Annotated in this window: 58 protein-coding genes and 1 tRNA gene (1 of these 59 only partly in view); 35 read left to right on the forward strand and 24 right to left on the reverse strand. The window is 65.7% G+C overall.

Annotation, left to right across the window (positions count from 1 at the left end; translation table 11 throughout):
• Positions 1-135 precede the first annotated feature (135 nt).
• The 4 genes from Q0897_RS12300 to Q0897_RS12315 are packed head-to-tail and all read left to right on the forward strand — an operon-like array spanning position 136 to position 3,034.
• A complete protein-coding gene (locus Q0897_RS12300; protein ID WP_299309748.1) occupies positions 136-654 on the forward strand; it encodes a tyrosine-type recombinase/integrase in 519 nt (172 codons plus the stop codon).
• 28 nt (positions 655-682) lie between these two features.
• Positions 683-1,111 carry a transposase gene (locus Q0897_RS12305; protein WP_299309749.1) on the forward strand — a complete coding sequence of 143 codons (429 nt, stop codon included), beginning with the start codon at positions 683-685 and terminating at the stop codon, positions 1,109-1,111.
• On the forward strand, positions 1,108-1,464 hold the full coding sequence (gene tnpB, locus Q0897_RS12310; protein WP_299309750.1) for an IS66 family insertion sequence element accessory protein TnpB: 357 nt from the start codon (positions 1,108-1,110) through the stop codon (positions 1,462-1,464). Before Q0897_RS12305 ends, tnpB begins: the two co-directional genes overlap by 4 nt.
• A gap of 31 nt (positions 1,465-1,495) precedes the next feature.
• Positions 1,496-3,034 carry an IS66 family transposase gene (locus Q0897_RS12315; RefSeq protein WP_299309751.1) on the forward strand — a complete coding sequence of 513 codons (1,539 nt, stop codon included), beginning with the start codon at positions 1,496-1,498 and terminating at the stop codon, positions 3,032-3,034.
• A 353-nt stretch (positions 3,035-3,387) separates the two neighbouring features.
• Here Q0897_RS12315 and Q0897_RS12320 read toward each other — a convergent pair.
• Positions 3,388-3,461 (reverse strand) — tRNA-Gln (locus Q0897_RS12320).
• Between the two features lie 557 nt (positions 3,462-4,018).
• Between Q0897_RS12320 and Q0897_RS12325 the strand changes: the two genes are divergently transcribed.
• The gene (locus tag Q0897_RS12325) at positions 4,019-5,104 is read left to right on the forward strand and encodes a Ppx/GppA phosphatase family protein (protein ID WP_366519934.1); all 1,086 of its coding nucleotides are present in this window, start codon (positions 4,019-4,021) and stop codon (positions 5,102-5,104) included.
• A gap of 28 nt (positions 5,105-5,132) precedes the next feature.
• Complete coding sequence (locus tag Q0897_RS12330) at positions 5,133-5,795, forward strand: RlmE family RNA methyltransferase (protein WP_299309753.1); 663 nt, start codon at positions 5,133-5,135, stop codon at positions 5,793-5,795.
• A gap of 94 nt (positions 5,796-5,889) precedes the next feature.
• Here the strand turns inward: Q0897_RS12330 and Q0897_RS12335 are convergent, their stop codons facing one another.
• Positions 5,890-6,633 (reverse strand): cytochrome c family protein, encoded by a 744-nt coding sequence (locus Q0897_RS12335; protein ID WP_299309754.1) that lies wholly within the window; start codon positions 6,631-6,633, stop codon positions 5,890-5,892.
• Positions 6,634-6,826: 193 nt separating this feature from the next.
• Here Q0897_RS12335 and Q0897_RS12340 point away from each other — a divergent pair, with 193 nt between their 5' ends.
• Positions 6,827-7,753 carry a prephenate dehydratase gene (locus Q0897_RS12340; RefSeq protein WP_299309755.1) on the forward strand — a complete coding sequence of 309 codons (927 nt, stop codon included), beginning with the start codon at positions 6,827-6,829 and terminating at the stop codon, positions 7,751-7,753.
• 24 nt (positions 7,754-7,777) lie between these two features.
• Here the strand turns inward: Q0897_RS12340 and Q0897_RS12345 are convergent, their stop codons facing one another.
• Entirely contained in the window at positions 7,778-8,719 is a 942-nt protein-coding gene (locus tag Q0897_RS12345) for an isoaspartyl peptidase/L-asparaginase family protein (protein ID WP_299309756.1), read from the reverse strand.
• 141 nt (positions 8,720-8,860) lie between these two features.
• Between Q0897_RS12345 and bla the strand changes: the two genes are divergently transcribed.
• The 3 genes from bla (at position 8,861) to Q0897_RS12360 (ending at position 10,628) form a co-directional block, all read left to right on the forward strand.
• Positions 8,861-9,829: a class A beta-lactamase gene (gene bla / locus Q0897_RS12350; RefSeq protein ID WP_299309757.1), complete on the forward strand. Its 969-nt coding sequence runs from the start codon at positions 8,861-8,863 to the stop codon at positions 9,827-9,829.
• Positions 9,826-10,344 (forward strand): N-acetyltransferase, encoded by a 519-nt coding sequence (locus Q0897_RS12355; protein WP_299309758.1) that lies wholly within the window; start codon positions 9,826-9,828, stop codon positions 10,342-10,344. The genes bla and Q0897_RS12355 overlap by 4 nt, the downstream gene beginning before the upstream one ends.
• A 62-nt stretch (positions 10,345-10,406) precedes the next feature.
• Entirely contained in the window at positions 10,407-10,628 is a 222-nt protein-coding gene (locus Q0897_RS12360) for a hypothetical protein (protein WP_299309759.1), read from the forward strand.
• Between the two features lie 198 nt (positions 10,629-10,826).
• Here Q0897_RS12360 and Q0897_RS12365 read toward each other — a convergent pair whose 3' ends face one another.
• Complete coding sequence (locus Q0897_RS12365) at positions 10,827-11,837, reverse strand: zinc transporter ZntB (RefSeq protein WP_299309760.1); 1,011 nt, start codon at positions 11,835-11,837, stop codon at positions 10,827-10,829.
• Positions 11,838-11,986: 149 nt separating this feature from the next.
• Between Q0897_RS12365 and ispG the strand changes: the two genes are divergently transcribed.
• A complete protein-coding gene (ispG, locus tag Q0897_RS12370; RefSeq protein ID WP_299309761.1) occupies positions 11,987-13,180 on the forward strand; it encodes a flavodoxin-dependent (E)-4-hydroxy-3-methylbut-2-enyl-diphosphate synthase in 1,194 nt (397 codons plus the stop codon).
• Positions 13,181-13,244: 64 nt separating this feature from the next.
• Positions 13,245-13,892: a murein L,D-transpeptidase catalytic domain-containing protein gene (locus Q0897_RS12375; RefSeq protein WP_299309762.1), complete on the forward strand. Its 648-nt coding sequence runs from the start codon at positions 13,245-13,247 to the stop codon at positions 13,890-13,892.
• Between the two features lie 73 nt (positions 13,893-13,965).
• Here Q0897_RS12375 and Q0897_RS12380 read toward each other — a convergent pair whose 3' ends face one another.
• Entirely contained in the window at positions 13,966-15,423 is a 1,458-nt protein-coding gene (locus tag Q0897_RS12380) for a L,D-transpeptidase family protein (RefSeq protein ID WP_299309763.1), read from the reverse strand.
• Positions 15,424-15,725: 302 nt separating this feature from the next.
• Here Q0897_RS12380 and acnA point away from each other — a divergent pair, with 302 nt between their 5' ends.
• From acnA to Q0897_RS12400, 4 genes are all read left to right on the forward strand, one after another.
• Complete coding sequence (gene acnA, locus Q0897_RS12385; protein WP_299309764.1) at positions 15,726-18,401, forward strand: aconitate hydratase AcnA; 2,676 nt, start codon at positions 15,726-15,728, stop codon at positions 18,399-18,401.
• 157 nt (positions 18,402-18,558) lie between these two features.
• Entirely contained in the window at positions 18,559-18,999 is a 441-nt protein-coding gene (locus Q0897_RS12390) for a hypothetical protein (RefSeq protein ID WP_299309765.1), read from the forward strand.
• Complete coding sequence (locus tag Q0897_RS12395) at positions 18,989-19,399, forward strand: hypothetical protein (protein WP_299309766.1); 411 nt, start codon at positions 18,989-18,991, stop codon at positions 19,397-19,399. Before Q0897_RS12390 ends, Q0897_RS12395 begins: the two co-directional genes overlap by 11 nt.
• Before the next feature lie 88 nt (positions 19,400-19,487).
• The gene (locus Q0897_RS12400) at positions 19,488-19,889 is read left to right on the forward strand and encodes a PRC-barrel domain containing protein (protein WP_299309767.1); all 402 of its coding nucleotides are present in this window, start codon (positions 19,488-19,490) and stop codon (positions 19,887-19,889) included.
• Positions 19,890-19,929: 40 nt separating this feature from the next.
• On the opposite strand, the gene ruvB is transcribed toward Q0897_RS12400, so the two are convergent.
• From ruvB to Q0897_RS12425, 5 genes are read right to left on the reverse strand one after another with little or no spacing between them, the layout of a single operon-like run.
• Positions 19,930-20,997 carry a Holliday junction branch migration DNA helicase RuvB gene (ruvB, locus tag Q0897_RS12405; RefSeq protein ID WP_299309837.1) on the reverse strand — a complete coding sequence of 356 codons (1,068 nt, stop codon included), beginning with the start codon at positions 20,995-20,997 and terminating at the stop codon, positions 19,930-19,932.
• Positions 20,998-21,007: 10 nt separating this feature from the next.
• Complete coding sequence (ruvA, locus tag Q0897_RS12410) at positions 21,008-21,613, reverse strand: Holliday junction branch migration protein RuvA (protein ID WP_299309768.1); 606 nt, start codon at positions 21,611-21,613, stop codon at positions 21,008-21,010.
• A 60-nt stretch (positions 21,614-21,673) separates the two neighbouring features.
• The gene (locus tag Q0897_RS12415) at positions 21,674-22,174 is read right to left on the reverse strand and encodes a nucleoside deaminase (protein WP_299309769.1); all 501 of its coding nucleotides are present in this window, start codon (positions 22,172-22,174) and stop codon (positions 21,674-21,676) included.
• Positions 22,164-22,640 (reverse strand): crossover junction endodeoxyribonuclease RuvC, encoded by a 477-nt coding sequence (gene ruvC / locus Q0897_RS12420; protein WP_299309770.1) that lies wholly within the window; start codon positions 22,638-22,640, stop codon positions 22,164-22,166. Before ruvC ends, Q0897_RS12415 begins: the two co-directional genes overlap by 11 nt.
• Before the next feature lie 12 nt (positions 22,641-22,652).
• Positions 22,653-23,402, reverse strand: a complete 750-nt coding sequence (locus Q0897_RS12425) for a YebC/PmpR family DNA-binding transcriptional regulator (RefSeq protein WP_202086409.1) — start codon at positions 23,400-23,402, stop codon at positions 22,653-22,655.
• Between the two features lie 84 nt (positions 23,403-23,486).
• Here Q0897_RS12425 and Q0897_RS12430 point away from each other — a divergent pair, with 84 nt between their 5' ends.
• A complete protein-coding gene (locus Q0897_RS12430; protein WP_299309771.1) occupies positions 23,487-23,921 on the forward strand; it encodes a VOC family protein in 435 nt (144 codons plus the stop codon).
• Positions 23,922-23,926: 5 nt separating this feature from the next.
• Here Q0897_RS12430 and Q0897_RS12435 read toward each other — a convergent pair whose 3' ends face one another.
• The 4 genes from Q0897_RS12435 to Q0897_RS12450 all read right to left on the reverse strand — a co-directional run bounded on the left by Q0897_RS12435 (position 23,927) and on the right by Q0897_RS12450 (position 25,957).
• Positions 23,927-24,247: a heavy metal-binding domain-containing protein gene (locus Q0897_RS12435; RefSeq protein WP_202087362.1), complete on the reverse strand. Its 321-nt coding sequence runs from the start codon at positions 24,245-24,247 to the stop codon at positions 23,927-23,929.
• A gap of 31 nt (positions 24,248-24,278) precedes the next feature.
• Positions 24,279-25,139 (reverse strand): SDR family oxidoreductase, encoded by an 861-nt coding sequence (locus Q0897_RS12440; RefSeq protein ID WP_299309772.1) that lies wholly within the window; start codon positions 25,137-25,139, stop codon positions 24,279-24,281.
• A gap of 112 nt (positions 25,140-25,251) precedes the next feature.
• The gene (locus tag Q0897_RS12445) at positions 25,252-25,488 is read right to left on the reverse strand and encodes a DUF2312 domain-containing protein (protein ID WP_202086415.1); all 237 of its coding nucleotides are present in this window, start codon (positions 25,486-25,488) and stop codon (positions 25,252-25,254) included.
• 157 nt (positions 25,489-25,645) lie between these two features.
• Positions 25,646-25,957, reverse strand: coding sequence for a DUF1244 domain-containing protein (locus Q0897_RS12450; RefSeq protein ID WP_299309773.1), 312 nt, complete (start codon positions 25,955-25,957; stop codon positions 25,646-25,648).
• Between the two features lie 94 nt (positions 25,958-26,051).
• Between Q0897_RS12450 and pyk the strand changes: the two genes are divergently transcribed.
• The 4 genes from pyk (at position 26,052) to Q0897_RS12470 (ending at position 31,933) form a co-directional block, all read left to right on the forward strand.
• On the forward strand, positions 26,052-27,512 hold the full coding sequence (gene pyk, locus Q0897_RS12455; RefSeq protein WP_299309774.1) for a pyruvate kinase: 1,461 nt from the start codon (positions 26,052-26,054) through the stop codon (positions 27,510-27,512).
• Positions 27,513-27,617: 105 nt separating this feature from the next.
• Positions 27,618-29,912: a TonB-dependent receptor gene (locus Q0897_RS12460; protein WP_299309775.1), complete on the forward strand. Its 2,295-nt coding sequence runs from the start codon at positions 27,618-27,620 to the stop codon at positions 29,910-29,912.
• A gap of 54 nt (positions 29,913-29,966) precedes the next feature.
• The gene (locus Q0897_RS12465; protein WP_299309776.1) at positions 29,967-30,968 is read left to right on the forward strand and encodes a beta-eliminating lyase-related protein; all 1,002 of its coding nucleotides are present in this window, start codon (positions 29,967-29,969) and stop codon (positions 30,966-30,968) included.
• Positions 30,965-31,933 (forward strand): DMT family transporter, encoded by a 969-nt coding sequence (locus tag Q0897_RS12470; RefSeq protein ID WP_299309777.1) that lies wholly within the window; start codon positions 30,965-30,967, stop codon positions 31,931-31,933. The genes Q0897_RS12465 and Q0897_RS12470 overlap by 4 nt, the downstream gene beginning before the upstream one ends.
• On the opposite strand, the gene Q0897_RS12475 is transcribed toward Q0897_RS12470, so the two are convergent.
• Positions 31,887-32,708, reverse strand: a complete 822-nt coding sequence (locus Q0897_RS12475) for an SDR family NAD(P)-dependent oxidoreductase (protein ID WP_299309778.1) — start codon at positions 32,706-32,708, stop codon at positions 31,887-31,889. The genes Q0897_RS12470 and Q0897_RS12475 overlap by 47 nt on opposite strands.
• 78 nt (positions 32,709-32,786) lie before the next feature.
• Between Q0897_RS12475 and pepN the strand changes: the two genes are divergently transcribed.
• From pepN to Q0897_RS12490, 3 genes are read left to right on the forward strand one after another with little or no spacing between them, the layout of a single operon-like run.
• Positions 32,787-35,435, forward strand: coding sequence for an aminopeptidase N (gene pepN / locus Q0897_RS12480; RefSeq protein ID WP_299309779.1), 2,649 nt, complete (start codon positions 32,787-32,789; stop codon positions 35,433-35,435).
• Between the two features lie 2 nt (positions 35,436-35,437).
• Positions 35,438-36,202 carry a peptidoglycan editing factor PgeF gene (gene pgeF, locus Q0897_RS12485; RefSeq protein WP_299309780.1) on the forward strand — a complete coding sequence of 255 codons (765 nt, stop codon included), beginning with the start codon at positions 35,438-35,440 and terminating at the stop codon, positions 36,200-36,202.
• A 41-nt stretch (positions 36,203-36,243) separates the two neighbouring features.
• Positions 36,244-36,468: a hypothetical protein gene (locus Q0897_RS12490; RefSeq protein WP_202086431.1), complete on the forward strand. Its 225-nt coding sequence runs from the start codon at positions 36,244-36,246 to the stop codon at positions 36,466-36,468.
• A 24-nt stretch (positions 36,469-36,492) separates the two neighbouring features.
• Here Q0897_RS12490 and Q0897_RS12495 read toward each other — a convergent pair whose 3' ends face one another.
• The gene (locus Q0897_RS12495) at positions 36,493-37,503 is read right to left on the reverse strand and encodes a nitronate monooxygenase (protein WP_202086432.1); all 1,011 of its coding nucleotides are present in this window, start codon (positions 37,501-37,503) and stop codon (positions 36,493-36,495) included.
• 174 nt (positions 37,504-37,677) lie between these two features.
• Here Q0897_RS12495 and katG point away from each other — a divergent pair, with 174 nt between their 5' ends.
• A complete protein-coding gene (katG, locus tag Q0897_RS12500; protein ID WP_299309781.1) occupies positions 37,678-40,005 on the forward strand; it encodes a catalase/peroxidase HPI in 2,328 nt (775 codons plus the stop codon).
• Here the strand turns inward: katG and Q0897_RS12505 are convergent.
• Complete coding sequence (locus Q0897_RS12505) at positions 39,972-41,240, reverse strand: aspartate kinase (RefSeq protein WP_236672277.1); 1,269 nt, start codon at positions 41,238-41,240, stop codon at positions 39,972-39,974. The genes katG and Q0897_RS12505 overlap by 34 nt on opposite strands.
• A 53-nt stretch (positions 41,241-41,293) precedes the next feature.
• Here Q0897_RS12505 and ubiG point away from each other — a divergent pair, with 53 nt between their 5' ends.
• Complete coding sequence (gene ubiG, locus Q0897_RS12510; protein ID WP_299309782.1) at positions 41,294-42,076, forward strand: bifunctional 2-polyprenyl-6-hydroxyphenol methylase/3-demethylubiquinol 3-O-methyltransferase UbiG; 783 nt, start codon at positions 41,294-41,296, stop codon at positions 42,074-42,076.
• A 7-nt stretch (positions 42,077-42,083) separates the two neighbouring features.
• On the opposite strand, the gene Q0897_RS12515 is transcribed toward ubiG, so the two are convergent.
• Positions 42,084-42,980 (reverse strand): dienelactone hydrolase family protein, encoded by an 897-nt coding sequence (locus tag Q0897_RS12515; protein ID WP_299309783.1) that lies wholly within the window; start codon positions 42,978-42,980, stop codon positions 42,084-42,086.
• 35 nt (positions 42,981-43,015) lie between these two features.
• Entirely contained in the window at positions 43,016-43,366 is a 351-nt protein-coding gene (locus tag Q0897_RS12520) for an ArsC family reductase (protein ID WP_299309784.1), read from the reverse strand.
• 233 nt (positions 43,367-43,599) lie between these two features.
• On the opposite strand from Q0897_RS12520, the gene Q0897_RS12525 reads away from it, so the two are divergent.
• The 4 genes from Q0897_RS12525 to ahpF all read left to right on the forward strand — a co-directional run bounded on the left by Q0897_RS12525 (position 43,600) and on the right by ahpF (position 47,730).
• Complete coding sequence (locus Q0897_RS12525) at positions 43,600-44,055, forward strand: PAS domain-containing protein (protein WP_299309785.1); 456 nt, start codon at positions 43,600-43,602, stop codon at positions 44,053-44,055.
• 90 nt (positions 44,056-44,145) lie between these two features.
• A complete protein-coding gene (gene aroC / locus Q0897_RS12530; protein ID WP_299309786.1) occupies positions 44,146-45,240 on the forward strand; it encodes a chorismate synthase in 1,095 nt (364 codons plus the stop codon).
• 206 nt (positions 45,241-45,446) lie between these two features.
• A complete protein-coding gene (gene ahpC, locus Q0897_RS12535; RefSeq protein ID WP_299309787.1) occupies positions 45,447-46,013 on the forward strand; it encodes an alkyl hydroperoxide reductase subunit C in 567 nt (188 codons plus the stop codon).
• A gap of 118 nt (positions 46,014-46,131) precedes the next feature.
• Complete coding sequence (gene ahpF / locus Q0897_RS12540) at positions 46,132-47,730, forward strand: alkyl hydroperoxide reductase subunit F (protein ID WP_299309788.1); 1,599 nt, start codon at positions 46,132-46,134, stop codon at positions 47,728-47,730.
• 66 nt (positions 47,731-47,796) lie between these two features.
• Here ahpF and Q0897_RS12545 read toward each other — a convergent pair whose 3' ends face one another.
• The 3 genes from Q0897_RS12545 to Q0897_RS12555 form a co-directional block, all read right to left on the reverse strand.
• Positions 47,797-48,354 carry a Smr/MutS family protein gene (locus tag Q0897_RS12545; RefSeq protein WP_299309789.1) on the reverse strand — a complete coding sequence of 186 codons (558 nt, stop codon included), beginning with the start codon at positions 48,352-48,354 and terminating at the stop codon, positions 47,797-47,799.
• Positions 48,351-49,409 carry a murein transglycosylase A gene (locus Q0897_RS12550; protein WP_299309790.1) on the reverse strand — a complete coding sequence of 353 codons (1,059 nt, stop codon included), beginning with the start codon at positions 49,407-49,409 and terminating at the stop codon, positions 48,351-48,353. Before Q0897_RS12550 ends, Q0897_RS12545 begins: the two co-directional genes overlap by 4 nt.
• A gap of 86 nt (positions 49,410-49,495) precedes the next feature.
• Complete coding sequence (locus Q0897_RS12555; RefSeq protein WP_299309791.1) at positions 49,496-50,167, reverse strand: Tim44/TimA family putative adaptor protein; 672 nt, start codon at positions 50,165-50,167, stop codon at positions 49,496-49,498.
• 306 nt (positions 50,168-50,473) lie between these two features.
• Between Q0897_RS12555 and secB the strand changes: the two genes are divergently transcribed.
• The 5 genes from secB to Q0897_RS12580 all read left to right on the forward strand — a co-directional run bounded on the left by secB (position 50,474) and on the right by Q0897_RS12580 (position 54,877).
• Positions 50,474-51,007, forward strand: a complete 534-nt coding sequence (gene secB / locus Q0897_RS12560) for a protein-export chaperone SecB (protein WP_299309792.1) — start codon at positions 50,474-50,476, stop codon at positions 51,005-51,007.
• 28 nt (positions 51,008-51,035) lie between these two features.
• A complete protein-coding gene (gene murJ, locus Q0897_RS12565) occupies positions 51,036-52,634 on the forward strand; it encodes a murein biosynthesis integral membrane protein MurJ (protein ID WP_299309793.1) in 1,599 nt (532 codons plus the stop codon).
• 30 nt (positions 52,635-52,664) lie between these two features.
• A complete protein-coding gene (gene trpS, locus Q0897_RS12570) occupies positions 52,665-53,663 on the forward strand; it encodes a tryptophan--tRNA ligase (protein WP_299309794.1) in 999 nt (332 codons plus the stop codon).
• Between the two features lie 164 nt (positions 53,664-53,827).
• Positions 53,828-54,508 carry a DUF4136 domain-containing protein gene (locus tag Q0897_RS12575; protein ID WP_299309795.1) on the forward strand — a complete coding sequence of 227 codons (681 nt, stop codon included), beginning with the start codon at positions 53,828-53,830 and terminating at the stop codon, positions 54,506-54,508.
• Positions 54,509-54,622: 114 nt separating this feature from the next.
• Entirely contained in the window at positions 54,623-54,877 is a 255-nt protein-coding gene (locus Q0897_RS12580) for a ribbon-helix-helix domain-containing protein (protein WP_299309796.1), read from the forward strand.
• A gap of 75 nt (positions 54,878-54,952) precedes the next feature.
• Here Q0897_RS12580 and Q0897_RS12585 read toward each other — a convergent pair whose 3' ends face one another.
• Positions 54,953-55,195: a hypothetical protein gene (locus Q0897_RS12585; protein ID WP_202086463.1), complete on the reverse strand. Its 243-nt coding sequence runs from the start codon at positions 55,193-55,195 to the stop codon at positions 54,953-54,955.
• 86 nt (positions 55,196-55,281) lie between these two features.
• Positions 55,282-55,452, reverse strand: the final stretch of a protein-coding gene (gene murA, locus Q0897_RS12590) for a UDP-N-acetylglucosamine 1-carboxyvinyltransferase (RefSeq protein WP_299309797.1). It continues 1,113 nt past the right edge of the window; only the last 171 of its 1,284 coding nucleotides appear in the window; its start codon lies off the right edge, out of view; its stop codon occupies positions 55,282-55,284.

Raw genomic sequence — 55,452 nt, forward strand, 5'->3', positions numbered from 1 at the left:
ACCACGATGAGTATGGAAGCCGAATGGCCGCTTTGTGCGCTTGCTCATCTAGAACCGGACGGTCCGCAACCGGCCCAAAAGTTGCGACCTCTTTTGCGTTTCTCCCACGGCCAATGAAGGCCGAGGAGAAATGCGATGGGACACTCACGTTATGATGGAGTTACGCGGCACCGTCCGGCTTGGAATGCCGGCAAGAATGTCGGAACGAAGCGTCCGCTAACGCTAAAGCAGATTTGGGCTATCCGCTTTCATCTCGATCGGGAAGGACGATTGAGGGATAAAACCCTTTTCGATCTTGCCATCGATAGCAAGCTGCGCGGATGCGATCTGGTGAAGATCAAGATCGGTGATGTGGTTGCGGGCACCGAGATTCGCAATCGCGCAACCGTCATCCAGCAGAAGACTAATCGGCCTGTGCAATTCGAGATCACGGCCGATGTGCGAGCCACATTGCTAGCGTGGTTGGAACGCCGGGGCGGCTCTACGAGCGACTATCTGTTCCCCAGCCGCGTTGACCACGCTGGCCACATTAGCACGCGACAGTATGCGCGTCTGGTCGACGAATGGGTAACGGCCATTGGACTGCGCAAAGCAGAATACGGGACACATTCGCTTCGACGGAGTAAGCGCTGTCTGGGCCCCACCTTGCGCTGACAGCTGATTGGTTCAGATGCTTGGGGTCATGGAAGATGGCATCCTAACGAGCGGACTGGACACCAGGTCTGAAGTGGGTCTGGAGCCTACGGGTCGTGCCGAGGTGCTGCGGGCTATGGCCGGCCGCCGGCGAACCTGGACGCTTGAGCAGAAGCTGGCGATGGTCGCGCAGATGGAGCGCTGCGGCAACGTCGCAGCCTTCGCCCGGGAGCACGATATCCGGACATCACTGCTTTACACGTGGCGGCGCGAGCTGCGGTATGCGCTTGAAGCGAGCCGGCCAGTTGAGCACGAGACCGGACCTGCTTTCATCCCGGTGGTTGCGGACTGCCCCAAGTCCTTGCCTGAAGACGTGGCTATCGAGGTCGAGGTGGCAGGCGCAGTGGTGCGGATTGGACGCGCAGCAAAGCCCGACCTGGCGGCCGCCGTTCTGAAGGCTCTGCAGGTGCAACGATGATTGGTCCGGCACCCGGCGCCAGAGTGATGGTGGCAACCCGGCCTGTGGATTTTCGCAAGGGAGCGGACTCGCTCGCGGCACTGGTCGCGGCCGAGTATGGCGGCAAGCCCTATTCCGGCGTGATCTACGTGTTTCGCGCCAAGCGCGCGGACCGGATCAAGCTCATCTGGTGGGACGGAACGGGCCTGTGTCTGATGGCCAAGAGGCTCGAGCAAGGCACCTTCCGATGGCCGCGCATCCAGGAAGGCGTGATGCGGCTGACCGCTGCCCAACTGGGCGCTTTGCTGGAGGGTCTGGATTGGCGCCGCGTGCATGGCGGACGCCGCCCGATCGCGCCCCAGATTGCCGCTTGACGGGGTGTGCGCAGACTGATTCAACCTATTCATGCTCCTCGAGGCAGACCTTCCCGATGACGTTGACGCGCTGCGTGCGCTCGTCCTCGAACAGGCCCGCACACTGACCGATCTCACCGATGCCAAGAGCAAGGCCGATGCCCGGATCGAGCGGCTGCAGGCGATCCTCGAGGCCTTCCAGCGGCACCGGTTCGGCCGTAAGTCCGAGCAGCTCGACCCGGATCAGTTCGAACTCGCCCTGGAGGATATCGAGACCGCGCTTGGCAGCGTGCACGCTGCAAGTGATGCCGCGGTGCACAAGCCGAAGGGCGAACGCCCGCGCAAGACCAACCGCGGATCGTTGCCCGCCCATCTTGAGCGGATCGAGCAGGTCGTCGATGTCGAGGAGAAAGCTTGCCCCTGCTGCGGCGGCGCGCTCCACCAGATTGGCGAGGATGTGGCTGAACGCCTCGATGTCGTCCCCACGACCTTCCGCGTGCTGGTCACCCGCCGTCCGCGCTATGGCTGTCGTTCGTGTGAGAGCGCGGTCGTCCAGGCTCCGGCGCCGGCACGGATCGTCGAAGGTGGCATCCCCACCGAAGCACTGATCGCGCAGGTGCTGGTATCCAAGTATGCCGATCACCTGCCGCTCTACCGGCAGGCGCAGATCTATGCCCGGCAAGGCATCCAGCTGGATCGTTCCTCCCTTGCAGACTGGGTCGGCAGGGCAGCATGGTATCTGCGCCCTTTGCGCGACCACACCCTCGACCGATTGCGACGCTCCGAGCGGCTGTTTGCCGACGAGACCACCGCGCCCGTGCTCGAGCCGGGGCGGAAGAAGACCAAGACCGGCCAGATCTGGGCCTATGCCTGCGATGACCGGCCATGGGGCGGTAGTGATCCGCCAATGGTAGCCTATGTCTACGCTGCCGATCGCAAGACCGAGCGCCCCGAGGCGCATCTTCAGGGCTTTGCAGGCATCCTGCAGGTCGACGGCTATGGTGCCTATGCTGCGCTGGCCCGGCGTCATCAGCAGATCCGCCTCGCGTTCTGCTGGGCGCACGTGCGCCGCAAGTTCTACGAGCTGGCCGAGAGCTCGCCCGTGGCCGCCGACGTGCTGCGCCGCATTGCTGCCCTCTACGCCATCGAGGACGAGATCCGCGGTCTCCCCGCTGACGAACGTCGTGACATCCGCGACCAGCGCAGCCGACCTATCATTGACGACCTGCACAGGTTCCTCGAAGCCCGCGGCCGGCAGGTCAGCGCCAAAAGCCGTCTCGGCGAAGCGATTCGCTACACGCTCCCGCGCTGGGATGGGCTGACGTGCTTCCTCGATGACGGCCGCATCGACCTCGACAACAATGCCGTCGAGCGCGCCATCCGTCCGCTTGCTCTGAACCGCAAGAACGCCCTGTTTGCTGGCTCCGACAAGGGCGGCGACAATTGGGCGGTGATCGCGACGCTCATTGAAAACTGCAAGCTCACCGGCATCAATCCGCACACCTGGCTGACCGCGACGCTCACCAGCCTCGCAAACGGTTACCCCGCATCGCGGATCGAGGAGCTCATGCCCCGCGCCGACGTGGGCTGAAAACACCGCTTACCTTTGATCCGCATCGACATCCGGCGATCTTACCTCCATGACCAATGACTGCAATTAGGGTCGTAAGCTGTCGGTCCGCTTGCTGCGCCTTTTCGCCCAAAACCGGACTGACAGCTATCGGCCCAGTTGCAGTCAACAGCAAACGATCGGCCCATATCTTCACCGCTATAGCATCCCTTCAGGTCGGTGAAATCAACCACCTCCATGCTGCATCCATGCTGCATGGAGGTTTAGGAAGCCGCGGGGAACGCCACGTAATCGTTTGAAAACAAAGGGAACAGTTTGTAATTCGCCCAGCGGACGGCAAACTGAGCTAACGCATTGAATAAGAGGGAAAAAACTGGATGCCCCGCGAGGATTCGAACCTCGATTGACGGAGTCAGAGTCCGTAGTCTTGCCATTAGACGACGGGGCATCATTCATCGGGCCGTGCCGCGATGGAGGGGTGCCTCTAATCGGCGGAGTTCTGCGGGTCAAGGGGAAATATTCCCTGCAATTTGAGCCATGCCGCAAATGGCCCGTGCGACACGGACCCTGCGTCCAAATTCCGTTCGCGCGGCTCTGCCGTGTTCGGCGCGATGGCATTGGGCCATGCGCGCACACGCCGCATGTTGCAAACTTGCTACATTGCCGGTGTGCGGTTATCCTTATCGTCAGGTTCCCCGTGGCGGTTCGATGTCACGGCTTGAAAACACATTGAAGAGTAACGCCATGGCGGAAACATCCCCGCCGGCATCGCAGGAAAAGGATCGTCGCGGCCCGCCCGAAACGGCAAAGCCACCCGCCGATTCGGAAAAAGAGCGAAAAAAGCGCTCGCATCGTTCCAGACGCGTTTCCGGCCGAAAGAAAAGCGAAAAATCCGCCCGGCGTTCGCGTCATCCGGCGTCCGGGGAAACACATGTCGACGCGGCGTCCCGGCGGACCACTTCGGCCGAAGACACGCCGATCGTGATCCTGCCCAAAGCACCGCGCATGGATGGCCCGCCGGCGCCGCGCACGCCCACCGCGCCCGCGTCGCAGGGGTCCCCGAAACGTCCGGGCCAACGCCGCCAGGCCTACGCCGCCATCGACCTCGGCACGAACAATTGCCGCCTGCTCATCGCGCGACCGTCGGGCGAGAATTTCGTCGTGATCGATGCCTTCAGCCGGGTCGTGCGCCTGGGCGAAGGGCTGGCGCATACCGGCAGGTTGAGCGATGCGGCGATGGAACGCACGATGGCCGCGCTGCACGTGTGTGCGGACAAGCTGCGCCGCCGCAACGTCCATCTCGCACGCAGCGTCGCGACCGAGGCCTGCCGCCGGGCGGAGAACGGCCCCGCCTTCATCGAACGCGTGCGCGAGGAAACCGGCATCGCGCTCGACATCATCAGCGCGCAGGAAGAAGCGCGGCTCGCCGTGCTGGGCTGCCACGTGCTGCTCGAACAGGGCGAAGGGCCGGCGATGATCTTCGACATCGGCGGCGGCTCGACCGAGCTCGTGCTGATCGAGACCGGCGATGTCGTGCCGCGCATCATGGACTGGCAATCGGTGCCGTGGGGCGTCGTTTCGCTCACGGAAAGCTTCCCGCCCGCGCAGGACGAGGACGATGCCGATCGCCTCGCCCGCTATCGGCAGATGCGCCATGCCGTGCACCACAGTTTTCGCGAATTTTCGCAGCGTCTCCAACCGTTTCGCGCGCGCAGTGCGGATGGCGAGGCGCCCCGCCTGCTGGGCACCAGCGGCACCGTGACCACGCTCGCCAGCCTGCATCTCGAATTGCCGCAATATGACCGGCGCGCGGTCGACGGGCTGATCGTGCCGGCCGATGCCATGCGCGACATTGCCGACATGCTGTCGACCGCATCGCCCGAAAAGCGGCAGGAGCTGCCCTGTATCGGGCGCGACCGGGCGGAGCTCGTCGTGGCAGGGTGCGCGATTCTCGAAACGATCCTCGACCTTTGGCCGGCGGACCGGCTGGGCGTTGCGGATCGCGGCATTCGCGAAGGCATCCTGCGCAGCCTCATGGCAGGCGTGCTGTCCCCGCAGGACGAACCGACGCGCCCGCCCCGCCCGCTCTGACCCCGATCTTGACACAGGACATTCCATCATGAGCCGCGCCGGACAGGACCGCGAGAAACTCAAGCGTTCGCGCAAGCGCAGCGAATCCTCGGCACGCTGGCTCACCCGGCAGCTGAACGATCCCTATGTCAAACAGGCGCGCGCCGACGGCTATCGCAGCCGCGCGGCCTACAAGCTGCGCGAACTGGACGAGAAGTTCGGCCTGCTGAAGGGGAAGACCCGCGTCGTCGACCTTGGCATTGCGCCGGGCGGCTGGTCGCAGGTCGTCACGCAGGTCTGCCCCCGCGCGGAAATCGTGGGGATCGATCTGCTCGACGTCGAACCCCTGCCCGGCGTCACCATCTTCAAGATGGATTTCATGGACGACGATGCCCCCGCCACGCTCACCGGCGCGCTGGGCGGGCCACCCGATCTCGTCATGTCGGACATGGCCGCCAACACGGTCGGGCACAAGCAGACCGACCACCTGCGCACGATGGGCCTGGTGGAAACGGCGGTCGATTTCGCGATTCGCACGCTCGAACCCGGTGGCGATTTCATTGCCAAGGTGCTCGCCGGCGGGACCGACACGCAATTGCTCGCTCTGCTGAAAGGGCATTTCACGACGGTCAAGCATGCCAAGCCGCCCGCCAGCCGCAAGGGCAGTTCGGAATGGTACGTCATTGCCAAGGGTTTCAAGGGCGAGGCGTAAAGCAGACCCCAACGGATCGACAACGCGTGTGAAAAAGCCCCGCACCGGCCATGACCGATGCGGGGCTTTTCCCGTCGATTCGTGAAAGCGTGGCTTATTCGGGCGCACCCGCCGGGCGGTTCACTTCGCCGGTGGAGTTGTCGCCGCCGCTGGGCTTGAGCGCGGGCTGCGCCATCGCGCCGGCGGCCTCGGCGCCGACCTTCGTCGCGGGGCCGGCCGACCCTGCGGGCGTACCCGAAACGCCGGGGGTGTCGGCATCGCCGCCCTCGTTATCGGCAACAGGCTCGTCCCCGCTTGCCGCGACATCCTCGAGCTCCGGCTCGGGAAGCGGCAGGTTCGAGCCCATCGAATTCAGATAGGCAATGACATTGGCGCGATCTTCGGGCTTCGACAGGCCGGCAAAGCTCATCTTCGTGCCGCTGGCAAAGGCGCGCGGGCTGGCGAGCCAGTCGTTCATGTTCTCGAACGACCAGTCGCCGCCATGGCCCGAAAGCGCGCCGGAATAGGCAAAGCCTGCCGCATGCTTGCCGATCGGCTTGCCCAGCACGCCCCACAGATTGGGACCGATCCCGTTCGGCCCGCCCTGCGCGATGGTGTGGCACGCGGTGCACTTGGCAAAGACCGCCTCGCCCGCGGCGGGATCGGCGGATTGCAGCAACACGGCGAGCGAGGGCCCGGATTCGCCGCCCTCTTCCTCTGCTGCCTCGATCACATAGCCGAATTCCTCGGTCTCCGGATTGTCGGCATGGAACACCCGGCTGCTGATCGCGGACAGGCCCAATGCCACAACCCCGCCAAAGAGCACCCAGCCGGCAATCGTATTGCTTTTGTCTTGCATCGTGAAATCCGTCGGTCCATGCCGGGCGAACCGGCGCAAAAGGCTTGCGCGACGCTCTAGTTATTGCGCCGCGTCAAGGCAAGGGCTGGTTTGCGGTTTCGCGTTTCGCCGGCCCATCGCCCTTCGTCGATCGCGCCAACGCCCCGCCGCTAATCACTTGGCAGAGCGGAGCCGGCCCATTATCGCCCGCGCCATGTCCGAAACCACGTCGCAAAACGCGTCTCCCGTCACGCACAGCTATTCCGCACCGGCCCTCGCCCTTGTGGAGGAGATGACCGCCGCCGCCTCGGCCGATCCCGCGCGCGCCATGGCGTATCAGGGGGCGCCCGGCGCCAATTCCCACCTCGCCGCCACGCTTTACGACGGCGAATGCCTGCCCATGCCGCATTTTTCCTTTGCCGATGCGATCGACGCGGTGCTCGCCGGGCGGGCGGCGCGCGCGATCATTCCCATCGAAAATTCGCACAACGGGCGCGTCGCGGACATTCATTTCCTGCTGCCCGAATCGGGGCTGGCCATCATCGGCGAGTTTTTCATGCCGATCCACCACACGCTGATGGCGACCGGGCCGGGGCCGTTCCGCGCGGCGATGAGCCATCCGCAGGCGCTGGGTCAGTGCCGGGGCTGGCTACGCAGCCGCAATATCGTCCCGCTCGACCACGCGGACACGGCGGGCGCGGCGGCGAGCGTCGCCGATGCGCGCGATCCCGGCGTGGCCGCCATCGCACCGAAACTCGCTGCGCAGCTTTACGGCCTCACCATCGTTGCCGAAAATATCGAGGACGGCGCCGACAACATGACCCGCTTCGTCATCCTGTCGAAAGATGCGCTCGATCCCGCCGCGCTCGACGGGCCGGCGATGACCACCTTCAAGTTCGAGGTGCGCAACATTCCCGCCGCGCTTTACAAGGCGCTGGGCGGGTTCGCGACCAATGGCGTCAACATGACCAAGCTGGAAAGCTATCAGAACGGATCGGGATTTTCCGCGAGCGCGTTCTACTGCGACATCATCGGGCGGCCCGGCGAACCGAATGTGGATCGCGCGCTCGCGGAACTCGAATATTTCGCGAAGGATCTGCGCATTCTCGGCACCTATCCGCAGGGCCGGCCCCGCCGCTGAGGCCCGCGCTGCGCGATTCGCCGCCTACTCGTCCGCGAAGATCGCCGTTTCGCGCATCCCTTCCGCATCGGCGCGGGCGCGATACATGCCCGGCGTGTTGAAGGCGAAACCGGTCGCCCCGTCCGCGCCGGCATAGATCACCCCGCCATTGCCGCCCTTCGCGCCCAGTTCCGCGAGCACGGCGGCAACGGCCTCCTCCACCGTTTCGTTCAACATCCGCATGCGCGCGCCGATTTCATGCCCGGCGGCCAGTTCGATGAAGGTTTCGCCCGTGCCCGTCGCCGAAATCGCGCAGGAGCGATCGTCGGCATAGGTGCCCGCGCCGATCACCGGCGAATCGCCGACCCGGCCCCATCGTTTCCCGGTCAGGCCGCCAGTGCTGGTCGCAGCGGCGACATGGCCATCCGCATCGCGCGCCACCGCGCCCACCGTGCCGTATTTAAGGTCGGTATCGAACCAGGCGTCCTTTTTCTGGCTGAATTCCTCCCACTGGCGGCGGCGTTCGGCGGTCGCGAAATATGCGGGGTCGACCTGCTCGATCCCCTGTTCCTCGGCAAACCGATTCGCGCCATCATTGGCGAGCATTACGTGCGGGGTTTCCTCCATGACGGCGCGGGCGGCGCGCACCGGGTTCTTCGTGCGCAGCAATCCCGTGGCCGACCCGGCCGAAAGCGTCGCGCCATCCATGATCGCGGCGTCGAGCTCGTTCTTCCCCTCGAAGGTAAAGACCGCCCCTCGCCCTGCATTGAACAGCGGATCATCCTCCAGCGCCATCACCGCCGCCTCCACCGCGTCGAGCGCGCTGCCCCCGCGGCGCAGCACCGCGGTCCCGGCATCGAGCGCCGTACCCAGCGCATCGCGATAGGCGTCCTGCATCTCCGGGCCGAGGATGTCGGGCGTCATCGACCCCGCCCCGCCATGCAGGGCAAGGCTCCAGCGCGAATGTGGGACAGTGGCGTCGGTCATGAATCAGAATCCTTGAAAATCATCGTGGCGCTTGAACGCCCGGCGATGGGGCGGCATCGGTGGCGCATTCGCCCCGCGATGCACGTTCGCCAGCGCGGGGGCAAGCGTTTGGCGGGCGATACGGGCGCGAGGGAGCATGCCATGACCATCGATCGACGCAAGGCGCTGGGCGGCCTCGGCCTGCTTGCCGGATATACGCTCTCGGGATGCGGGGTGGCCGGACGCGGGTTAGGTGGGGCCGAAGGGACCGCGTCGCGGGACAGGCCCATGTCCGGCGCGGACGGCACGGCGCGGCTTGCGGCGCTTCAACAACGGGCCGGCGGCATGCTGGGCGCGTATGTGCTCGACACCGGCGACGGGGCGCATTTCGGGCTGAACGCGGATCGCCGCTTTCCCCATTGTTCCTCGTTCAAGCTGTCGCTGGCGGCGATGCTGCTCCACCGGATCGACCGGGGTGAGATCGACGGAGACGAGATCCTGCCCTATGGCCCCGACGCGCTGATGAGCGTATCGCCGGTCACGACGCGCCACGTGGACGAGGGCGGGCTGCCCGCGATCGTGCTCGCCCGCGCGGCAGTCGTGACGAGCGACAATGCCGCTGCAAACCTGCTGCTGCGCCGGCTCGGCGGACCCGCGGCAATGACCGCGTTCTGGCGCGGGATCGGCGACGGAACCAGCCGGCTCGACGCTTACGAGCCGGAACTGAACCGCATCCCCCCGGGCACTGAGGAAAACAGCACGACCCCTGCCGCCATGGCCGCGACGCTGGCGCGCCTCGCCACTGGCGACGTGCTGTCCCCCGCATCCCGGGCGACCTTGCGCGACTGGATGGCGGCGACGAACACGGGGCTGCGGCGGATACGCGCCGGGCTTCCCACGGGCTTTACCGCGGGCGACAAGACCGGCACGAGCCTCTTCCCCGATGCCAGCGCGCATTATATCGACATCGCGGTTGCCGAAACGGCGGGCCATGCACCCGTCGTGATCACGGCCTATTACGATACCGGCGCGATACAGTCGGACATGGACCCGGCGGACGAGGCCGTTCTTGCCGAGGTGGGGCGCATTGCCGCGGCATGGCTTTCCTCCCGCATGGAGCATTCGCAATGACCATCCGCTATCGTGCCGCCCGGATGGACGACACCGATGCGCTCGCGGCGCTGGGCCGGGACAGTTTCGTCGCCGCATTCGGCCATGTCTACGACCCCGCCGATCTCGCGGCGTTCCTGCAACAGGTCTATGCCCGCGATGCGGTGGCGGAGGAGATCGCCGATCCCGCGATGATCCACCGGCTGGCCTTTGCCGGGGACGAGATGGTCGGTTATTGCAAGCTTATCGACGGCGAATGCTACCCCGGCCAGTCCGATGCGCAGCGGCCCATCACGCTCGGCCAGATCTACACCGCGCCCGACCGCACGGGCCAGGGGATCGGACGCGTGCTCACCGAATGGGCCATCGCGGAGGCGCAGTCGCGCGGCTGCGACGCGATCCAGCTTTCGGTGTGGAGCGAGAACGAGGCGGCGCAGCGGTTTTACGCCCGCCATGGCTTTCGCAAGATCGCCGACATCGATTTCTGGGTCGGGGATCATCGCGACGATGAATATCTTTATGAACGCCGCCTCTAGCATCACACACGCAAAAGGCGGACAACGACACGGTCGACCCCGGCACGCTCAATGACGGCGGCGTGACGGGCGAAACGCAGCTTCATTTTACGGACGGCCATATTATCCGCGTCATCATCAATGCGCGGGGCTGGAACCGGGCGGCGTGCACCTCGGCCATGTTCAAGGCCGGGGCGCAAATGGCACGGCCGTGGATTCGCAGTGTCCGACGCCCGCCGCCGATCGCGATGGCGACGGTTTCGCCGAACGGGCCGAGGAAGTGCCGCCCTATGGCGACGTCGTGATCCCGCTCGGCAATGTCGATCCCGATGGGGGCGGGCGGGTGAACTACCACCGCACGATCGACGTCACCACGACCGAGTATGGCGACGGGCCGAATGCGCAGCAGATCGCCCCGGGGCGGTGGCCGCTAAACCTTCCGTCGCGAGGCGGCATGGCACGAGGCGCGGCGCGTCCCGATACCGGGGCGCGCCGCACCCGTTTCACCCCAGCCATTTCCAGCGCCAGAACAACACGACCTGCACCGCGAGTATGGCGCAGCACAAGCCCGACACGACCCAGAACGCATCGCCATTGTTCACCCCCGGCACCCCGCCGACATTGATGCCAAGCAGTCCGGTCACGAAGCTTAACGGAAGGAAGATCGCCGCCACGATGGTCAGCAAATAGCTCGTCCGGTCGGCGCTGGCCGCGGCGCGGGCGCGGATGTCGTCCTGCAACACGACGGCGCTTTCCTTCGATATGTCGATATCTTCGAGATAGCGGCGCAGGCGGTCGATCGATTCGGCGATTTCGCGCCGGTCATGCTCCTCGAACCAGGGGGGCGCGTCGCGGCTGATGCGTTCAAGTGCTTCGTGCTGCGGGCTCATATGGCGTTTCAGGGCGAGGCAATTGCGGCGGATGACGGCGATCCGGTCGAGCATGTCGTCCGCGTCGTCCTCCGGGTCCGCCTGTTCGAGCCGGTCGATATTGTCGTTCATGTCGAGGATGGAATGGTTCATCCGCGCGATCATGTGTTCGGTCACGCTGGTGATGAGCGCGCCGGCATCGGTCGGCCCCGTACCGGCGTCGATCTCGGCCAGCGTCTGGCGCGGGGTCTGAAGCGGTTCGCGGCGCAATGTGACCACCCGCCGCCCGTCGGACCACAGTTGCAGGGCGATCATGTCCTCCGGCTCCGCACCGGGGTTGAAGTTGATCCCGCGCAGCACCGCGACCAGCGCATTGCCTTCGCGCAGGGCGCGCGGGCGCGTATCGTCGCTGACCAGCAATTCGGCGGTCGGCTCGCTCATCTGCAATGCGTGTTCGAGCCAATCCTGCAATCCGTCGGCATTGCGGCACAGATGCAGCCACAGCATCTCGCCCGCGCGGCCGGGGCGCCATTGATTCGCCTCCTCCCACGAAACGACGCGCCCGCCGCCATTCCCGTCGAGCACGCGCGCGAACAGCAGCGCGGCATCCGGATCCGCCACGTCATAGTCCTGCGATGCAGCCAATTGCGTCCCTTTCCAGTGCGAGCCGAAGCGCCCTGATGGCAGGAGCGCGCCGCCCTGCGCAAGCCTGTCCGCGGCCCCTTGCGATCAAATGCGCGAAATCATCCGCGGCTGGAATTGCCCGTATCACAAAGAGCCTGTATGGTGGCCCCATGTCCTCCATCAGACCCTGGCGCACGATAGAGCGCCGCAAGAGCCGGCAGATCATGGTCGGAAACGTGCCCGTCGGCGGCGATGCCCCGATCACGGTGCAGACCATGACCAACACGCCCACCAGTGACGCAGGCGCCACGATCGACCAAATCCGTCGGTGCGAGGAGGCGGGCGCCGACATCATCCGCGTGTCCTGTCCCGATACCGACAGCACGGCGGCGCTGGGCGAAATCGTCCGCGCGGCCGAGGTGCCGATCGTCGCCGACATCCATTTCCATTACAAGCGCGCGCTCGAGGCCGCCGATGCGGGCGTCGCGTGTCTTCGCATCAATCCCGGCAATATCGGCAGCGACGAACGCGTCGCCGAGGTCGTGCGCGCGGCGAAAGCCAATGGCTGCGCGATCCGCATCGGGGTGAACGCGGGTTCGCTGGAGCGCGACCTGCTCGAAAAATATGGCGAGCCTTGTCCCGAGGCCCTGGTGGAAAGCGCGCTCGACCATATCAAGCTATTGCAGGACCACGATTTCCACGAATACAAGGTCGCGGTGAAGGCGTCGGACGTGTTCCTCGCCGTCGCGGCGTATCAGGGGCTGGCCGATGCGGTCGATTGCCCCCTCCATCTCGGCATTACCGAGGCGGGCGGGCTCGTCGGCGGGACGGTCAAATCCTCGATCGGCATGGGCAACCTGCTGTGGGCGGGCATCGGCGATACGTTGCGCGTGTCGCTCTCCGCCGAGCCGGAGACCGAGGTGCGCGTCGGCTTCGAAATGCTCAAGGCGCTGGGCCTGCGTACCCGCGGCGTGCGGGTCGTGTCCTGCCCGTCCTGCGCGCGGCAGGGTTTCGACGTCATCCGCACGGTCGAAGCACTGGAAGACCGGTTGCAGCATATCAAGGTGCCGCTCTCGCTCTCCGTTCTCGGCTGCGTCGTGAACGGGCCGGGCGAGGCGCGCGAAACCGAAATCGGCATCACCGGCGGCGGCAATAACAAGCACATGGTCTATCTGTCGGGGGTGACCGATCACCATGTCCAGTCGGACGACATGCTGGACCATATCGTAAGCCTCGTGGAGGCCAAGGCCGCCGAGATCGAGGCGGCGGAACTCGAAGCGCGCAGCAGTGACGCCGGCAAGGCGGACGGAGCCGGGCGGGGCGGATCGACGACGAACGGAGCGCAGACGGTCCCGGCCGAATGATCCGTGCGGCGGGCCGCGCGGCGGTTCATATTCCCGCCACGCACGCCGTGCTACGCCTCCGCGCATGAACGACACATCCGCCATCGCCTTGCCCCGCCGTGCCCTGCTGAAAACCGGGCTGGGCGTGGGTGCGGCATTGTCCCTGCCGGGCGCCGCGACGACCCGCGCTTTTGCGCAGGCGTCGCCGGTATCGCCGCGGGACCGCGCCATCCTCGACGTGGCCAGGCGCGAGGTGGAGCGAAATGCCGCGACCTTGTGGAAAAGCGACATCGCCGGCATCGCCGATTTCGGTGTGCATAGTTCGGTCCCCCGTTTCCATTTCGCCAATCTGGAAAACGGCACGGTGCGCAGTTTCCGCGTCGCCCATGGCAAGGGGTCCGATCCCGACCACAACGGCATGCTCGACGCGTTTTCCAATGTCGAGGGGTCCAACGCGACCAGCCGGGGCGCCTACATCACCTATGAATGGTATGTCGGGAAATATGGCACGTCGATCCGGCTGGGCGGGCTCGACCCGACGAACGACAATGCGCTGCGCCGTTATATCGTCATGCACTCGGCCTGGTATGCGGAAGCATCGCATGTCGCCGAATGGGGGCGTCTGGGCCGCTCGGACGGGTGTTTCGCGATGGCGCCCGACGAATTCAACGAGGCGCTTTGGCATCTGTCGGGCGGGCGGCTGCTGTTCGCGGACCGGCTGAACTTCGGCTGATACGATCGATTTCGGCTGATACGAAAAAGGCGGAGGAGCACCCCCGCCCTTTTCATGTGCCTTGGGCCGAGGATCAGGCGCCCGGCGCTTCGATCGGCACGACTTCCTCGTCGGTGACGCGCTGCCCGGTCTTCATCACGCGCGGCGCCGCCATGCTGGCCAGCACCGGCGCATCCCGGCCGTAAATATCGTCAAAGCTGCGCATCTTGCCGTCGATGTCGCGGGCCATGGTGAAATAGGTGATATACACCGGCAACTGCTTTTCGAGCGGCACCTTCGTATATTCGCCGCTTCCCGAAATGGCGACGGCCTCGTCCTTGTCCAGCCCGCCGACCGCGATCGCCAGCGTCAGCGCGAGTTCCAGCGCGCGTTCGGTCCGGATGCACCCGTGCGATAGCGCGCGCATGTCTTGCGCGAAAAAATGCTTTGACGGGGTATCGTGGAGGAAGATCGCATGCTCGTTCGGCATGTCGAGCTTCATCAGCCCCAGCGCATTATTCTCACCCGGCTGCTGCACCACGATGGTCATGCCGCTCTCAGTCTTGCTCACCTTGTAACCGTCGCGCGCCGCCTGCGCAGGGTTGTTCGACAGGCGCGCACCCAGCCCCTCGCCCACGACGATGGATTGCGGCACGGTCCAGGTGGGGTTGAAGATCACGCCCTCGACGATTTCGGCGAGTTGCGGCGTGGCAGTGCGGCCGGGCTTGCCCACGACCGTCTTGTAGCTGCGCACGATCTTGTCGTTAACGGTCAGGCGAAGCTGATACTCCGGCACGTTGGTGAGCAGGTAGCTGCGTCCCAGATCTTGGCCCAGCCAGCGCCAGCGATCCATGTTCGCCATGATCCGCGCGCGCTTTTCCTTCTGCGCCGCCGGCGTCTTCGCCAGCATCTCGCGCAGCGCGACATAATCGGGATGCACGGGTTTGAGCGAATCGAGCGCGCCCGCAATGTCGCCGGTATCCAGCGCCTCGGTCAGCAAGGGCGCGATCGGCAGCCGGTCGGCATCGGGATCGACCACGAACCATTGCCGGCGCGCATCCATCTCGGTCCGCCCGTCGCGCAGATCCTGCGCCACCCAGGTGAACACGCGCGTCGCCGTATCGTTGAGCATCTCCGCATCGCCCGAACGGATCGCCGCCTCCAGCATGACCGGCTCGTAATCGCGGGGGAACAGCCCCTCTGCATCGAGCTTGCGGACATAGGCGAGCAGCGCCTGCGCCTGCGCCGTGGTCCAGTCGGGTGCGACGTCGAAATGATCGGTCGGGATGTCCTGCACCACCGCTTCGGACCCGAACTCCATCTGCGAGGCGGGGACGGCCTCACGCTTCACCGGGCGGGGGAGCGCTTGTTCGCCCGCCCCCTGCTGGTCGCGTGGCTGCGCGCGGTCGGGCATCTGCCGGACCTGCACCGGCTCGCTTTGCTGCAACAGGTCGCGCGGCGCGCGCGTCTGCTTCGCAGGCCCATCCTGCGCCTGCGCGGCGCCGGCACCGGCCCCTGCGGCAAGGGCCAGCGCACCCAGCGCACCGGCCATGAGGGAACCTGAAATGCGCGAACGTCTCGAAATCAGCGGCAGGCAGGTCAAATCAACTCTCCTTCGTCGGGCGCCCCTGCACCCGGACTGTCGTGCCTTCCATATCCGCTCATACAGCTTTCGCCATGCTTAATCCGCCCATGCGCGTGCGCGATATTGTCGCGGCCCAGCACCGGTTCGCCCTGCCGATCCCTTGACGTTTGCGCCATTCTGACCCATCGCCGCATACAAATATCACCGCATTTGCGAAGGCGGCATCCCTGCCGCACCGTTCGCACAGCCAAAACGGGGAAGACACGACCATGACAGCCGTTGGAAAAGACACCCTCAAGACCCGCACGACGATGAATGTCGGCGGGCGCGAGATCGCCTATTATTCGCTGAACAAGGCGGGTGAGCAGCTCGGCGACGTATCGCGCCTGCCCTTCTCGCTGAAGGTGCTGCTCGAAAACATGCTCCGTTTCGAGGACGAAGGCTTCACGGTGGGCCGCGAACATGCGCAGGCCATCGCCGACTGGCAGAAGAACCCGGTCACGGGGCAGGAAATCCAGTATCGCCCGGCCCGCGTCCTGCTTCAGGATTTCACCGGCGTTCCCTGCGTCGTCGACCTGGCCGCGATGCGCGATGCCATCGGCACGCTGGGCGGCGACACGTCCAAGATCAACCCGCAGGTGCCCGTGCACCTCGTCATCGACCACTCCGTCATGGTGGACGAATTCGGCCACCCCAAGGCGTTCGAACACAATGTCGAGATGGAATATCAGCGTAATGCCGAGCGTTACGACTTCCTGAAATGGGGCGCAAAAAGCCTCGACAATTTCAAGGCGGTTCCTCCCGGCACCGGCATCTGCCACCAGGTGAACCTTGAACATATCGGACAGGGCGTGTGGACGAGCCAGGATGAAAGCGGCGTCACCGTCGCCTATCCCGACACCTGCGTCGGCACCGATTCGCACACGACCATGATCAACGGCCTCGGCGTGCTGGGCTGGGGCGTCGGCGGGATCGAGGCGGAGGCCGCCATGCTCGGCCAGCCGGTCTCGATGCTCATCCCCGAGGTCGTCGGCTTCAAGCTGACCGGCAAGATGGCCGAGGGGATCACCGCGACCGATCTCGTGCTGACCTGCGTGCAGATGCTGCGCGCGAAGGGTGTCGTCGGCAAGTTCGTCGAATTCTACGGGCCGGGCCTCGCCTCGCTCAGCCTCGCCGACCGTGCGACCATTGCCAACATGGCGCCCGAATATGGCGCGACCTGCGGCTTCTTCGGCATCGACGACAAGACGCTCGAATATCTGCGCCTGACCGGCCGCGAAGAGGACGACATCGCCCTCGTCGAGGCCTATGCCCGCGAACAGGGGCTGTGGGCCGATCCGTCGAACCCCGATCCGGTCTTCTCCGACACGCTGGAACTCGACATGGGGCAGGTCGTCCCCTCGCTCGCCGGCCCGAAGCGCCCGCAGGACAAGGTCGCGCTCGACAAGGTGGACGAGCTGTTCAACACCGACCTTGCAGAGGTGTACAAGAAGGCCGCGCCCGATCGCGTCGATGTGGAGACGAAGGGCCACGACATCGGCGACGGCGACGTGGTCATCGCCGCCATCACGAGCTGCACCAACACCTCCAACCCCAGCGTCCTGGTCGCCGCCGGCCTCGTCGCACGCAAGGCGCATGAGAAAGGCCTGACGCCCAAGCCCTGGGTGAAGACCTCGCTCGCCCCCGGGTCGCAGGTCGTGACCGACTATCTGGAAAAGGCCGGGCTGCAGGACGACCTCAACGCCATCGGCTTCGATCTCGTCGGCTATGGCTGCACCACCTGCATCGGCAATTCCGGCCCGCTGGCCGAGCCGATTTCGGCGGCGATCAACAACAACAATATCGTCGCGGCATCGGTGCTTTCGGGCAATCGCAATTTCGAAGGACGCGTATCGCCCGACGTACGCGCGAATTTCCTCGCCTCGCCGCCGCTCGTCGTCGCCTATGCGTTGAAGGGCACGGTGACCGAGGACATCACCACCACGCCGATCGGCACCGACAAGGCGGGCGAGGACGTGTTCCTGCGCGATATCTGGCCCACCAATCAGGAAGTCGCGGAGCTGATGAACAGCTCCATCGACCGCACCATGTTCCAGGCCCGCTATGCCGACGTCTACAAGGGCGACGACCATTGGCAGAAGATCGACGTCACCGGCTCCGACACGTATCAGTGGCGCGCCGGGTCGACCTATGTGCAGAACCCGCCCTATTTCGAAGGGATGGGTATGGAGCCTGCCCCCATCGCCGACATCCGCGATGCGAAGCCGCTGGCGATCCTGGGCGATTCGGTCACGACCGACCACATCTCGCCCGCCGGCTCGATCAAGGAAGACAGCCCCGCCGGCCGCTACCTCAAGGAGCACCAGGTCGCGAAGGCGGACTTCAACTCCTACGGTTCGCGCCGCGGCAATCACGAGGTCATGATGCGCGGCACCTTCGCCAATATCCGCATCAAGAACGAGATGGTGCCCGGCGTCGAAGGCGGCGTGACCACCTATAATGGCGAGCAGATGGCGATCTACGACGCCGCGATGAAGCACAAGGCCGACGGCACGCCGCTGGTCGTCGTGGGCGGCAAGGAATATGGCACCGGCTCGTCGCGCGACTGGGCCGCGAAGGGCACGATCCTGCTCGGCGTGCGCGCGGTCATCGTGGAAAGCTACGAGCGTATCCACCGCTCCAACCTCGTCGGCATGGGCGTGCTCCCGCTGCAGTTCAAGGACGGCGACACGCGCCTGTCGCTCGGCCTTACGGGTGAGGACAGCTTTACCATCCTCGGCCTCGACAGCCTGACCCCGGCGCAGGACGTGACCGTGGAAGTGACGCGCCCCTCGGGCGAGACGTTCACCTTCACCGCGAAGTGCCGGATCGATACCGCCAACGAAATGGAATATTACAAGAACGGCGGCATCCTCCACTACGTGCTGCGCAAGCTGGCCGCGTAACGCGGGGCCACACGGCATACACAGCGATGAAAGGGCGGTCCTTCGGGGCCGCCCTTTTTCGTGGTGCAGCACAGCCCGCGGCAATTTCCGGATAAAGGCCCTTGCATCCCGGCTCCACTAATGCAACCTATTATCATTAGCATGAATAGGAGATCGCATGCCGTCGTCCGTCATTGCCGCCCGCCCTTTTGCCGAGGCCATGTTTGTCCGGCTTTTCCGTTCGTGGAGCGCCGCCCGCACCGATGGCGATGTCGCCCGCCACATGCACGATGCCGCGCAACGCTTCATGCTCCCCGCCCACGCGGCGCAGCTTTGCGCCGGGCTGTTTCAGATGGTGGAGGACAGGCTGGGCCGGGAATTGCGGCCGGAATGCTGTTGCTCGCGCAGCTTCTCGCCCGACGAAAAGGCGTTGATCGCACTTCTCGCGAAGGCAGAGGGGGACGACAGTCGCGATCCGCTCGACCGGTGCGCCCTTTCCGTATGTCGGGCGCTTGGGCTTGGCGGGAACCCGGCTGCGGGCGCGCACCGAACGCGGTCGCCATCGATCGCGCCGGGGGCATTCGGAACCCCGGAAAAGGCGGTCCGTCATGGGCTTTGACCTAGCGACGCTCACGCCGCAATACGACTTGCGCGCGATCCCGCCCCTGCGCGCCGTGATCGTGTGCGCGGTCCGATACCTACATGTCGCGCGCGTCGGGCGATGTTACTGCCACAAAGGGTGGCAGCGCTTCCTCGGCACCGAGGCGGCGATCCGCCCGTTTCACGGCTTCTTGTCGGAAGTGGACCAGTACTGGCCCGAACCGGTCGCGCTGAACCGGCCCTGCGATCCCATGCTCAGCTTTGACGAGGCGCTGCTCGCCGACATGCTCGCGGCCGCGGCGGGCGGTGACCGCGACGGGTTCGACCGGATGATTCGCGACATGATCCCGGCGGCGGGACGCCATGCGATGTGGTTCACGGGCTCCCGCCTCGTTCGCGCGATGGGCACCGCGGCGTGATCGCGTCATGGAACAAGGCGCATTCCCGGCGATTGAGGGAGCGAACTGCGGCCGCCCCGGTCCGCGAATTTTCGTGAAGGAACCCGCTATGAAACGTCTTGTCGCCCTTGCCTCCGCGCCGCTCCTGCTTGCCGCATGCGGCGGTAACGATGCCGAGGATCAGAATGCGGTCGCACCCGCCGACACCATGGCGACCGACACCGCGACGATCCCCGCGACCGACCCGAGTGCGGAGGCCGCGCTCGGCATGACCGAAATGCAGTTGATGGATGCCGATCTCGTCGATGCGGCGGGCGAGGATCTCGGCGATGTCGAGGGCGTCGTGCGCGATGCATCGGGCACGGTGACCGCGCTCAACGTGGAGCGTGACGGCGGGATGGTGGCCGTGCCGCTCGACAGCCTCACCCGCATGGACATCGATGGCGAGATGGACGTGCAGACCACGCTTTCGCCCGAGGAGCTGGACGCGCTCGCCCCCACGCCGATGTAAACGGCCCGGTATACGCCAATCGCGGCGACGGGGCCGGGCGTTACGGCGCGGCCCCGTCCTCGCTTTCCGGCGTATCGGCGAACAATCCGCCCTGCACCGCCCCGCCCGGCGGCGTCAGGCCGAGATGCTGCCACCCCCGGTCGTTGAGGCACCGGCCCCGGGCCGTGCGCGCGATCAGGCCGAGCTGTATCATGTAGGGCTCGACCACTTCCTCGACCGTATCGCGCGGTTCCGACAGCCCGGCGGCGAGCGTCTCGATCCCGACCGGCCCGCCCTTGTAGATGTCGGCGATCATGGTGAGATAGCGCCGGTCCATCGCGTCGAGCCCCAGCCGATCCACCTCCAGCCGGGTCAGCGCATCGTCGGCGATGGCCTTCGTGACGGTCCTCGCCCCCGCGACGCTGGCGAAATCGCGCACCCGGCGCAGCAGGCGCCCCGCCACGCGCGGCGTCCCCCGCGCCCGCCGCGCGATTTCGGTCGCCCCATCCCGGTCGATGTCGAGGTCGAGCAGCCGCGCCGCCCGCGTGACCACCCGCTCCAGCTCCTCCACGGTATAGAATTGCAGCCGCACCGGAATGCCGAACCGGTCGCGCAGCGGCGTGGTGAGCAGACCCTGCCGCGTGGTCGCGCCGACCAGCGTGAAGGGCGGCAGATCGATGCGCACCGACCGCGCCGATGGCCCCTCCCCGATGATGAGGTCGAGCGCGCGATCCTCCATCGCCGGATACAGCACCTCCTCCACCACGGGGTTGAGGCGGTGAATCTCGTCGATGAACAGGACGTCGCCCGCCTCCAGATTGGTGAGGAGTGCGGCCAGATCGCCCGATTTCGCAATCACCGGCCCGGAGGTGGCGCGAAACCCCACGCCCAGTTCCTTTGCCACGATCTGCGCCAGCGTCGTCTTGCCAAGTCCGGGCGGACCGAAGAACAGCACGTGGTCCATCGCCTCGCCGCGCGATTTCGCCGCCTCGACGAAGACGCGCAGGTTTTCGCGCGCGGTCTTCTGCCCCACGAATTCGGCCAGCGATTTGGGCCGCAGCGCCGCGTCGGGATCGTCGGGCAAGCGTTCGGGCGTGTGGATCGGCCCTTCGCCCGGCATGTCGTCCATGCTCATGCGATCACCCCGCCGCCCGTTTCAGTGCGACCCGGACCAGATCGTTCAGCTCGGCCCCCTCGCCCAGCTCGCCCGCCGCATGGGCGACCGCGCTCGCCGCGATGGCCGGCTTGAAGCCCAGGTTTTCGAGCGCGGACACCGCGTCCGCATTGGCCCCGCCCAGGGGCGCCGCACCGACCGCGCCCGATACGCCCGGCGCCGCCGGCAGCGCGCCCGCCTTGTCCTTCAGCTCATTCACGATGCGGCTGGCCAGTTTCGGGCCGACGCCATTGGCGCGCGTGACCATGGCGGCGTCCTGCTGCGCACAGGCGCGCTGCAATTCGTCGGTCGCCAGTGCCGACAGGATCGCGAGGGCGACTTTCGAGCCCACCCCCTGCACCGCCGTCAACAACCGGAACCAGTCCCGCTCCGCCCCGCTGGCAAAGCCGATGAGCCGCATGTCGTTTTCCGACACCTGGAGATCGGTGAACACGGTGCACCCCTCGCCCCGCTCGCCAAGCGTGGACAATGTGCGCGCCGAACAATGGACGAGATAGCCCACCCCGCCCACGTCGATAATGGCCCAGTCCATGCCGGTTTCGTCCAGCCTGCCGGAGAGTTTCGCAATCATGGCCGGACGCTAGCGCACGCGGAACGGGAAGGGAACATGCACGCCCGCGTTTTCCCGGCGCTATTTATTGGCCTGCGCGTCCTGCGGCACGTCGTCGTCCGGCCCGAAATAGAGCGGCGCGCATTGGTCCGCCAGCACGCCGCCCGTGATGGTCAGGTCGTCCTTGTACGCATCGGCGATGTAATCGAGCGTGGAAAGGTGCCGGTCCTCGAAATACATGTCGTGCACGTCGTCCCGGCCCGCGCCGTAAACGATGCGCGTCACCCCGGCCCAGATGCTGGCCATGGTGCACATGCCGCACGGCTGCAAGGTGGAGTAAAGCGTGGCCCCGCGCATCTGCATGTCGCCCAATGCCTGCCCCGCCGCGCGCATGGCGGTAATCTCGGCATGGGCGGTGGGGTCGCACCCTTCGACGGTGCGGTTCACCCCGCCCGCGACTTGCACGCCGTCGCGCACGATCAGTGCCGCAATCGGCGTATCGGCGGGATCGGTACCCTTTTCCCGAATCGCGAGGGCGAGGGCCTGCCGCATCCATTCGCGGTCCTGTGTGTCATGCTCCATGCGGTTTCAGATGGGCATGCGCGATCGCCACGGCAAGCGCGTCGGCCGCATCGGGGCCTGTAACCTTCACGCCGGGGAGCAAAACCTTCAACATCGCCTGCACCTGCTCCTTTTGTGCAGCGCCGGTGCCGACGACGGCTTTCTTCACGATGCGGGTCGAATGTTCGAACACCGGCACCTGCCCCGCGGCGCAAGCGGCGAGGACGCACCCCCGAGCATGCGCGAGTTTCAGCGTGGATTGCGGGTTCTTGTTGACGAACACCTCCTCCACCGCGGCGACATCGGGGTGATGCGCGGCAATGGCGGCTGCGACGCCTTGCTGTATCTGCAACAGACGCTCGGCAATGGGCAGCTTGGAACTCGTCGGCAATTGCCCGTTGGCGATATGCGACAGGCGCGCGCCCTCCACCCGGACCAACCCCCATCCGGTGCAGGTCAGCGAGGGGTCCAGCCCCAAGACGATCATCGAATCGCCCGCTTATTCCGCGCCAAGCTTTTCCATGATTTCGTCCGACACTTCGTAATTGCCCCAGACGGTCTGCACATCATCATCGTCGTCGAGCGCGTCGATCAGCTTGAAAAGCGTCTGCGCCGGCGCCTCTTCCATGTCGACGGTGATGTTGGGCTTCCACGCGAGCTTGACCGTCTCGGCCTCGCCCAGCGTCTTTTCCAATGCGCTCGCCACCTCGTGCAGATCGTCCGCCGCGGTCCAGATCTCGTGCTCGTCCTTGCCCGACTGGATATCCTCGGCGCCGGCTTCCATCGCGGCTTCGAGCACCTTGTCCTCGCCGCCGACGCTGGCGGGATAGACGATCAGGCCGAGCCGTTCGAACCCGTGGCTCACCGAACCCGACGCGCCCAGGTTACCGCCGTTTTTCGAAAAAGCGGTGCGTACGTTCGTCGCGGTACGGTTGCGATTGTCGGTCAATGCCTCGACGATGATCGCGACGCCTTGCGGGCCGTAGCCTTCGTAGCGGATTTCCTCGTAATCGTCGCCTTCGTTGGCCGATGCCTTGTCGATGGCGCGCTGGATATTGTCCTTGGGCATCGACTGCGACTTGGCGGCGTTCACGGCGAGGCGCAGGCGCGGGTTCATGTCCGGATCGGGCATGCCCATTTTCGCCGCCACGGTGATTTCGCGCGAAAGCTTGGAAAACATCGCGGAACGCTTCTTGTCCTGCGCGCCCTTGCGATGCATGATATTCTTGAATTTGGAATGGCCTGCCACCAATCCGCTCCTGTCGTCATATTATGGATTGGCGCGGTGCTTAGACCCGTGCCCGTCCCTTCGCAAGGCCGTCGCTTCGCTTGCATGCCGTCCACGCCTCATGGCTTTATCAAGTCCGCAATCTGGAAAAACCTGCCCATGCCGATCCTCGCCATCGACCACGTCAATATCCGCACGCCCGACATGGATGGCACCATCGCGTTCTTTCGCGACATGCTGGACATGGAAATCACCGCCGCGCCGGGCCGCCGGGTCGAACATAACGCTCGGCTGCTGGACGAGGCAGGCCGCGCGGTCGTCCACCTCCTCCGCGAAAAGCCCGGCGCCCCGGTGGGCGAGGATAATGGCGCGTTCGATCACGTCGCACTCGAATGCAGCGGATATGATGCGCTGCTCGAACGGCTCGGCCGCAACGGCTATCGCGTGCGCACCAACGAGGTTGCGGAAATCGGCCTGCGCCAGATTTTCGTGCACGAACCCAATGGCGTGCTGCTCGAACTGAATTTCCGCGGGGACTGATCGCTTCAGCGCAGGATGACCGCCGTCCCGCTGCACGACACCATCAGCATCGAGCCGTTCTGGCCCAGCACCTCGTAATCGATATCGACGCCGACGACGCCATTGCCGCCCAGTTCCAGCGCCTCGGCCTGCATTTCGGACAAGGCTTCCTTGCGCGCGCGGGACAGCACCTCCTCGTACTTGCCCGAACGCCCGCCGACGAGGTCGGTGATGGAGGCGAACAGGTCGCGAAACAGGTTCGCGCCCACGATAACCTCGCCCGTGACGATGCCGAGATATTCGCGCACTTCGCGCCCTTCGACGACGGCGGTGGTGGTCACCACCATGCCGCCGCCATCGCCGCGATTGCTCCAGGGACTAGGCATTGACCACGCTCCCGCCATTGGGGTGAAGCACCTGCCCCGTCATATACGACGAATCCTCGCACGCGAGGAACAGGAACGCGGGCGCGACCTCGTTCGGCTGTCCGGGGCGGCCCATCGGCGTGCCTTCGCCGAAATGCTTCACCTTTTCGGGCGGGGCGCCGCCGGCGGGGTTGAGCGGCGTCCAGATCGGACCGGGTGCGACCGCGTTCACGCGAATGCCGTCATCGACCAGATTGCCCGACAGCGAGCGGGTAAAAGCGGTGATCGCACCCTTCGTCGCGCTGTAATCGAGCAGGCCGGGCGAGCCCTTGTACATCGTCACGCTGGTGCAATTGACGATCGCCGCCCCTTTTTTAAGATGCGGGCGCGCGGCCTGCACCATGTAGAACTGCGAAAAGATGTTGGACTGAAACGTGCGCTGCAACTGTTCGGGGGTGATGTCGGTCACGTCCTTGTCGGGGTGCTGCTCGCCCGCATCATTGACGAGGATGTCGAGACGGCCCCATTTATCGACCGTTTCGCGCACGATCTTGTCGCATTGGTCCTTGTGGCCCAGGTCGCCGGGAAACAGCAGCGCCTCGCTCCCCTCGTCGCGCACGAGCTGCGCGGTCTTTTCCGCGTCCTCATGCTCCGAAAGATAGGAGATCGCGACCTTCGCCCCTTCGCGGGCATAGAGCACGGCAACGGCGCGGCCGATGCCGCTGTCGGCGCCGGTGACGATGGCGACCTTGTCCTTCAGCCGCCCCGATCCGGGGTAGCGCGGCATGTATTCAGGGGTGGGATCGAGCTTCGCCTCGCTGCCGGGGAGGCCGGGCTCTTCGTCGATCTTCTCGATGAAATCGGCATTGGCCATGGGGTTGTCCTTTCAAAATCGCGTTTGAAAGGAAACGGGCCGGACATGAGCCCCGTTCCGCGAACGGTCGCATGTCCGGCCCGCATTGCCGAATAATCGGGGGCGGCCGGGTTCAGTCGATACCCAGCGCCGCCTTGTAGGTTTCGAGCACCATGTCCATTTCGCGGCGGTCGTCGGCCTTCATCTTACGCAGGCGGACGATCTGGCGCATGATCTTCACGTCATAGCCCACGGCCTTCGCCTCGCCATAGACTTCCTTGATGTCGTCGGCGATGCCCTTCTTTTCCTCTTCGAGGCGCTCGATACGCTCGATCAGCAGGCGCAGGCGATCGTCGGTGTTTTCGGCCATGGCGGCGTGTCTCCACAATGATAGAATCGGGTTCGAGCGTCATGCTCGTCAGCGCGCGGCCTTAGCCAAGAGGGGCGCGGGGGTGAACCCGTGCCCGCGCAATTTATGCACAGGGTGCGCCTCCCCCCGCTCGGCCCGGCCCCAAAGCCTGGGGACTTCAGATATTGCTCTCCACCTTGTTGCGCTTCACGCTGGCCTCCATCCGGGCGATCTGGTCTTCGGTCGCGGGGGTCTGATGCCGGTCCTTCCACTCGTCCATCGGCATGCCGTGGATGAGTGCGCGGGCCTCGCCCTTGTCGCCCTCATAACCGGCATCGCGGATCCAGTCGGCGAGGCAATTGCGGCAAAACCCCGATAGCCCCATCAATTCGATGTTCTGTGCATCGGTGCGATGCCGCAAATGGCGCACGAGGCGCCGGAACGCGGCGGCGGCCTGTGCATCGGGCAGCGCGTCGAGGGGGTCGGTCATGTCATTTCTCCATCTGAATATCGCCACTAACGCTTGCGAGGGCGGGGCTGTGCCCATAGGACTTGCCACTGAGAAGCCATCGGGACAAATCTTCTTGCACAAGTTCGAACCGCGCGACCGCAAGGTCAAGATTCTCGCCACGCTCGGCCCTGCGAGCCGCGACCCCGAAATGATCGAGCGGCTGCTGACCGCGGGCGCCGATGCGTTCCGCGTGAACATGAGCCACGGCGAACATGCCGACCACGCGAAAACCATCGCCGCGATTCGCGCGCTGGAGGAAAAGACCGGGCGCCCCATCGGCATCCTGTGCGATCTTCAGGGGCCGAAGCTGCGCGTGGGCAAGTTCAAGGACGGCAAGGCCGTGATCCGCCATTCGGGGCATTTCACGCTCGACCGCCGGGACGAGCCGGGCGACGAAACCCGCGTGCAATTGCCGCATCCCGAATTGTTCGGCCTGCTCAAGAAGGGGCAGCGCCTGCTGCTCGACGACGGGAAACTTCGCCTGCGCGTGATTCGCGCCGACGATGACGAGATCCTGTGCAGCGCGGAGGTCGGCGGCGTCATTTCGGACCGCAAGGGCGTGAACGTGCCCGATGCGGAAATCCCGATTCCCGCCCTCACGCCCAAGGATCGCCGCGATCTCGCCTTCGCCGTGGAGCACAAGGCGGACTGGATCGGCCTGTCCTTCGTGCAGCGGCCCGAGGACGTGGCCGAGGCGCGCAAGCTGATGGGCGGATATGGCGCATTGATGGCCAAGATCGAAAAACCGCTGGCCGTGCGACACCTGGACGAGATTCTGGAACTGTCGGACGGGCTGATGGTGGCGCGCGGCGATCTCGGCGTGGAGCTGAACCCGGAGGAAGTGCCGCCGCTTCAGAAACGCATCGTGCGGCAGGCCCGCGCGGCGGGCAAGCCGGTCGTGGTCGCCACGCAAATGCTGGAATCCATGATCGAAAGCCCCTCGCCCACGCGGGCGGAGGTGTCGGACGTCGCCAATGCGGTCTATGACGGCGCCGACGCGGTCATGCTGTCGGCCGAAACCGCGGCCGGGCAGTGGCCGGAGGAAGCCGTCACGATCATGGACCGCATCGCCGGGCAGGTCGAACGCGACCCCGGCTATTCCGAACATATCGCGCTCGGCCATGTGGAGCCCGATGCGACGACATCCGACGCCCTGGCCGAGGCCAGCGCGTCGATCGCCAACACCCTGCCGATCGCGGCGATCACCGTGTTTACAGCGTCCGGCAGCACGGCGCGGCGCGTCGCCCGCGAACGGCCGGGCGTGCCGCTGCTCGTGCTCACCCCGGCGGTGAAGACGGCGCGGCGTTCGGCGTTGCTCTGGGGTGCGCACGCGGTCCGCACGAAGGACATCGGCAGTTTCGAAGAGATGATCGCCAAGGGCAAGCGCATGGCGCTGCGCAACGGTTTCGGCGCGGCGGGGTCGAAGCTGGTCGTGCTGGCAGGCGTGCCGTTCGGCGTGCCGGGCGCGACGAACCTGCTGCATGTCGTGACCCTCACGGGCAGCGAGCTCGAAGGCTACCCGACCGAACCGTGAGCCTCGGCGCGGCGGAAACAAGCGCCTCGCAATTGCAATAGGACGCAACCCGGTATAGCTGCCCCGCGCGAAGGGTGCATTTCGCGTGTGAGGGTAGGAACGACATTGACCGCAACAGCCGCACTTCGCCAGCCCATTCTGTGCCTGGGCGCCATGATCGCCGGCACGGCCACCGCCCATGCGCAGACCGCGCCTGTGGCGCCTGCCACGCCTGTGGCCGCCGACACGATCGTCGTCACCGCGGGCAAGGGCGATACCGGCGCGCTCGACTATCCCGGTCATGTCGCGGCGTATGATGCGGCCATGCTGAATGCGCGGCAGTTTCGCGACCTGTCCTCGCTGACCTATGCCGAACCGAACGTGTCGCTCGACCCCATCGGTACCTTTGCCGGGGTGGCGAATTTCGCGATCCGCGGGCTGGGCGTCAACAGCTCGATTCCCTCGATCGACCCTGCGGTCGGCCTGTTCGTCGACGGGGTGTATGTGGGCATCAATGCGGGCACGGTATTCGACGCGCTGGACGTGAGCAGCGTCGATATCCTGCGCGGGCCGCAAGGCGTCCTGTTCGGGCGCAACACGACGGGCGGCGCGGTGCTGGTCGAAACGGGAGACCCTTCGTTTCGCGGCGAGGGGCACGCGGGGATCATGTTCGAAACGCCGGTGGACGGCGGCCGGGGCGCGCCGATGGCGACGGCCCGGGCGGTGGTGTCGGGACCGCTGTCGGACCGGCTGGCGATCCGATTGGGCGCGCTGCACACCATCGACGGCGGCTATTTCCGCAACGGTTTCAACGACAGCGATTTCGGCGCGGCGCGAACGAGCGTGCTGCGCGGCGGGCTGACCTTCTTGGCGAGCGAGCGGCTGACCATCACGGCCAAGGGCGAATGGCACGACAGCGCGGGCGATGGCGCCCCGACGCAGAACCACGGGCAGCATTCGCGATACGGCTATATGCTCGCGGTGGACGAGGAAGGGTTTTACGACAGCCGCTCCGATTTTGCGGTGCTGCGCGGCGAGTATCTGCTCGGCAACGGGCGGCTGACCAATATTTTCGGCTGGCGACAATATGATCTGCGCACGCGGAACGACATCGATTCGAGCCCGGTGTTCATCTTCCACTCCAACACCGGCACGTCGCAGGAGCAGTTTTCGAACGAGTTGTTCTGGACCGGCGCGCTCGGCCGGGCGAAGGTGACGGCAGGCGGCTATGTCTTCACGCAGGATGTCGCCTATGACGAGGATCGCTCGCTTCCGCCGTTCAGCGCGCTCAATTTCTATGGCGGGGGTCGGCAGGATCACGATGTCTACGGCCTCTATGCGCAGGCCGATTACCCGGTCGCGGCGCGGCTGACGCTCGGGCTAGGTCTGCGCTGGTCGCGGGAGGAGAAGCGCGCCGACATCAGTTTCGTCCGCCCGCGCAACGCCCCCTGTTTCGTGACGCAGGGCACCTGCCCCTTCACCGGCACGAACCCCGTGACCGGAGAGGACAACGGGTTTTCCGATGCGCGCGCCTGGAACAGCCTGTCGCCGCGCATTGCGCTGTCCTACGCCATCGCGCCGGTCGCCAATGCCTATGCGAGCTGGACCCGCGGGCATCGGTCGGGCGGCTATAATCTGCGCGTGACGCAGCCCGCCGCGTTTCAGGATGTCGCCGACCTCCTCGGCAACGCGGCCTTTGACGAGGAGCGCGTCGACAGTTTTGAGGCGGGCTTCAAATATCGCTCCCCCGGCGGACGCGCGGCGCTGACCCTCGCCGCGTTCTGGACCGAGGTGGACGACCTGCAACGCGAGGTCAGCGTGGCGAGCGTGGCATCGGGCCTTGCGCAATCGGTCTATAACACCGCCGATGCGCGCATTCGCGGCGGCGAGATCGCGGGCCATTTCGCGGTGTCGCCCATCGTGACGATCCGCGCCAATGCCGGCTATATCGACGCGCAATATCGCCGCGTGTTTCAGGATATCTCGGGCGACGGCGTCATCGATGGGGCCGATCGCGCGCTCGCCCTGCCGCGCGTGCCGGAATGGACCTATGGCGCGGGCGCGGTGGCCAATCTGCCGGTGCCGGGGGTACGGCAAGGCGCAATGCTGACCGCCCGCGCGGATTTTCAGCATCGCGACCGCTACGCCTATACCGACAATAATTTCGGCTATGTCGACGCGTTCGACAATCTGGACGCCAGCATCGGCATCGACCTTGGCGATCCGGGCATCCGGCTCACGCTGTTCGGGCGCAATCTGCTCGACAATGTGCAGTTCGGCGGCGACACGCAGATTCCATTCGCCGCCGGGCCGTTTTCGGATGGGGAAAACACCCCGTTCGACCCCGCGCCGGCCGCCGGTACGTTCAGCCCGCTGATCAAAGGGCGGCGCGTGGGCGTGGAGCTTGCTTTCGATTGGTAGGGCGGCCCTGATACGGCGCTTGACGGCGGCGGCAACGCTTCGCATGGGCGGGACATGCAATTCCTGTCCGACAATGCCGCCCCCGTCCATCCCGCCGTGTGGGACGCCATGCGCGCCGTGGATGCGGCCGATGCACCCTATGACGGCGATGCGATGTCGGCGGCGCTCGACGCGCGGTTTTCGGCCCTGTTCGGCACCGAATGCGCGGTGCTGTGGACGCCGACGGGGACCGCCGCAAACTGCCTCGCGCTCGCCAGCATGGTGCCCCCGTTCGGCGGGATCGTGTGCCATCGTGAGGCCCATATCGAAGTGGATGAGGGCGGTGCACCAGGCTTCTTCACCCACGGAGCAAAGCTGATGCTCGCGGAGGGGCCGGGCGCGAAGCTAACGCCCGATGCCGCCGCCGCGGTCATCGACCCCATCCGCAATGACGTGCACCAGGTGCAGCCCCACGCGATCGCCATCACCCAGGCCAGCGAATATGGCGAATGCTACACCCCCGACGAGCTCGCCGCGCTGGGCGAATTCGCGCGCGTGCGCGGCCTTCGTTTCCACATGGACGGGGCGCGCTTTGCCAATGCGGTGGCGCATCTGGGCTGCACCCCTGCCGAGGCGAGCAGTATGCACGGCATCGACAGCCTCGCCTTCGGCTTCATCAAGAACGGCGGCATGGGGGCAGAGGCGCTGGTATTTTTCGACACGGCCCTCGCGGACGAGGCCCGGCGCCGGCGCAAGCGGGCCGGGCACCTGTCGTCGAAGGGGCGTTTTCTCGCCGCGCAATTGCTCGCCATGGTGGAGGACGATTTGTGGCTCGCCAATGCGCGCGCCGCGAACGCGGCGGCCGCGGCGCTGGGCGATGCGGCGCCCGAACGGCTGATGCACCCGGTCGAAGCGAACGAGGTGTTCATGACCCTCACGGCGGCGGAGCGCGAGGCATTGCGCACGCAAGGCTATCAATTCTACGACTGGGGAGCAGAAGCGGCGCGGTTCGTCGCGGCATGGAACACCCCCATCGCCGATGCAGAATCGCTCGCCGCCCGGATCGCCGCGTTGTGACCGGCGCCGCCCCCCGCCCCGGCCGCGCGGTGCAGCGTTCGTTTTCCGAACCCATCGTGTGGGTGCCCTTCGTCCTGGTGACGTTCATCTGGGGCAGCACCTGGCTCGTCATCAAGGATCAGATCAGCGTCGTGCCGGTCGGCTGGACGGTGGCCTATCGCTTTATCGTGGCGACGATCGGCATGTTCATCCTCGCCGGGGTGCGGGGGGACGGGTTCCGGCTCGGCCCGGGTGGGTGGGGGATGGCGCTGCTCATCGGGATCACGCAATTCGTCGTGAATTTCCAGTTCGTCTACCGGGCGGAGCTTTACCTCACCTCCGGCATCGTGGCGGTGCTCTTCGCGCTCATCCTCATTCCCAATTCGGCGATGAGCTGGCTTTTCCTCAAACGGCGGCAGACGGCGCGTTTCGTCGTCGGTTCGGTCATCGCGCTTTCGGGCGTGGCGCTTTTGTTCGCGCATGAATACCGGATCGCGGGCGCCGGGGCCGGGCTTGGCGGGGGGGTCACGATCGGCATCGTGCTCGCCCTCACCGCCACCATGGGCGCGAGCATCGCCAATGTCGCGCAGGATACCGACACCGCCCATGCGCAGCCGTTCATCCCGCTGCTGGCATGGTCGATGCTGATCGGGGCGGCGATCAACGTGGGTCTCGCCCTCGTCATCTATGGCGCGCCGGCGTGGGATCCGCGCTGGGAATATGGCGCGGGGATCCTCTATCTCGGCGTGGTGGGGTCGGTGATGACCTTCCCGCTCTATTTCGGGATCATCCGCATGATCGGCGCGGGAAAGGCCGCCTATATCGGCGTGTCGGTGCCGGTGATCGCCATGATGCTGTCCACCCTGTTCGAGGGATATGTGTGGAGCGGGCTTGCCATGGGCGGCGCGGCGCTCGCGATGGCGGGCCTTATCATCGCGCTCAGGGGGAAGCGGGCGCCCCCTCCCCCCGCTCCGCTTCCAGAATAGCGGCCAGCCCCTCGCGAAACGTGGGGTAGAGCGGATACCAGCCCAGCACGCGCTTTGCCTTCACATTGGCGACGCGGCGATTTTCGGCATAGAAACCGCGCGCCATCGGCGACAGCTCCGCTTCCTCCATCGTCTGAAGCGGGGGCGGCGCGACGTTCAGCAAACGGCACGCCTCCTCCGTCACGGCATTGTGGCTCGCCGGCATGGTATCGGACAGATTATACGCGCCCGGCGGCACGTCATGCGAAAGCGCGGCCATCACTCCGCGGGCGATATCCTCGACATGGACGCGGCTGAACACCTGCCCCGGCATGGCGATGCGGTGGGCGGTGCCGCTGCGCACCTTGTCGAACGCGCTGCGCCCCGGCCCGTATATGCCGGGCAGGCGAAACACATGCGCGCCCTGCGACAGCCAGGCCGCATCGGCGGCGATGCGCGCGCTGCGCCGGCCATGGCCCGTGGGCGCGCTCTCATCCACCCATGCGCCGCCCGCATCGCCATAGACGCCGGTGGAGGAGAGATAGCCGCGCCACCCGCCGAACCGCGCCAGCGCCGCGCCATGCGTGTCGAGCACGGGATCGCCGCCGCCATCCCGGTCCGGCGGGACGGAGGACAGCACCGCATCCGCCGTGTCCAGCACATCGGCGACCCGCGCCGTATCGGCAAAGTCGAGCGTGCCGTCGCGCCCCGTCGCGGTCACGTCCCAGCCTGTGTCCCGCGCATGGGCGGCAATCCGCGTTGCCGTGTAGCCGAGGCCGAAAATTACGAGATGCATGGGGCCGCCTGCCTTTCGATTGGGGGTATCGGGCGATTGCCCCTTGCCCCGCGCCGCCGAACACGCATGTAGTGCCGTATGGATATTGCCCGCAACCCCGAACGCCCCGACGCCAACCCCGAAATGGCGGATGCCGCGCCGCAGCCGCAGGCGCCCGCCACCGTGCGGCGGGAGGATTACACCCCGCCGGCCTGGCTCGTCCCCGAAATCCACCTCGATTTCGAGCTGGGGCTGGAGGTGACGAAGCTGCGCACGACGATGAAGGTGGAGCGCAATCCCGACGGGGCGGCCGACCGCACGATCCATTTGTGCGGCGACGGGATCGCTGTGCGGGAGCTGACCGTGGATGGCGCGCAGGCCGAGGGATGGACCATGAGCGGCGCCAACCTGCTGCTCCCCCTTTCGGGCGACGCGGCCGAAATCATGGTGGAAACGCATCTGCATCCCTCCACCAACAGCCAGCTCATGGGCCTCTATGCCTCCAACGGCATGCTGTGCACGCAGTGCGAGGCGGAAGGCTTCCGGCGCATCACGTTTTTCCCGGACCGGCCCGATGTTCTGTCGCGCTATACCGTGCGGATGACAGGGTCGAAGGCGGATTTCCCCGTGCTTTTGTCCAACGGCAATTGCACCGAGGCGGGCGAGGATGGCGACACCCATTACGCGGTGTGGCACGACCCCTGGCCCAAGCCGTCCTATCTCTTCGCATTGGTCGCCGGGCGGCTGGTGTCCCGCCGCGACAGTTTCACCACCATGTCGGGGCGCGAAGTCGATCTCGCCATCTGGGTGCGTGAAGGGGACGAGGACCGCACCGGCCACGCGATGGAATCGCTCAAGCACGCGATGCGCTGGGACGAGGAAACGTTCGGGCTGGAATATGACCTCGACCTGTTCAACATCGTCGCCGTGTCCGATTTCAACATGGGCGCGATGGAGAACAAGGGGCTGAACATCTTCAACACCCGCTACATCCTCGCCAATCCGGACACCGCGACCGATGCCGATTACGACGCCATCGAAGGGGTCGTCGGCCATGAATATTTCCACAACTGGTCGGGCAATCGCGTCACCTGCCGCGACTGGTTCCAATTGTCGTTGAAGGAAGGGTTCACCGTCCTGCGCGACCAGATGTTCAGCGCCGCGATGGGCAGCGCGCCGGTCAAGCGGATCGAGGACGTGCGCATCCTGCGCGCCGCGCAGTTCCCGGAGGACAGCGGCCCGCTCGCCCACCCGATCCGGCCCGACAGCTACCAGGAAATCAGCAATTTCTACACCGCGACCGTCTATAACAAGGGCGCCGAGGTCATCCGCATGATGCATGCGATGGCGGGCGAAAAGGCGTTCCGCAAGGGCAGCGACCTGTATTTCGAGCGTCACGACGGCGAGGCCGCCACCTGCGAGGATTTCATCACCGCGATCGAGGATGGCGCCGGTCTGGACCTGAAACAATTCCGCCGCTGGTACGAACAGGCGGGCACGCCGCGCGTCACCATGCGCGCGGAGCATCACGAGGCTGAAGGCGCGGTGACGCTGCATTTCACGCAGGCCGTCCCCGCCACCCCCGGCCAGCCGGACAAGAAGCCGATGCCGATCCCCCTGCGCGTCGCCCTGTTCGACCGCGACATGCAGCGGCACGGCGGGGAAAAGCTGCTGATGCTGGATGCTGCGGAAAACAGCTTCCGCTTCAACGGATGTGCGACGCCTCCGGTGGTGTCGGCCAATCGCGGCTTTTCGGCGCCGATCGTGCTCGATGCCGAGATGAGCGATGCGGATCTCGTGTTCCTCGCCGCGCATGACGATGACAGCTTCGCCCGATACGAAGCGCAGCAGCAATTGCTGACCCGCGAATTGCTGGACCGGGAGGCGCATGGCGAGAACGGGGGGCGCCGCGCCGCCATTGCCGATGCGCTGGGCGCGGTGCTCGACGATACGCGCATCGACGACCTGATGCGGGGCGAGCTGATGACCTTGCCGGCGATTTCCTTCCTGATCGAGCAGGCCGTGCCCGCCGATCCGGGCGCCCTGGTCGCCGCGCGCGACGGGCTGCGCGAATATCTCGGCACCCGGCTGTCGGGGCCGCTCACCGCGCTTTACGAGCGTGCCGCCGCCGTGCCCTACAACCTGTCCGCGGAGAGCCGCGGCGCGCGCAAGGTGAAGACGCTCGCGCTCTCGCTGCTCTCCGCAGCGGACGAGGCACATGGCGCGCAGTTGGCGCAGGCGCAATATCGCGCCGCCGACAACATGACCGACCGGCAGGGCGCGATGATGGTGATGGCCAGCCTCGACGTGGCCGAGCGCGAGGAATTGCTCGCCGATTTCCACCGCCGCCATGCGGGCGACGCGCTGGTCATCGACAAATGGTTCGCCATCCAGGCCAGCGCCAGCCACGCCGATGTCCTCGACCATGTCGCCACGCTGGCCGATCATCCCGACTTCACGATGAAGAACCCCAATCGCGTGCGGTCGCTTTACATGACGATGGCGGGCAACCCGGCGGCGTTCCACGACGAAAGCGGGCGCGGCTATGCCATGATCGCCGACCTCATCATCGCGCTCGACCCGATCAATGCGCAGACGGCGGCGCGCTTCGTCCCCGCGCTCGGCCGCTGGCGCCGGATCGAGCCGAAGCGGGCCGCGATGATGCGTGCCGCGCTGGAGCGGATCGCGTCCCGGCCCCAATTGTCGAAGGACGTGCGCGAGCAGGTCGGCAAGAGCCTCGAGGACTGAACATGTCGGTCGACATCATTCGCTGCGACGCGCTCGACGGGGTGGAGCATGGCTTTCTCGGGCGGCGCGGGGGCATATCGTCGGGGCAATATGCGGGGTTGAATGTGGGGCTGGGCTCCGACGATCTGCCGCGCGCCATCGCCGCCAACCGGGCGCGCGCCGTCGATGCCGTCATGCCCGGCGGCGAATTGTGCACCGTGTTTCAAGTGCATTCGGCAGACGCGGTGACGATCCGCTCCCCCTTTCCCGACGATGCCCGCCCCCATGCCGATGCGATGGTGACCGACCGGCCCGGCCTGCTGCTCGGCATATTGACCGCCGATTGCGCGCCGGTTCTGCTCGCCGATACGGCGGCGGGCGTGGTGGGTGCCGCCCATGCGGGATGGCGCGGCGCGATCGGCGGGGTGACCGACGCGGCGATCGCGGCGATGGAGGAACTGGGCGCATCGCGCGACAATATCGCGGCCGCGATCGGGCCGTGCATCGCACAGAAAAGCTACGAGGTGGACGACGGCTTCCGCCTGACCTTCGTGGGCCGGGACGAGGCGAACGAGCGATTTTTCAAGGACGGGCGCCCCGGCCATGCGCAATTCGACCTTGCCGGATATGTCGCATCGCGCCTTGCCGATGCGGGCATTTCGCGCATCGCCATCACCGGCGAGGACACCGCATCGCAGCCGGATCGCTATTTTTCCAACCGCCGTGCGACATTGGCAGGGGAAAGCGGATATGGCCGGCAGATCAGCCTGATCGGCATTGCATCATAGGATGCTTGCGTTTGCGCGATGTGTGCGGATAATCGCGCCCGATGACCGAGCAGACAACCGACAGCGCCGAAACCGCCAAGCTTCGCCACGAAATGCGCAACCTTGAAGCGCAGATCGAAATGCTGTGCCGTCTGCTGTCCGAAGGGGCCGAACGGCTCGAACAGATCGTCGCCGACGATTGCGCGCCCGAACGCCGCGAAGAGGCGATGAAAACCGCCCGCCGCCTGCGCCGCGCGACGGAGACGAGCCGCAGCATCGGCGACTGATACCCCGCTTGCGCGTTCCCGACCCTACCGGCGGGTCAGCGCATCCTCGGACTGCGCCATAAGGTCGGCCAGAATGGTCGCGACCGGCTCCTCCGCCGTGACCATGCCCACCGATTGCCCCGCCATGAGCGAGCCGTTCTCCACATCGCCGTCGATCACCGCACGGCGCAGCGCGCCCGCCCAGTAATGCTCGATCTGCAATTGCGCCTCCGCCATTTCGAGGCCTTCTGTGTCCAGCATGCCGGCCACTTCGCGCTGTTTCGTGGTGAACGCCTCGGTGCCCTTGTTCTTCAACGCGCGCACCGGGATGACCGGGAGCCGCGCGTCGAGCTGCACGCTGGCCACCGCGTCGCGGGCATTGGCGCGGAAAAACGCCTTCTTGAAATCGGGATGGGCGATCGATTCCGTGGCGCAGGCAAAGCGCGTGCCGAGCTGCACGCCCGCCGCCCCCATTTCGAGATAGCCTGCCATCGCCTCGCCCCGGCCGATGCCGCCCGCCACGAAGACGAGGTGATCGCCCGATAGCGAGGGCAGGAATTCCTGCGCCAGCACGCTGGTCGAGACAGGGCCGATATGGCCGCCTGCCTCCATCCCCTCGATCACCATGGCGTCGGCGCCGGAACGCAGCAGTTTCTTCGCCAGCGCGAGCGTCGGGGCAAAGCAGATCACCTTCGCGCCCGAGGCCTTGATCGCCTCGACGCTGCCCTTGGGCGGCAATCCGCCGGCCAGCACGACATGGCCGACGCCGTGCCCTGCGCACACGTCGATCAATGCCATGATATCGGGATGCATCGTGATGAGGTTCACGCCGAACGGGCGATCGGTCATCGCCTTTGTCGCGGCGATTTCCGCGTCGAGCAATTCGGGCGTCATCGCGCCGCACGCGATCACACCGAACCCGCCCGCATTGGACATGGCCGACACCAGGTTCCGTTCCGAAACCCAGCTCATCGCGCCGCACATGATCGCATATTCGCTGCCAAGGAAATCGGCGCCGCGCCGCATCAGCGCGGCTGTTTTCACAAAATCACTCATGGGGACGGCGCTTACGCCCGCCGGGGCGTTGCGGCAATAGGAGGATTCATGATCGAATAAAGCGTTTACTCTATCCGTTATGCATCGCTTTACCCGATGAAGGGATAAGGAGTAAGGATCGAGGCGTTGCAAGAACCGGGGTGCGACGCCCCAGATGGAAGAGGACTATACGACATGGACGTAGCGACTGGATCGATTCCCGGCGGCGGATGCCCCTTTGGCCACGATGGTGGCGTGCGCGGCCTGCTCGGCCGGCAGAGCCGCGACTGGTGGCCCGACGCATTGCAGCTCGACATCCTGCATCAGGGTGGCACCTCGCCCGATCCGATGGGCGACGATTTCGATTATGCCGAGGCGTTCAACGCGCTCGATTACAATGCGCTGAAGGCCGACCTCCACGCGCTGATGACCGATTCGAAGCCGTGGTGGCCGGCCGATTACGGGCATTACGGCCCGTTCTTCATCCGCATGGCATGGCACGCGGCGGGCACCTACCGCACCGCCGACGGCCGCGGCGGCGCATCGAGCGGGCAGCAGCGTTTCGCCCCGCTCAACAGCTGGCCCGACAATGCCAATCTCGACAAGGCGCGCCGGCTGCTCTGGCCGATCAAGCAGAAATACGGAAAGAACATCAGCTGGGCCGATTTGTTCATCCTGACCGGCAATGTCGCGATCGAATCGATGGGCGGCCCGGTGTTCGGCTTCGGCGGCGGGCGCAAGGACGTCTACGCCCCCGAAACCGACGTGTACTGGGGAACCGAGGAGGAATGGCTCGGCCAGACGCGCATCGATCCGGACAAGGAGCTGGAACTCGAAAACCCGCTTGCCGCGATTCAGATGGGGCTGATCTACGTCAATCCCGAAGGTCCGGGCGGCGAGCCCGACCCGATGGGTTCGGCACGCGACATCCGCGAAACCTTCGCCCGCATGGCAATGAATGACGAGGAAACCGTCGCGCTGACCGCTGGCGGCCACACCTTTGGCAAGTGCCACGGCGCGGGCGACGCGAATCTCGTCGGGGCCGACCCCGAAGGCGCGGATATCGCGATGCAGGGTCTTGGCTGGACCAGCGGGTTCGAAAGCGGGATGGGCGAACATACCATCACGTCGGGCCTCGAAGGCGCGTGGACGCCCACGCCCACGAAATGGGACATGAGCTATTTCGAGATGCTGCTCGACCATGAGTACGAGCTGGTGAAAAGCCCGGCCGGCGCGCATCAGTGGCAGCCCAAGGTCGACAGCGACGACGAACTCGCCCCCGATGCCCACCGCGATGGGAAGCGCGTGCCGACCATGATGACCACCGCCGACATGGCGATGAAGGTCGATCCCGAATATCGCAAGATTTCGGAACGGTTCCGCGCCAACCCGGACGAATTCGCCGACGCCTTCGCCCGCGCCTGGTTCAAGCTGACGCACCGCGACATGGGTCCGAAGATCCGCTATCACGGGCCGGAAGTTCCGGGCGAAGACCTGATCTGGCAGGACCCTGTCCCCGCCGGAACTGTGCCGTCCGATGGCGATGTTTCCGCGCTCAAGGAGGCGATCCTGGCGAGCGGGCTTTCCATCGGCACGCTGGTGCGCACGGCCTGGGCGTCTGCCTCCACCTATCGCAAATCGGACCATCGCGGCGGCGCGAACGGGGCGCATATCCGCTTCGCTCCGCAGCGCGACTGGGCGGTGAACGAGCCAGAAGAGCTGGCGAAAGTGCTGAGCACGCTGGAGGAGATCCGCGGGGATCGTGCGATTTCCATGGCCGACATGATCGTGCTGGCCGGGACGGCGGCGGTGGAGAAGGCGGCCAAGGACGCCGGTTTCGCCATCGATGTGCCCTTCACCGGGGGCCGCGGCGATGCGCTGGAGGAATGGACCGATGCCGAAAGCTTCGAGCCGCTCGAACCCAAGGCCGATGGTTTCCGCAATTACCTGTCGACCAAGCACGCGGTGAAGACCGAGGAGCTATTGCTCGACCGGGCGCAATTGCTGGGCCTGTCGGCGCCGGAAATGACGGTGCTGGTCGGCGGTTTGCGCGTGCTGGGCGCCAATCACGGGGATAGCGAGCACGGCGTGCTGACGAAGCGCAAAGGCCAGCTGACCAATGATTTCTTCGTCAACCTGCTCGACATGAACACGGCGTGGAAGGTCGTGGACGAAAGCGGGGACGAGGAATTCATCGGCTCGGATCGTGCCAGCGATGCGGAAATCTGGCGCGCGACCCGCACCGACCTGATCTTCGGTTCGAACTCGCAATTGCGCTCGATCGCCGAGGTCTATGCCGAAAACGGGCACGAGCAGAAATTCGTGACCGACTTCGTCAAGGCATGGACGAAGGTGATGAACGCCGATCGTTTCGACCTGAAACGATCGGGCCCATCTGACCGAATAGCCGGGCGTCCCCCCCTGAAAGCGTCCGGCACTTCGCCCCGCCCCTGTTCAACGGGGGCGGGGCGATTTTCTTGCGAAAGGGATCAGGCCGCCTCGTCCACCGCGTCCAGACCGTAGGCGGTGTGGAGGACACGCACGGCAAGCTCGGTCTCGTCCTCGTCGATCAGCACCGATACCTTGATTTCCGATGTCGTGATCGCCTGGATATTGATGCCGCGGTCGGCCAGGGCGGCGAACATCTGTGCCGCGACGCCGGCGTGGCTCTTCATGCCGACGCCCACGACGCTGATCTTCGCGACCTGGCTGTCGGTGATGATGCGGTTGAAACCGATGCTCTCGCGCCGGTCTTCGAGCAGGGCCTGCGTGCGGGCGAGATCGGCCTGCGGCACGGTGAAGGTCACGTCGGTTTCGCCCTTTTCGCGGCCGACGTTCTGAATGATCATGTCCACGTTGATCGACGCATCGGCCAGCGGGGTGAAGATATTGGCGACTGCGCCCGGCTTGTCCGGCACGCGGGTCAGGATGACCTTGGCCTCGTTCTTGTCATGCGCAATGCCGGTGACGTGTTGGCGTTCCATGTCCAGCTTCTCCATTTCCTCGTCAGAGACGATCAGTGTTCCCGGCAGATCGTCGGCCGGCGGCGCGTCGTCGTCGATGAAGCTCGACAGGACCTGCACGCGCACGCCTTCCTTCATCGCCAGCCCGACCGAGCGGGTCTGCAGCACCTTTGCCCCGACGCTGGCGAGTTCGAGCATTTCCTCATACGTCACCGCCTTCAGCTTGCGCGCGCGGGCGACGATGCGGGGGTCGGTGGTGTAGACGCCGTCGACGTCGGTATAGATGTCGCAGCGGTCGGCAGAGATCGCCGCCGCCACCGCCACGGCGGAGGTGTCGGACCCGCCGCGCCCCATGGTGGTCACGCGCCCGTCGATCGACAGCCCCTGAAACCCCGGCAGCACGGCAATCTCGCCCGCCGCCATGGCATTGCACAGCCGGTCGGAATCGATCGCATCGACGCGCGCCTTCGCATGGCTTTCCACCGTTCGGATCGGCACCTGCCAGCCCATCCACGACCGCGCCTTGCAGCCCAGCGCCTGCAGCGTGAGCGCGAGCAGCCCCGCCGTCACCTGTTCACCGCTGGCGACGACGACGTCATATTCCGCCGGGTCGAAAAGCGGGTTCGCCTCCCGGCAGAAATTGACCAGCCGGTCGGTTTCGCCCGCCATGGCCGACACGACGACGGCGACCTCGTGGCCGGCTTCTTGTTGACGGCGCACGATATTGGCGACGCGGCGAATACGCTCCGTCCCTGCCATCGAGGTGCCGCCGAATTTCATCACGATACGCGCCAAGCCGCTGTGCCTTTCGCTGGAAGTGGGTTCGCGGCGCTGTTAGTCTGACTGCTATGGAAAATGCAACTGTATCACCTGAAACCGGCTCATCGCCCGAAACCCGTGCCGCGGCCCCCGGCGGCGCGACCATCCGTGCGGACGAGGCCGCGCATTTCGGCGCGCTCGCCCGCGAATGGTGGGATCCTGCGGGATCGTCGGCCATGTTGCACAGGCTCAATCCCGTGCGGCTGCGCTATATTCGCGAGGCGATCGATGCGCATTGGGCGGGCGATATTCATGCGCGCCGGCCTCTTGGCGGAAAACGCGCGCTCGATGTCGGGTGCGGCGCGGGGCTGCTGTGCGAACCGCTGGCCCGGCTCGGCGGGGTGGTCACGGGCGTCGATGCGGCGGCGGAAAATATCGCGGTGGCGCGCGCGCATGCCGATGCGATGGGGCTTTCCATCGATTACCATGCGGGCGAGCTGGCCGCGCTGGAGGACGGGCCGTTCGACCTCGTCACCTCGATGGAGGTGATCGAACATGTCGCGGACAAGGGCGCCTTCGTCCACGCGCTGTCGCAAAAGCTCGCGCCGGGCGGGTTGATGATCCTGTCCACCCCGAACCGGACGGCGCGGTCGCGGCTGCTGCTGGTGGAGGGTGCGGAGCGGCTCGGCATGGTGCCGCGCGGCACGCATGACTGGAACCGGTTCATCACGCCGGAGGAGCTTGAGGCATTGCTGCGCGCCGCGGGGCTGACGATGCACAACCTTCGCGGCATCGGCTTCTCACCGATGCGTGGGCTGGAACTGTCGGACGATCTGGCGCTGAACTATATCGTGGCGGTCACGCGCGGCTGACGCCCGGTTACAGCGCGTCGTAAAGCGAGAGGATCGCGGCAACGGCCCGGTTCGCCGCCGCCGCGTCATAGGCGGGCGAATCGATCACGGTCCAGCCATGGTCGGCGGGATAGACCTCCACCACCGCGGGCACGTTCGCCGCATCGGCGGCCTCGCGCAGCGCGGTCTTGGCCGAGGGATCCTTCGCATCATCGTTCTGTGCGATGGCGAACAGGAACGCGGCCTGCGTCTGATCCAGAATGCGATGCGGGCTGTTCGATTCGTCGACGACCAGCCCCCCGCCGTGGAGCGAGGCCGCCGCCCGCACCCGCGCGGGCACCGCCGCCGCCGTGCGCACGGTATAGGGACCGCCCATGCAATACCCCTGCGTCCCGATGCCGCGCGTCGTATCGACGGCAGGCTGCGCATCGAGCCATGCGATGAAAGCGCGCGCATCGGTTGTCGTGCGGGCGGGATTGATCGCCTGACGCATGGGTTCGATCTTCGCGCTGCCTTCGGGCGTGCGCCATTCGCTGAACGTTTCCAGGATCGGGGCGCGGGCATTGCGGTAATAATGGTTCACGGCGAGCACGGCATAGCCCTCCTGCGCGAACTTGCGCGCCTTCACCTTGAACGCCTCGCGCAGGCCGGCCACGTCGGGCCAGAGCAGGACGGCCGGGTGCCGCCCTTCGGCGGGGTGGACGAAAAACGCGTCGGCGGTGCCGTCGGGCGTCGCGATATCGACCATGCCCTCGGTCAATGCGGCCCCATCGTCGGCGCCGCCCATGCCGCCATCCATCGTGGTGCAGGACGCGGCGAAGGCGGCCGCCCCCATCATGCCGAACTGCCGCCGGGAAAGACCGCGCCGCGCGAGCGCCGCGTCATGCTCGGCAAAATCGTCCGGCCCGGTTCTGTCCTCGCACATGGGTCACGCTCCTGTCGCTGTTGTCGATCCGGCGCCTAGAGCAATGCGGTGCGCCATTCCGCCTCGTCGAACCCAACCAGCAGACCGCCCGCATGTTCCACCACCGGCCGTTTGATCAGTGCGGGATGCTCCGTCATGAGCGCTACTCCCGCATCGTCGTCGATTCCGTCCTTTGCCGTTTCCGGAAGCTTGCGCCACGTGGTCCCCCGCCGGTTGAGCAGCGTATCGCGCCCCGCCGTGCCTATCCACCCGGCCAGCCGTTCGGGATCGGTCCCGTCCTTCCGGAAATCGTGAAAGCGATAGGCGACCTCTTCGGCATCCAGCCATTTGCGCGCCTTGCGCACGGTGTCGCAATTGGGAATGCCGTAAAGGACGATCTGGGTCATGGGCGTGATTCTCCTGTCGATGGGCGTGGCGATAAGGACGTGCGCAACGGCGCCGATCCTTCGTTACGGTTAATAACGTGCGTTGCGGTTAATATTGCATCGCCGCAACCGTTCATCGAACACCGCGATTCCCCATAGGACGACTATAAATCGACTCTCAACCACCGTCCTTTATCATGGCGTCAGACATTGTGTGTGACTTCCATGCGCGAACATTGAACCGGTGCAAGCCAATGAAAGAGAAATCTCAGGGGGATCCCCTTTACGTCGTATCGCTTCACCCCGTCGAAGGCATTGTGCTTTCGCACGAGGATATTGCGCTCGACCTGCTGCTGCAGAGCGAGGATTGCGTCAAGATCCTGGGTGTCGACGGCACGCTTGAGCATGTCAATTGCGGTGGGCTCCGCGCGTTGGAGGTTTCGCACCAGAGCGAGATCCTCGGCAAGATCTGGTGGGACATCTGGCCCGAACGATACCGGGCGTTCGTGCGCAATGAATTCATGGAAGCGCTTGGCGGAACACCGCGCATGTTCGAGGCGTATTGCCCGACCGCGCTCGGCACGCCGCGATACTGGTCGGTCAGTCTCAAGCCGCTGATCTCGCGGGCGGGGCCGGTGGTGTCGATCCTGTGCGTGTCGCGCGACATTACCGAAGATGGAGACACGGCGGAGATCGCACGGATCGCCTGATCGCGCCGCACCCCACCGGTTGCGGTGGACATTTGCGCACAAACCGCCAAAAGCGCCCCCACCATCCCATCCGATTGCAGGGGCCAGGACATGAGCGTAAACACATTCGGCCGCGTGCTGCGCTTTACCACGTGGGGCGAAAGCCATGGACCCGCGCTGGGCGCCGTGGTCGACGGGTGCCCGCCGGGGATCGCCCTTTGCGAAACCGACATACAACCCTTCCTCGACGCGCGCCGTCCCGGCACCAGCCGTTTCACGACACAGCGGCGCGAACCCGATGCGGTGCGCATCCTGTCGGGCGTATTTGCAGGCGACGACGGGGTGCAGCGCACGACCGGGACGCCGATCTCGCTCATGATCGAAAATACCGATCAACGCTCGAAGGATTATTCGAACGTCGCGCAAAGCTATCGCCCCGGCCATGCCGATTATGCCTATGACGCGAAATATGGCTTTCGCGATTATCGCGGCGGCGGACGCAGCAGCGCGCGCGAAACCGCGGCGCGGGTCGCGGCGGGCGCGGTGGCGCGGCGGATCGTGGGCGGCGTGACGATCCGCGCATGGGTGTCGGCCATCGGCGGCGACGCGATCGACCCTGCGAATTTCGACGCGGAGGAAATCGGCCGGAACCCGTTTTTCTGTCCCGACGCCAAGGCCGCCGAACGCTGGACCGTGGCGGTGGATGACGCGCGCAAGGCGGGCTCCTCGCTCGGCGCGGTGGTCGAATGCGAGGCGGTTGGCGTGCCCGCGGGATGGGGGGCGCCCGTCTATGGCAAGCTGGACGCCGATCTCGCCGCCGCGATGATGGGCATTAACGCGGTAAAGGGCGTGGAGATCGGCGATGGGTTCGGCGCGGCGGCGCTCCGCGGGGAGGAAAACGCCGACCCGATGCAACCCGGCGAGGACGGCGTGACCTTCGCCGCCAATCATGCAGGCGGCATCGCCGGCGGCATTTCGACCGGACAGCCCGTGCGCGTGCGGGTCGCGTTCAAGCCGACCTCGTCCATCCTGATCCCCGTGCCGACCGTCACCCGCGACGGCGGGGCCGGCGAAATCGTCACGAAAGGCCGCCACGATCCGTGCGTCGGCATTCGCGGCGTGCCGGTGGTGGAGGCGATGATGGCGCTTGTTCTTGCCGATCATGCCATGCTGCACCGGGCGCAATGCGGGCCGGGCGAATTGTGAAAGCCTGAAATTCCGCGTTGCATCAACGGCTTGCCGCGTCGATCGAACGTTTCGGCTGACGCAGAAGGTTTCATCGATTTACTCGATTAATATCATCGCTTTTTGCCGCTTGGGTTTTGGCAGGTGCGCACCTATCTCAGCATCAGAAATTCGAAGGGTGCGGCGCTGCTGCCGCGCTCTTTCCCACCGCAAAAGGAGAAGACCGCATGGGTATCATCGGAAGCCAGATCAAGCCGTTCAACGCCACCGCCTATCAGGAAGGCAAGGATTTCTTCGAGGTTTCGGACAGCGACGTAAAGGGCCACTGGTCGGTATTCTTCTTCTATCCCGCCGACTTCACTTTCGTCTGCCCGACCGAGCTCGAAGATCTCGCCGGTCAGTACGACACGCTCAAGAACATGGACGTCGAGGTGTACTCGGTTTCGACCGACACGCATTTCAGCCACAAAGCATGGCACGACACCTCGGACAAGATCAGCAAGATCAAGTTCCCGATGCTCGGCGATCAGCTCCACACGCTGTCGAACAATTTCGGCGTCCTGCGTGAGGAAATGGGCCTCGCCGACCGTGCGACCTTCCTCGTCGATCCCGACGGCGTGATCCAGGTCATGGAAATCACGAGCGAAGGCGTCGGCCGTAACGCGAAGGAACTGGTCCGCAAGATCAAGGCCGCGCAATATGTCCGCGCCAACCCGGGCCAGGTCTGCCCCGCGAACTGGGAAGAAGGCAGCGACACGCTGGCTCCCTCGCTGGATCTCGTCGGCAAGATCTAAAGGTTTCGCCCTTTTTCGTAAGGGCCATGACGATGCGCGCGGCCCGGGGTGGGATACGCCGCCCCGGGCCGTGCTGCGTCCGGCCTCCGCGCAACAATCAGCTTAACAGGAAACAGACATGCTCGACGCCAATCTGAAGCAGCAGCTGCAAAACTATCTCGGCAATCTCAAAACGCCGATCGAGCTTGTCGCCAGCCTTGGCGACGATGCAAAAGCGGCCGAAACGAAGGAACTGCTGGACGAGATCGCGTCCCAGTCGAACAAGGTCACCGTGGTCGAGGGCGGCACGAACGCCCGCAAGCCCAGCTTCGACATTCGCCGCGCCGACGATCATTCCGCCTCCGTCACCTTTGCGGGCCTCCCGCTGGGGCACGAGTTCACCTCGCTGGTGCTCGCGCTGTTGTGGGCCGGGGGCCATCCGCCCAAGGTCGATGCCGACGTGATCGAACAGATCCGCAATCTCGACGGCCAATTCGATTTCGAGATGTATTTCTCGCTGTCCTGCCACAATTGCCCCGACGTGGTGCAGGCCCTGACGCTGATGGCGATCTACAACCCCAACGTCACCGCCACGCTGATCGAGGGCGGCACGTACAAGGACGAGGTCGAAAAGCGCGACGTCATGGCCGTGCCCGCCGTCTATCTCAACGGCGAACCCTTTGCGAACGGGCGCATGGACGTGAAGGAAATCCTGGCCAAGGTGGACACCGGCGCGTCGGCGCGTGCGGCGGAAAAGCTCGCGGCGAAGGACGCGTTCGAGGTGCTCGTCATCGGCGGCGGCCCGGCGGGCGCATCGGCGGCGATCTACACCGCGCGAAAAGGGTTCAGCACCGGCATCGCGGCACAGCGTTTCGGCGGGCAGGTGATGGACACGATGGGGATCGAGAATTTCATCTCCGTCGATTACACCGAAGGCCCGAAACTGGCCGCCGCGCTCGAAAACCACGTCGCGCAATATGACATCGACGTGATGAACCTTCAGAACGCGAGCAAGTTCGTCCCCGCCACGCAAAAGGGCGGCCTGCACGAAATCCTGTTCGACAATGGCGCTTCGCTGAAGGCACGGTCGGTCATCATCACCACCGGGGCCCGCTGGCGCCAGCTCGGCGTGCCGGGCGAGGAGGAGTACAAGAACAAGGGCGTCGCCTATTGCCCGCACTGCGACGGGCCGCTGTACAAGGGCAAGCGCGTGGGCGTGATCGGCGGCGGCAATTCCGGCGTGGAGGCGGCGATCGACCTCGCCAATATCGTCGGCCACGTCACGCTGATCGAATTCGACAGCCAGCTGCGGGCCGATTCGGTGCTGGTCGACAAGCTGAAGAGCTTTGCCAATGTCGAGATCGTGACCTCTGCGCAGACGACCGAGGTCACCGGCGACGGCAAGAAGATGAACGGCCTCGTCTACAAAGATCGCGACAGCGGCGAGGAGCGCAAGGTCGATCTCGACGGCGTGTTCGTGCAGATCGGCCTAGTCCCCAACAGCGAATGGCTGAAGGACAGCGGCGTCGAATTGTCGGATCGCGGCGAGGTGAAGATCGACGAGCGCGGCGCCACCAACCTGCCCGGCGTATTCGCGGCGGGCGACGTGACCACCGTGCCGTACAAGCAGATCGTCATCGCCATGGGCGAAGGGTCGAAGGCGGCATTGTCGGCATTCGACTATATCATCCGCACCGAACCGGCGGAGGAGATCGCCGCGGCGGCGCAGGCGGCCTGAACCGGCTCGATTGATCAGGAAACGGGGCGGCGGCCATTGCGGTCGTCGCCCCTTTTTCATGCGCGCCTATCGCCGCTTGCGCAGGACCAGATAGACCGCACCATCGCCCCCGTGGCGGCGATGGGCATTGCGCACCGCGACGATGTCGGACGCGTGCGGCCCCGCCGCCAGCCAGTCGAGGAATTTCGCGCGGATGGCGCCCCGTCTCTCGGCCCGGTCGGCGGCATCGACGGGCCGCGCCTTTCCCGTAACGATCAGCACCACGCGCGCGCCCATCGCCTTGGCCTGCGCCAGCCCGCGATCCAGCCGTCGATAGGCGGTGTCGAGCGTGTGACCATGCAGGTCGAGCGTGAAATCGGGCACGATGGCGGCGCGGCTCATCCGTTTTTCCCACGAGGAATCGAGCGTGCCGCCCCCCTCGCGCATGGGCACAGGCTGCGGGGTGGTGCGTGGCGGGGTGCGGCGTTGCGGCTTTGCAGGTTTTGGCGGGGCGGGCGCGGGTTTCGCCTCTTTCATCGCGGGCGGCGGGGCGGGCCGCTTGCGCCCTTCCATCGGCGTCACCGTCGCGGCGAGCGCGGCCCAGGCGCGCTGCTCATCCGCGCTCAGCCCCCGTGGCGCCTTCATCGCGGCGCGATACGCGCCAGCGTCCCCTTGGGCAGGAGCAGGAGCGTGCGCGCCTCGCTGCTCATCGCGCCGGCGGTGCCCTTCGCCATCTCGCCCGCGCCCCAGAACGTGTCGAACCGCCCCGCCCCCTTGATCGCGCCCCCGGTGTCCTGCGCAATCCAGAGCCCGTCGGCACGGTCATTCGCCGCGTCGATCCACACCGGCGCGCCGAGCGGCGTGAACCGTGGATCGGCCGCGACACTGACGCGCGGACGCACCGGCACGCCCAGCGCACCCAACGGTCCGTCGCCGGTCAGCTCGCGGAAAAAGACCCAGCTCTGATTCTCGTTCATGATGGCATCGGCCTCGCCCGGATTGGCGCGGAGCCAGTCGACGATCCCCTGCATTGTCGCTTCGCCCGGGGCGAACACGCCGCGTTCGCGCAATGTGCGACCGATGGCAGTATAGCCGCGCCCGTTCTGCCCGGCATAGCCAATGCGCAGGACCGAACCATCGGGGGCGATAAGCTGCCCCGAACCCTGGATCTGGAGGAAGAAGAAATCGATGGCGTCGGCGGCCCACGCGATGACCGGCGCCCGCCCGTCGAGCGCTCCGGCGACGATCTCCGCCCGTTCGAAATAGGGTACGAATCGCCCATCCTCGTACCGGCCCAGCGGTGCGCGCCCGCCCCCCGCATAATACGCTTGTCGGACGAGATCGGTCGGCATGCCATAGACCGGCACGTCGAAGCCGGGCTGCCGGTTGCGAACGCCAGCAAGGCGCGGTTCGAAATATCCGGTGACGAAGCCGTCATTGCCGCCCACGATCGAGGTTTCGAAAAATTCCCGGAAAAACCGCGGCGCAGAACCGGCATAGCCCTGCGCGGCGGCGCAGGCGCGCGTCCAGTCGGCCGCGATGCCGCTGCTATCCGACCGGGACAGCAGCGCAGGACACGATTCGATAAAGGACCGTCGCGCCGCATCCGCCTCGCCTTCGCGAACGGTGTCGTAACCGGCGGAGGCCAGCAATGCGCCAATATCGGGACCGGGATAAAGGCCGGCGTCCAATGCGCTCACCGCCTCCGCGCCGGCGCGTACCGGGGGCGTGGGCCATACCGGTTCGGGCGGGTTTTGCGTGACGGGTGCGGGCGGGGTCGCGGGGATCAGCCCTCGCCGGTTTCGTCGAGCAGCCAGTCCGGACGCGCCGCGTTGACCCGGCGGCTGAAGGTCCAGACATCGTGGCTTTCCACCGCATCGTCGAGCGAGCCTGCGATCATGTTGCCGTCGCGATCGGTCGTCATGGCCGCGATGTCGGCGGCGAAACGCACGGTGATGCGGGCCATCGGGGCGTCGTATTCGGCGGAGACGATCTCGGCCTCTTCGATCCGGATGAGGCGGTTCTGAACCGATTCGCCGGCTTCCTCGCGCGCGTCGATCGCCGCGGCGAAGCTGGCGTAGACATCGTCGTCGCACAATTCGTTGAGCGTTTCGCGGTCGCCCTTCCAGAACGCCTCGAGGATCATGCCATAGGCACCGCGCGCCCCTTCGAGGAACAGCGCCGGGGTGAAATTGCGGTCCGCGGTGGCGATTTCGCGCACGCCGCGCTGCGCGCCGAGAGGAACGCCCGAAAGCGCCCGTTCGAGCGCGGATTGCGGCTGCTCTCCCGCCGCACCGCCGCGTTCGCCGCCGGGCAAGGCCTGCGGATTGCGGGGCTGCGGACGCGGCACCTGCCGGCCCAGCATTTCCTCCTCATGCTCCGCCCGGCGACCCAGCACCGAGTAGAGCTTGTAGCCGAGGAAAGCGGCAATCATGGCAAGAATGATGATTTGGACCACGAAATTTCATCCGTTTCATGCATGGCGCCGCACGGGAATCTTCCGGATGCGACGGGATTTGAGACTAGCCTGCCCTAAATAGGAAAGGATTACAAATCGACAATATCGGCGGTTTTACATGGGTTCCCTTCGCATGCCCGTTCTCTATACGCCATGAACGTCGCGCTACGCCGGTTCTCGTATCGGTTGAAGCGTTCGCGGGGGGGTGCTAACTCGCGCCGGAACCCATCGGCGGACGCGGGCGCGGGGCGGATCTCCGCCGAAAAATCGCGCCACCGCCCGCCCATCACGGAAAGCGAATCGAACATGGCCGACGAAGGCAACATCCTCACCGATCTGGACGGCAATCAGGGCGCGGCGAACGGCGCCGACAATCAGCCCGCGATCGGCCTGATCTCGCAATATATCAAGGATCTCTCGGTCGAGAATCCGAACGCGCCGAAAAGTTACCAGTTCAAGTCGCAGCCGCAGCTCGACGTGCAGCTCAACATCAATGCGCAGGGTATCGAGGGCGAGGTCCACGAGGTCACGCTCAAGATCACCGTCACGGCCAAGGCGGACGAGGGCACGAGCTATATCGTCGATCTCGATTATTGCGGGCTCATCGGCATGCGCAACGTGCCCGACGACCAGGCGCACGCGTTCCTCTATGCCGAGGCGCCGCGCATCCTGTTTCCCTTTGCCCGCCGCATCATTGCCGATGCCGTGCGCGACCTCGGTTTTGCGCCGCTGCTGCTCGACCCCGTCGATTTTCAGGGGCTCTACGTGCAGCAGCTGAATCAGCGGCAGGCCGAACAGGGCGGCATGGGCGCGGGCACCCCGCCCACCGGCAACGCCTGACCCCACCGGCCCAACGGGAACGCCGGGCGTGAGCCTTGTCCGCAATGTCGGCACGATCGGGGGGCTGACCGCGCTCAGCCGGGTCTTCGGCTTCGTGCGCGACATGCTGCTCGCCCGCGTGCTCGGCGCGGGGATGGCGGCGGACGCGTTTCAGCTCGCCTTCATCCTGCCCAACACGTTCCGGCGCCTGTTTGCAGAGGGCGCGTTTTCCGTCGCCTTCGTGCCGATGTACACGCGCCGCCTGCATGCCGAGGGGGACGAGGGCGGCGATCTTGCCGCCCAGAAATTCGCCAATGACGTGATGGCGGTGTTCATCTGGGTGCTGCTCGGCTTTTCTGCGCTCGCCATGCTGGCCATGCCGGGCATCGTCTGGCTGCTCGCCAGCGAGTTTCAGGAGATCCCCGGCAAGTTCGAATTGTCGGTGACGCTCGCCCGGATCACCTTCCCCTATCTCGCGCTGGTGAGCATGGTGGCGATGTTGTCGGGCGTGCTGAATGCGCGGTCGCAATTTGCGCCGGGTGCGTTCGTGCCGGTTCTGCTCAACGTCGTGCTGATCGCCGGGATTGGCGTGGGGTACGCCCTGCGCGGGGACGATGGCGACAACATGGTGGTCGCCTATGCGCTGGCGGTGGCGGTGACGCTCGCGGGGGTGGCGCAGCTTGCCTATATGGCGTGGGCGACGCGGCGTTCGGGGGTAAAGCTGATCCTGCGCCTGCCGAAATTCACGCCGGAGGTGAAGCGGCTCGCCATGCTGATCCTGCCCGCCACCTTCGGCGCGGGGATTTACCAGGTCAGCCAGTTCGTCGACACGTTCTTCGCCACCTCGCTGCCGCAGGGCTCGCTCACCCTGCTCAAACTCGCGGACAGGCTGAACCAGATGCCGCTCGGCATTGTCGGCATCGCGCTGGGCACGGCGATCCTGCCGATGCTCGCCCGCCATATTCAGACCGACGACCGCGCCGGGGCGCAGCGTTTGCAGGCCAATGCGGTGGAGATCGCGCTCCTCCTCACCCTGCCCGCCGCGGTCGCGCTGGCGATCTGCGCGCCGGCATTCACCGCCGCGTTCTTCGTCGGCGGACAGATGACGGAGGCGAACGGCGACACGATGGCGAATATCGTCGTCGCGCTGGTTGCCGGGCTGCCGGCCTACGTGCTGGTCAAGGTGTTTCAACCCGCGTTCTTCAGCCGGGAGGACACGCGCACGCCGGTGTGGATCGCGGCGGCGGCGCTGATCATCAATATCGCCATCAATTTCTACGTCGTGCCGCGCTACGGCATCGTCGGGCTCGCGGCGGCGACGGCGTTTACCGCATCGCTCAACGCCGCGATGCTCTACGTCCTGCTGCACCGGCGGGACTGGTTCCGGATCGATGGCCGGCTCATTGGCAAGATTGCGCGGCAGATCGTCGCCGTTTCCGCGATGGGCGCGGCGCTGTGGTTCATCATGCCGACGATGGCGGATCGCTACGACGGGAATGTGGTGGAGCGCATCTGGTCGCTCGGCGTGCTGGTCATTGCGGGCGCGGCGGTGTTCTTTGTCGCGGCGTGGCTGGTGGGGGCGATCGACAAATCGCTCCTCGCGCAATTGACGCGGCGCGGCGCGAAGGCGAAGACGCCCGCAACCTAACGTCAAAGCAGTTCAGCCACAGGATCATCCATGCGCATCGTTTCGGGCATTCAGCCCACCGGCAATCTCCACCTCGGCAATTATCTGGGGGCGATTCGCAATTGGGTGAAATTGCAGGACGAGGGCGAGTGCTTCTTCTTCCTCGCCGACCTGCACGCCATTTCCATGCCGCATGACCCGGCGCAGCTGACCGCGAACACGCGCGAGATGGCCGCCGCGCTCATCGCGTGCGGGGTCGATACGGACCGCGCCGTGCTGTTCAACCAGACGCAGGTCCCGGCCCATGCGGAGCTGCAATGGCTGCTCAACGGGACGGCGCGGATCGGCTGGCTCAACCGCATGACGCAGTTCAAGGACAAGTCGGGCAAGAACCGCGAAGGGGCGAGCGTCGCGCTGTTCACCTATCCCGTGCTGCAGGCCGCCGACGTCTTGCTGTATCAGGCGAGCCACGTGCCCGTCGGCGACGATCAGAAGCAGCATCTCGAACTCGCCCGCGACATTGCGCAGAAATTCAACAATGATTTCGGCGGCGGCACCGAGGTGTTCACCCTGCCCGATCCCTATATCCCGCCCGAAGCGGCCCGGATCATGAGCCTGCGCGACGGCACGGCGAAGATGAGCAAGTCCGATCCTTCGGACATGAGCCGCATCAATCTTGCCGACGATCCCGACACGGTGATGAAGAAGGTGAAGAAGGCCAAGAGCGACGCCGAACCGCTGCCCTCCGACATTGAAGGGCTCGACGGGCGGGCCGAGGCGAAGAATCTCGTCTCCATCTATGCCGCCATTGCGGAGGCGCCGGTGGCCGACGTGCTGCGCGATTTCGGCGGCGAGGGTTTCGGCAAGTTCAAGCCCGCGCTGGGCGAGCTGCTGGTCGAACATCTGCGCCCGATCACCGAACGTTTTACCGCGCTCAAGGACGATACGGCGACGCTGGATTCGATTCTGCGCGCCGGGGCGGAACGGGCGCGGGCGGCATCGGCGGATACGCTCGATGCGGCCTATCGCGCGCTCGGCCTGCTGCGATAGGAGCGTTGGCTTAAGTCCCTGCGCAGACACGAAAAATCACAATTGTTAGGATTTTCGTTAAATCGCGGTTCATTGGCATTGTTCTATAAAGCGTGCATCATATGCGATATAACGGCGTTCGAGCAGGCGCCGCATCGCCACAAGCACGTTCGGAGAAACACGCCATGACATCCCTCGCCAAGCGCGCGGCACGTTCGATCGCAGCATCGTTGCTGCTGGTTGGCGTTGCGGCATGCACCACCCCGTTCCAGGCCGACGTGTCGCGATTCGCGACGCAGCTTCCCGCCCCGCAGGGCAAGACCTTTGCCGTGGTCGCCGACGATCCCGACCTGGTCGGCGGGCTCGAATTCGCGCAATATGCCCGCTATGTCGGCGCCGAAATGGCCGATCTCGGCTATACCGAGGCCACGCCCGAAACGGCGGACCTGCTGGTCAAGTTCGATTACGGCGTGAATGACGGGCGCGAAAAGATCCGCTCGTTCGGGGCGCGCGATCCGTTCTTCGATCCCTGGTACGGCTATGGCGGCTTCGGCGGGCGCAGCGCGTATTATCGCGGCGGTCCGTGGGGCTTTGGCTGGCAGGATCCGTTCTTCAATTCCGGGCCGAACATCACGAGCTACACCGTCTATACCAGCGGCATCGATCTGAAGATCGAACGCCGCGCCGATGGACAGCGGCTCTTCGAAGGCAAGGCGGAGGCCGTGTCGCGTTCGGATCGCCTGCCCTATCTCGTCCCCAATCTGGTCGAGGCGATGTTCGTCGATTTCCCCGGCAATTCGGGAGAGACTCTGCGCATTTCCATCGCGCCGGAGGACCGCGACACCAAGGTGCGCCGCATCGATTGACCGGCGCCGATACGCAACCATGAGCAAGAGGCGGGTGCAGCGATGCGCCCGCCTTTTTCATGGGCGCCGTGCTGTCGGCTTGCCCGCGCCGCCGCCCGCGCTAGGGTCGTCGCCATGGCGCCCGATTATCACCCGCCGGTCAAACGCTCGGTCGAAATCGCCGGGCACAAGACCTCGATCAGCCTAGAGCCTGTCTTCTGGTCCATGCTGCGCGAGGCGGCGATGCGACGCGGCTTGCCGATCAACGCGCTCGTCGGGGCGATCGACGCGGAACGAATCGCAGCCGACACCCCGCCGGGGCTGGCCAGCGCGATCCGGGTCTGGCTCGTGTGCGAGCGCGAGGCTCGGGACGGCGCTATCGCGGAATGACGGCCAGGCGCACGAAAAAGGCGCGCCACCCTTGCGGACGGCGCGCCTTTTCATGCGTAACGCGAAAAGCTCGCGTCAGTAATTGGCGGGCGGATCGCTCGCCGGAAAGCTTTCGTCCATTTCCTCGTCCGTCTTGGTCCAGGTCGAGGGCTTGTCGCGCATCGAACCCGCGCCCGCGTCGCGAACGACGGTGCCGCCGCCCTGCGTGGCGTGCGGCTGACCATCGGCGAATGCAGCCGGTTCGTCATGCTGCTTGGTGAAATGCTTGTATCCGGCATAGCCGAGCGCGCCGAGCACGCCCATTCTGATAAGTCCCATTGCGATTCTCCTTAAAGACAAGTGGCAATGAAACGCGTCAACGCGTGCAAGGTTTCGCAAATCGCCCGATACCCGTCGAGGCGGGCCTAATCCGAGCCGACGCGTTCGATATCCGCACCGACCAGCGCGAGCTTCTCCTCCAGCCGCTCATACCCGCGGTCGAGGTGGTAGAGCCGGTGCACCACCGTCTCCCCTTCCGCCGCGAGTCCCGCGATCACGAGGCTCATCGAGGCGCGCAGATCGGTGGCCATCACCTC

This window comes from uncultured Croceicoccus sp. (assembly GCF_947496385.1).
GTDB lineage: Bacteria > Pseudomonadota > Alphaproteobacteria > Sphingomonadales > Sphingomonadaceae > Croceicoccus.

Excerpts from the sequence above, each read along its gene's own strand:
- Q0897_RS12345 (WP_299309756.1), bottom strand. The coding sequence starts at position 8,719 with ATGACCGACGCCACTGTCCCACATTCGCGCTGGAGCCTTGCCCTGCAT.
- ruvB (WP_299309837.1), bottom strand. The coding sequence starts at position 20,997 with ATGGACGACATGCCGGGCGAAGGGCCGATCCACACGCCCGAACGCTTG.
- Q0897_RS12305 (WP_299309749.1), top strand. The coding sequence starts at position 683 with ATGGAAGATGGCATCCTAACGAGCGGACTGGACACCAGGTCTGAAGTG.
- Q0897_RS12575 (WP_299309795.1), top strand. The coding sequence starts at position 53,828 with ATGACATCCCTCGCCAAGCGCGCGGCACGTTCGATCGCAGCATCGTTG.
- trpS (WP_299309794.1), top strand. The coding sequence starts at position 52,665 with ATGCGCATCGTTTCGGGCATTCAGCCCACCGGCAATCTCCACCTCGGC.
- ruvA (WP_299309768.1), bottom strand. The coding sequence starts at position 21,613 with ATGATTGCGAAACTCTCCGGCAGGCTGGACGAAACCGGCATGGACTGG.
- acnA (WP_299309764.1), top strand. The coding sequence starts at position 15,726 with ATGACAGCCGTTGGAAAAGACACCCTCAAGACCCGCACGACGATGAAT.
- ahpF (WP_299309788.1), top strand. The coding sequence starts at position 46,132 with ATGCTCGACGCCAATCTGAAGCAGCAGCTGCAAAACTATCTCGGCAAT.
- Q0897_RS12580 (WP_299309796.1), top strand. The coding sequence starts at position 54,623 with ATGGCGCCCGATTATCACCCGCCGGTCAAACGCTCGGTCGAAATCGCC.
- Q0897_RS12475 (WP_299309778.1), bottom strand. The coding sequence starts at position 32,708 with ATGCATCTCGTAATTTTCGGCCTCGGCTACACGGCAACGCGGATTGCC.
- Q0897_RS12465 (WP_299309776.1), top strand. The coding sequence starts at position 29,967 with ATGCAATTCCTGTCCGACAATGCCGCCCCCGTCCATCCCGCCGTGTGG.
- aroC (WP_299309786.1), top strand. The coding sequence starts at position 44,146 with ATGAGCGTAAACACATTCGGCCGCGTGCTGCGCTTTACCACGTGGGGC.
- Q0897_RS12400 (WP_299309767.1), top strand. The coding sequence starts at position 19,488 with ATGAAACGTCTTGTCGCCCTTGCCTCCGCGCCGCTCCTGCTTGCCGCA.
- Q0897_RS12315 (WP_299309751.1), top strand. The coding sequence starts at position 1,496 with ATGCTCCTCGAGGCAGACCTTCCCGATGACGTTGACGCGCTGCGTGCG.
- Q0897_RS12430 (WP_299309771.1), top strand. The coding sequence starts at position 23,487 with ATGCCGTCCACGCCTCATGGCTTTATCAAGTCCGCAATCTGGAAAAAC.
- Q0897_RS12390 (WP_299309765.1), top strand. The coding sequence starts at position 18,559 with ATGCCGTCGTCCGTCATTGCCGCCCGCCCTTTTGCCGAGGCCATGTTT.
- ispG (WP_299309761.1), top strand. The coding sequence starts at position 11,987 with ATGTCCTCCATCAGACCCTGGCGCACGATAGAGCGCCGCAAGAGCCGG.
- Q0897_RS12490 (WP_202086431.1), top strand. The coding sequence starts at position 36,244 with ATGACCGAGCAGACAACCGACAGCGCCGAAACCGCCAAGCTTCGCCAC.
- ubiG (WP_299309782.1), top strand. The coding sequence starts at position 41,294 with ATGGAAAATGCAACTGTATCACCTGAAACCGGCTCATCGCCCGAAACC.
- bla (WP_299309757.1), top strand. The coding sequence starts at position 8,861 with ATGACCATCGATCGACGCAAGGCGCTGGGCGGCCTCGGCCTGCTTGCC.
- Q0897_RS12335 (WP_299309754.1), bottom strand. The coding sequence starts at position 6,633 with ATGCAAGACAAAAGCAATACGATTGCCGGCTGGGTGCTCTTTGGCGGG.
- Q0897_RS12395 (WP_299309766.1), top strand. The coding sequence starts at position 18,989 with ATGGGCTTTGACCTAGCGACGCTCACGCCGCAATACGACTTGCGCGCG.
- pgeF (WP_299309780.1), top strand. The coding sequence starts at position 35,438 with ATGTCGGTCGACATCATTCGCTGCGACGCGCTCGACGGGGTGGAGCAT.
- Q0897_RS12330 (WP_299309753.1), top strand. The coding sequence starts at position 5,133 with ATGAGCCGCGCCGGACAGGACCGCGAGAAACTCAAGCGTTCGCGCAAG.
- ahpC (WP_299309787.1), top strand. The coding sequence starts at position 45,447 with ATGGGTATCATCGGAAGCCAGATCAAGCCGTTCAACGCCACCGCCTAT.
- Q0897_RS12495 (WP_202086432.1), bottom strand. The coding sequence starts at position 37,503 with ATGAGTGATTTTGTGAAAACAGCCGCGCTGATGCGGCGCGGCGCCGAT.
- Q0897_RS12300 (WP_299309748.1), top strand. The coding sequence starts at position 136 with ATGGGACACTCACGTTATGATGGAGTTACGCGGCACCGTCCGGCTTGG.
- Q0897_RS12545 (WP_299309789.1), bottom strand. The coding sequence starts at position 48,354 with ATGAAGGCGCCACGGGGGCTGAGCGCGGATGAGCAGCGCGCCTGGGCC.
- Q0897_RS12520 (WP_299309784.1), bottom strand. The coding sequence starts at position 43,366 with ATGACCCAGATCGTCCTTTACGGCATTCCCAATTGCGACACCGTGCGC.
- Q0897_RS12415 (WP_299309769.1), bottom strand. The coding sequence starts at position 22,174 with ATGGAGCATGACACACAGGACCGCGAATGGATGCGGCAGGCCCTCGCC.
- Q0897_RS12585 (WP_202086463.1), bottom strand. The coding sequence starts at position 55,195 with ATGGGACTTATCAGAATGGGCGTGCTCGGCGCGCTCGGCTATGCCGGA.
- Q0897_RS12450 (WP_299309773.1), bottom strand. The coding sequence starts at position 25,957 with ATGACCGACCCCCTCGACGCGCTGCCCGATGCACAGGCCGCCGCCGCG.
- secB (WP_299309792.1), top strand. The coding sequence starts at position 50,474 with ATGGCCGACGAAGGCAACATCCTCACCGATCTGGACGGCAATCAGGGC.
- Q0897_RS12325 (WP_366519934.1), top strand. The coding sequence starts at position 4,019 with ATGGATGGCCCGCCGGCGCCGCGCACGCCCACCGCGCCCGCGTCGCAG.
- Q0897_RS12340 (WP_299309755.1), top strand. The coding sequence starts at position 6,827 with ATGTCCGAAACCACGTCGCAAAACGCGTCTCCCGTCACGCACAGCTAT.
- Q0897_RS12525 (WP_299309785.1), top strand. The coding sequence starts at position 43,600 with ATGAAAGAGAAATCTCAGGGGGATCCCCTTTACGTCGTATCGCTTCAC.
- Q0897_RS12445 (WP_202086415.1), bottom strand. The coding sequence starts at position 25,488 with ATGGCCGAAAACACCGACGATCGCCTGCGCCTGCTGATCGAGCGTATC.
- tnpB (WP_299309750.1), top strand. The coding sequence starts at position 1,108 with ATGATTGGTCCGGCACCCGGCGCCAGAGTGATGGTGGCAACCCGGCCT.
- Q0897_RS12380 (WP_299309763.1), bottom strand. The coding sequence starts at position 15,423 with ATGGCCGGTGCGCTGGGTGCGCTGGCCCTTGCCGCAGGGGCCGGTGCC.
- Q0897_RS12440 (WP_299309772.1), bottom strand. The coding sequence starts at position 25,139 with ATGGCCAATGCCGATTTCATCGAGAAGATCGACGAAGAGCCCGGCCTC.
- Q0897_RS12375 (WP_299309762.1), top strand. The coding sequence starts at position 13,245 with ATGAACGACACATCCGCCATCGCCTTGCCCCGCCGTGCCCTGCTGAAA.
- Q0897_RS12355 (WP_299309758.1), top strand. The coding sequence starts at position 9,826 with ATGACCATCCGCTATCGTGCCGCCCGGATGGACGACACCGATGCGCTC.
- katG (WP_299309781.1), top strand. The coding sequence starts at position 37,678 with ATGGACGTAGCGACTGGATCGATTCCCGGCGGCGGATGCCCCTTTGGC.
- Q0897_RS12435 (WP_202087362.1), bottom strand. The coding sequence starts at position 24,247 with ATGGTGGTGACCACCACCGCCGTCGTCGAAGGGCGCGAAGTGCGCGAA.
- ruvC (WP_299309770.1), bottom strand. The coding sequence starts at position 22,640 with ATGATCGTCTTGGGGCTGGACCCCTCGCTGACCTGCACCGGATGGGGG.
- Q0897_RS12515 (WP_299309783.1), bottom strand. The coding sequence starts at position 42,980 with ATGTGCGAGGACAGAACCGGGCCGGACGATTTTGCCGAGCATGACGCG.
- pepN (WP_299309779.1), top strand. The coding sequence starts at position 32,787 with ATGGATATTGCCCGCAACCCCGAACGCCCCGACGCCAACCCCGAAATG.